Here is a 51,261-nt window from a genome sequence, read left to right as displayed (position 1 = left end):
TGCGTTTCCGACTCTATCAGATCGTTTCCGGTTCTGATTTCCTCGGTGCTTTCCAGGTTTCCGCTTTCGCGTTTCCCTTTCCGGCGGTTCCGACTCTATCAGATCCTTTCGGGCCTGACTCCCAGTCAGAGGGGCTTGCCTTCCCGGCTGTTGGGCCGTTCCGACGTCTCAAACCTTAGCGGATCCGCCCGGCAGTTGCTAATCGAGCTGCCGCGCCCCAATCGAATTGAATTCGGGCACACCGAATTCACCCCGGCTGGGAGATCGTGCTGATGGTTTGTGGTGCCGCTGATGCGGCGGGAGGTGTTGTCGAAGAACCGTTACGGCTCCGCGGCAACCCGAAGAACTCTACGGATCCGCAAGGGTGCTGTCAAGCACCCCCTGTCAAGATCTTTTCGGGTGACGTCAGGGGGCCGGTCAGGTGGTGACGTCAGTCCAGGTCGGTGAGGCGGCCGCCCGCGTCCGGCTGGGCGTGCTCCACCCTGCGCAGGAGGCGGGTGAGGACATCCCCGAGGGCGGTCCGCTCCTCCGAGGACAGGTCCTGGAGGAGGTCCTCCTCGAAGACCGTCGCCATGCGCATGGCCTCCAGCCACTTCTCGCGGCCTTCCGCGGTCAGCTCCACGATGACGCGGACGCGGTTGGACTCGTCGCGCTCCCGGGTGACCAGTCCCTCCGTGACCATCCGGTCGATGCGATGGGTCATGGCGGCCGGCGTCAGGCCGAGGCGCTTGGCGAGCTCGCCGGGGCCCATCCGGTAGGGGGCGCCGGAGAGGACGAGGGCCTTGAGGACTTCCCAGTCCGTGTTGCTGATGCCGAGAGCGGAGGTCTGCCGGCCGTAGGCGACGTTCATACGGCGGTTCAGTCGCGACAGTGCCGAGACGATCTGCTCGACCTGGGGGTCGAGGTCCTGGAACTCGCGCTGGTAGGCGGCGATCTGTTCCTCGAGTGTCGGCTCGCTGCCGATGTGGAGACTGCCGGGACCGCCGGGGGTGTCAGCCATGGACGCAGTATGGCACGCGGCCGCTTGGCGTTGAAGTCCTTCTCTGTGTACTCTTTAGCTCTGAAATTTAGCTTCGAAGTCTTCGGTTCTAAGTACTGAGGGACTCCAACTACCTGAGAGAGGTGAACGTGACCAGGGCGATGGGCGCAGCGATGCGCCGGATTCACGTGGGTAACGCACTCAGCGCGTTCGGGCTCGGCTTCACCGTCCCCTACCTGTACGTCTATGTGGCGCAGGTGCGGGGGCTGGGGGCCATGACGGCGGGGCTCGTCCTCGCCGTCTTCGCCGTGGCCGCGCTGATCGTGCTGCCGTTCGCCGGCCGGGCGATCGTGCGGCGTGGCCCGCTTCCGGTGTTGCTCGTCGCCCTGGTCACGGCCGCGCTGGGCGCGCTGAGCCTGGGGCTCGCGGGCAACGCGACCACGGTCCTGTTGTCGGCGGCCGCGCTGGGCGCCGGGCAGGCCGTGATGCAGCCCGCCCTGGCGACGATGATCGTGGACTGCTCCACGTCGGAGACCCGCTCGCGGGCCTTCGCCATGCAGTTCTTCCTGCAGAACCTCGGGCTCGGCGTCGGCGGACTCATCGGGGGTCACCTCGTCGACACCACGAAGGTCTCCTCGTTCACCCTCCTGTTCGCGATCGAGGCGGCGATGTTCCTGCTGCTCGCCGTGGTGATGGCGACGGTGCGGATGCCGCGCGCGCCGCGCATCGAGGGTGCGCCGTCCGCTTCCGCCAAGGACAGCTGGAAGCAGCTGCTGGGGAACCGGGCGATGGTGCAGCTGTGCGTGCTGGGCTTCGTGCTGTTCTTCGCCTGCTACGGGCAGTTCGAGTCGGGCCTGGCCGCATACGGCGTCGAGGCGGCCGGGATCTCCACGTCCGCGCTGGGAACGGCGCTGGCCGCCAACACGGCGATGATCGTCGTGGCGCAGTTCGCGGTCCTGAAGTTCGTGGAGCGGCGTCGGCGCTCTCGTGTGATCGCCGCGGTCGGGATCATCTGGTCGGTGGCGTGGGTCGTGGCGGGGTACGCCGGGCTCGGCCACGGCAGCCACGCCATGGCGACGGCCGCGTTCGTCTCGACGTACGCCCTCTTCGGTCTGGGTGAGGCGATGCTGTCCCCGACGGTCGCGCCGCTGGTGGCGGACCTCGCCCCGACGGGCATGGCGGGCCAGTACAACTCGGCCTTCGCCCTGGTGAAGCAGCTCGCTCTGGCGGTGGGCCCGGCGGTCGGCGGCCCGATGGGGGCGTCCCTGCACGCTCCGTACATCGTGACGTTCCTGCTGTTCTCGCTGGGCATCACGTACCTGGCCCTGAGGCTCGGCCATCAGCTGACGCCGGCGCAGGACCACCCGTGGCGGGCAAGGAGCCGTGTGGTGGCCCAGGGCGGCACCCGGCAGGAATCAATCGCCGCGTAACTGGAGCTACCTAGGGGCGCGGGGCAGTATCGATTTGCGGCTCCGCCGCGTGGGCGCGACCAGCCACTGCGCACCCGCAGCCGCCACACACCCCTGCGCCCCTACCCCTTAGGCAGCACGAACTCGCACCAGACAGCCTTTCCGCCACCCGGCGTCCGCCGCGACCCCCAGTTCGAAGCGATGGTCGCCACAATCGCGATCCCCCGCCCCGACTCGTCCCCGGGTTCCGCCTTACGACGCCGAGGCAGATGGTCGTCTCCATCCGTCACCTCGATGATCAAGCGACGGTCGGTGCGGCGAAGCCTCAACCGCATCGGCGGCGTCCCGTGCTGCAACGAGTTCGCGACCAGCTCGCTCGCCGCCAGCACCCCGAGGTCATGCAGCTCCGCCGGGAACCGCCAGCTGGTCAGCACTCCGGAGGCGAACGCACGCGCGCGTGGGGCCGCCTCCACCCCGCCGAGGAGTTCGAGCGCGGCGTTGCGGAAGAGGTCGCTGTCGGGGCCCGTGCGCGACGGGTGCTGGAGGACGAGGACGGCGACGTCGTCGTCATGGTCGGCGGTGACGCCGGCGGAGCGGACGAGGCGGTCGCAGACGACCTGGGGCGTGCCGGTCGCGCCGGACAGCGCGCGCTCCAGCGATGCGATTCCCTCGTCGAGGTCCTCGTCGCGGCGTTCGACCAGGCCGTCCGTGTAGAGGACCGCGGTGGCGCCGGGGCCCAGCGGGATCGAGCCGGAGGCGTGCATCCAGCCGCCGGTGCCGAGCGGCGGGCCGGTCGGCTCGTCCGCGCGGAGCACCGCGCCGCTCTCGTCGCGGACGAGGATCGGGAGGTGGCCCGCGGAGGCGTACACCAGCTTGCCCTCGTTGGGGTCGTGGATGGCGTACACACACGTGGCGATCTGGTTGGCGTCGATCTCGGTGGCGAGGCCGTCGAGGAGGTTCAGGACCTCGTGCGGGGGCAGGTCGAGGCGGGCGTACGCCCGGACCGCCGTACGGAGTTGGCCCATGACCGCTGCCGCGCGGACGCCTCGGCCCATGACGTCGCCGATGACGAGGGCGGTGCGGCCGCCGCCGAGGGTGATGACGTCGTACCAGTCGCCGCCGACCGCGGCCTCGGTGCCGCCTGGCTGGTAGGTGGCGGCGATGCGGAGGTCGTCGGGTTCCTCCAGGACCTGGGGGAGCAGGGAGCGCTGGAGGGTCACGGCGGTTTCGCGCTGGCGGCGTTCGCTCGCTCTGAGGCGCTCGGCGGCTTCGGCGTGGTCGGTGACGTCGGTGGCGAAGACGAGGACGCCGCCGTCGCCTTCCGACACCGGGGTGCAGGTGAAGGTGTAGCAGCGGCCGTCGGGGGCTTTGCGGGACTTGATCGTGCGCGGCTTGCCGCTGCGCAGGACCTGGTCGAGGAGGGGGAGGAGGCCCGTCTCGTGGAGCTCGGGGAGGGCTTCGCCCGCGGGTGCGCCGGGAGATCGGGGGCCGAAGGCGGTCACATAGGCGTCGTTGACGTAGGCGAGGCGGTGGTCGGGGCCGTGGACCAGGGCGACGAGGGCCGGGACGCGGTCGAGGACCTCGCGCACGGGGAGTTCGTCGACGGCGGGGACGGGGGGTGCGTCGTCGGTGAGCTGTTCGGCGCGGGCCGCGGGTACGGCGCCCTCCCCGAGTCGGTCCGGGGTGAGCTCGTGGTCGGTCCGCGCTGCTGCGCGGCGCTGCGTTCCGGGGAGCCGGGCGCTCCAGCGCGTGAAGTTCACGAATCCTTGCCTCGTGTCGTCGTCTTCGGCCGGCTCCGGACCCGGCCTGGGTCCTCGCGGGTTCGGTGGGCGGGCGTCCACCCGTCCTGGGTCGGGGATCAGTGTGGCAGTGTGACCGACCGGGCCGACATCCGTCAGACGCCTGCCCCGCCGGTGGAGTTCCTGGGTCCGGTCAGGACGACCCCTTCGAGTCGTTCGAGGGATCCTGAGGAGGCTTTCCACCGGCCGCGAGTTCGAACTCCGCTCGGGGATGTTCGAGCGAACCCAGCGAGACGATCTCCCTCTTGAAGAGCCCGGACAGGGTCCATTCGGCCAGCACGCGGGCCTTGCGGTTGAAGGTGGGGACCCTGCTGAGGTGGTAGACGCGGTGCATGAACCAGGCAGGGTAGCCCTTCAGCTTGCGTCCGTAGACGTGTGCGACACCTTTGTGGAGGCCGAGGGAGGCCACCGAGCCGACGTACTTGTGGGAGTACGTCTCCAAGGGCTCGCCCCTGAGCGCGTGGACGATGTTGTCGCCGAGGACCTTGGCCTGGCGTACCGCGTGCTGGGCATTGGGGGCGGTCTCCTTGCCGGGCTCGTCGGCGGTCACGTCGGGGACGGCGGCGGCGTCTCCGGCCGCCCACGCGTGCGTGACGCCCTCGATCGTGAGCTGGGCGGTGCTTTTCAGCCGACCTCGCTCCGTGAGCGGGAGGTCGCTGGCGGCGAGGATCGGGTGGGGTTTGACGCCGGCCGTCCAGACGACCGTACGGGTCGGGAAGCGGGCGCCGTCGCTGAGGACGGCGATCCGGTCGGCGCAGGATTCGAGGCGGGTGTTCAGGCGTACGTCGATGTTGCGGCGGCGCAGTTCGGTGACGGTGTAGCGGCCCAGCTCCGCGCCGACCTCGGGGAGGATGCGGTCGGAGGCCTCCACGAGGATCCACTTCATGTCCTCGGGCTGGACGTTGTGGTAGTACCGCGCGGTGTAGCGGGCCATGTCCTCCAGTTCGCCGAGGGCCTCCACGCCCGCGTAGCCCCCGCCGACGAAGACGAAGGTGAGGGCGGCGTCGCGGATCGCGGGGTCGCGGGTGGAGGAGGCGATGTCCATCTGCTCGATGACGTGGTTGCGCAGTCCGATGGCCTCCTCGACGGTCTTGAAGCCGATGGCGTGGTCGGCGAGACCGGGGATGGGCAGGGTGCGCGAGACGGATCCGGGGGCGAGGACGAGTTCGTCGTACGTCAGCTGCCGGGCACCCGTTCCCTCTTCTTCCGTGGCGAGGGTGGTCAGGGTGGCGGTGCGCTTGGCGTGGTCGATGACGGTGGCCTCGCCGACGATCACGGTGCAGTGGTCGAGGACGCGGCGCAGCGGGACGACGACATGGCGCGGGGAGATGGAGCCGGCGGCCGCCTCGGGAAGGAACGGCTGGTAGGTCATGTAAGGGTCGGGGGTGACCACCGTGATCTCGACCTCTTGGCGCCTGAGTTCCGGTTTCAGCTTCCGCTGGAGACGCAGGGCCGTGTACATCCCGACGTAGCCGCCGCCGACAACGAGAATGCGCGCGCGTTCCTTCACCACCCCATGACGCACCCGGCGCTTGAGTTTGTCCACAGCCCCGACAATTTGTGTGACCGGCGGTTTCGTGTGCGCGGGGTTGGCCGAATCGACGGCGTGCGGGGAAGGATTGCAGGTCAGCGGGTGTGCGCCGGGGGGCCTCGGGGGGTGCAATCGGGACGTATACGACCCGTACTCCTTTCGGGGGGCGCTCTGTGCGGAACCTGCCCCTTCTGAATTGACTCCCTCTCAACTATGTTCGTGTGTCGACGGGGTGTAGGGGGATGCGCTCATCGGGTCCGCGACGGGCGGCCCGTGAACCGGGTTCGTTCCCTGTGTCGCCCCGGCCTTTCAGTGGCGGGGAGAGTCTCCGGGGGGAGACGTCATTACCGGGGGATCGCTTATGCATGTTCAGGACTCTCATTGGTCTTCCGCGTCCGCCATCGCACCCGGTGGCGGAGCGATGAGCGCGGCGGCGGGCAACGGACGCGGGGACGCGTCGCGCTCGACACCGCTGCGCGTGGACGCACAGCGCAATCTGGAGCACGTACTGCGTGCCGCGCGCGAGGTGTTCGGCGAGCTGGGGTACGGCGCGCCGATGGAGGACGTGGCGCGGCGCGCCCGGGTCGGTGTCGGCACGGTGTACCGGCGCTTCCCGAGCAAGGACGTCCTGGTGCGCCGGATAGCCGAGGAGGAGACCTCCCGGCTGACCGACCAGGCGCGTGCGGCGCTCGGGCAGGAGGACGAGCCGTGGTCGGCGCTGTCGCGCTTCCTGCGGACGTCGGTGGCCTCGGGTGCCGGGCGGCTGCTGCCGCCGCAGGTGCTGCGGGTCGGGGTCCCCGAGGAGCACGCCGGGCAGGCCGACGGGGCCGTCTTCGACGAGGCGCGGGTGCCGCAGCAGCGGACCCAGCCGGGCGCCGGTGAGCTGCGCCTGGTGTCGGAGGAGTCGCTGTCGGCCGACGACACGGGGGCGGCGGCGCTGCTCGACGTGGTGGGCCAGCTCGTGGAGCGGGCGCGGACGGCGGGTGAGCTGCGGGCGGACGTGTCGGTGTCGGACGTGCTGCTGGTGATCGCGACGGCGGCGCCTTCGCTGCCGGACGCGGCACAACAGGCGGCGGCGTCGGCGCGACTGCTGGACATCCTGCTGGAGGGTCTGCGGTCGCGGCCGTCGTGAACACCGTGCGCCCCGGTGACTCGAAGAGGTGACGGCGGGGTGTGAGCGGTGCGCCGCCCGCACCCCGGTCACATTCCGGGCCTTTTCGGATACGTCCCCCAACTTCCGCGTGGGCGACGTCAGTTGAGTCTTCCCCGGATGGGTAACGGCTAGTACTGCCTTGCCACAAGTCCCCACGGACGAGTGGATGCCCCGTACGGCCGGGGCCGGGTCAAAAGCCGGTATGGCACTCTGACCCGGTGTTCGGGACGGGTAGGGCAGGCGGCGGGGGCTTTCCGCGATGAGCGTTGACGGGCGGGACGAGTCACACGGTGACGGTGAGCCGGACGGCCTCGCGTCGCCCCAGGTACCGAACCAGGGCGGACGCGCGGCCCGTCCGCACAGCGGCGGCGACCCGATGGAGGGCAGCGTCCCGACGCAGCGCGACCGGCGTGACGACGGCGTCCTGCCGCCGCCCCGGGACCTGCCGCCCTCCGACGCCGACCTGATCGGCCGGATGCGCTCGGGCGACGACACGGCCTACGAGGAGCTGTACCGGCGCCACGCGGACGCGGTGCGCCGCTACGCCCGCACCTGCTGCCGGGACGCCCACACCGCCGACGACCTCACCGCCGAGGTCTTCGCCCGCATGCTCCAGGCGGTGCGCGGCGGCTCCGGGCCCGAGCACGCCGTACGCGCGTATCTCCTGACCACCGTCCGCCGGGTCGCGGCGAACTGGACGAAGTCCGCGAAGCGGGAGCAGCTGGTCGACGACTTCGCGCTGTTCGCCGCGCAGTCCGCGCGCGTCGGCGAGGTCTCCGACGACGACACTCTGGACCTCGGCGCCGACGTCCGCGCGATGCACGAGGCCGAGCAGTCCATGGCCATGCAGGCCTTCCGGTCGCTGCCCGAGCGCTGGCAGGCCGTGCTGTGGCACACCGAGGTCGAGGACGAGTCGCCGAGCGATGTCGCCACGCTCTTCGGACTCGACGCCAACGGCACGCGCGTGCTGGCCTCCCGCGCCCGCGAGGGCCTCAAGCAGGCCTACCTCCAGGCCCACGTCAGCGCGACCCTCGCCGACGACGAGGAGTGCGCACGCTACGCCGACCAGCTCGGCACCTACGCCCGCGGCCGGCTGCGCACCCGCGCCGAACGCGGTCTGCGCAAGCACCTGGAGGAGTGCGCCAAGTGCCGCCTCGCGGCCGCCCAGATCTCCGAGGTCGCGAGCAGCATCCCCGCCGTCGTGCCGGTCGCCGTCATCGGCTGGTTCGGTGCCGCCGGGTACGCCAAGGTCGCCGCGCTCATCGCCGGTGGCACCGGAGCGGGTGCGGCCGGTGTCGCGGGTGCCGCGGCGGCGAGCGGCGGCTCGTCGGGCGGGGCGGGCGCGGCCGGCGGCGCGGCTGCCTCCGAGGGGCTGGGCGCGCCGGTGAAGGTCGGCATCGCGGCCAGTGTGCTGGTCGCGGCCGGCGTGGCGGCGGCGCTCGCCCTGGCCGGCAACGACGACAAGCCGGCCGACAACAAGCCCGAGGCCCGGCCGCCCGCCTCGACGCCGGTGGCCGAGCCCGCGGCGGAGACGCCCAGGCCGCCGAAGAAGCAGCCCGCGCCCGCGCCACCGGTCATCGCCCCGACGCCCACGCCGACACCCACCCCGACGCCCAGGCCCACCCCGAAGCCCACGCCGACCCCGACCCCGACGCCCACACCGAAGCCGAAGCCCAAGCCGACCCCGACGCCCTCTCCGACGCCCACGCCCACACCCGCCCCGGCCGTCTACCAGTGGAGCGAGCTGGCGTACGACGTCAACGGCGACGGCACCAAGCCGGAGATGCGGATCGCCGAGAGCAGCTGGGTGTGGCAGCGGTACGGCGTCTCGATCGCGGACAAGAGCTACCCGCACGGCGTGACCGTGCACGGCCGGTCCTCCGTCACCATCGACCTCAACCGCGCCTGCACCTCCTACGACGCCTCGGTCGGCGTCGACGACATGACCCTCGGGCTCGGCAAGATGTACTTCTCCGTCTACGCCGACGGCGTCCGGCTGTGGAAGTCCGGCATGGTCCAGGGCGGGGACGCGGCGATCCCGGTCCATGTCGACCTCACCGGGCGCAAGACGGTACGGCTGGTCGTCGAGCCGCACAGCGAGTACGACGACCTCATGCTGGCGGACTGGGCCGAGTCGAAGTTCCGGTGCTCCTAGGGCCCGTCCCGGCCCCGCCGCGTTTCAGGGGCCGGTGACGCCCGCGCGCAGCGCCTCGTCGAGTTCGTCGAGGACGTCGGCCGGGGTGAGGGTGACGCCGCGCGCGTGCTCCTCCTCGTACCGCGCCGGGCCCAGCCCGGTGCGGGCCGCCGACTCGGCGCGCTCGGCGCGGGCCGCCTCCGGCATGGAACGCACGTCGTGGCCCCGCCAGTGTCCGGCGGCGGCCAGCAGCCTGGCGGCGCGGGGAAGGTCGCCGAGGTCGGCGAGCAGGGCGGCCGTCACATCCACCAGTGTCGCCACGACCAGGTCGGCGCACTGCTTGTCCACCGCCTCCTTGACGGTGGCGGCCAGCTTCGGCAGTCCGTGCGCGGGGCCCGACTCGGCGACCGTCACCATGGCCTCGACCGCGTCCAGCATCACGACGAACTGCGGGGGCGGGGTGCCCCGCGCGGTCTCGACGCGGGCCTCCTCCAGCAGCTCGCGCGCGCTGGCGGTCTCCTCGTCGTCCAGCGCGACATGCGCCCGCAGCAGCAGGACGAACGCCCTGCTGTCCCCGACGCTGTACCGGTCCGCGGCCTCGCTCGCCTCGTCCAGGGCCGTGATCGCGGCCGAGCGGTCGCCCGCGCGGTAGGCGATCTCGGCGAGGCGGGCGATGAGGAACGGCGTCTCCGTGTACGCCCCCACCTCGTAGGCGAGTTGCAGCGCCTCCTCGTACTCCCCCTTCGCCTCCTCGAGCCGGCCGCGGGCCATGGCCGTCTCCCCCGCCGCGCTGTACACCTGGGCCCGCAGCCAGCGGTCGCCGACGCGGCGGCTGAGGACCCGCAGCTCCGCGAGGTCGTCGTCCACACCCTGCATGCCGCCGGGCGAGTCGACCGCCATGTGCGTGCGGAACATCAGGGTGACGCCCATCTCCCAGTCGCCGCCGTAGGTGCGGCAGTTGGCGACCGCGGTGTCCAGGATGTCCCGGGCGTCCACCCGGTCGCCCATGAAGAACGAGGTCAGCGGCCAGACGAGACCGGGCATCCGGGCCGCCTGCGGGCCGCCCTTCTCGAAGTACGCCCGCACCCGGGAGAGGTACTCGCCCATCCGCTCGTCCGGCACCCGGTTGCGCGCCTCGATCTCCGAGACGAGGAGGATGTGCAGCATCCGCAGCTCCATGCGGAGCGCGTGCAGCGGGTGCCCGGCCTCGCCGTCCGGCGCGGAGAGCAGGGCTTCCCTCGGGTCCAGGGTCTCCATGAGGGAGCAGCGGGCCCGGGGGTCCGCAGGGAGTGGGGCCGCGTCCAGCGCCGCGCCCAGTCGGAGGATCCGGTCGGCCCAGTCGGCGCCCTCGCGCCGGTAGTTGCGCAGCCACCAGAACCAGCCCATGTTCACGGCGAGGGCGCCCGCCGCCGCCTCGTCCCCGTCCTCGACGGATCGGTGCAGGGCCGCGCGGATGTTGTCCAGCTCGGTCTCCAGGCGGGCGATCCACGGAAGTTGGCCGACCGAGCGCAGTACGGGCTCGGCCTCCGCGACCAGGGCGCCCGCCCACGCGCGGTGCCGCCGCTCGGCTTCGGCGCGCTGCTCAGGGGCCTCGGCGGCGCGCTCCACGGCGTACTCGTGGATCGTCTCCAGCATGCGGTAGCGCATGGCACCGCAGACGGCCGCGCCCTCGCCCGGGGCCGCCACGATCAGGGACTTGTCGACGAGCGCCCCGATCAGCTCGGCGGCGGGGCCGGTGCACACGGCCTCCGCGGCGGCGAGGTCCCAGCCGCCCGCGAACACCGACGCCTCGCGCAGCACCGTCCGCTCCCGCTCGTCGAGCAGGTCCCAGGACCAGTCGACGACCGCGCGCAGGGTCTGCTGGCGGGGCAGGACCGTACGGCTTCCGGAGGTGAGGAGGCGGAAGCGGTCGTCGAGGCGGTCGGCGATCTGCCGGGGCGTGAGCAGCCGCAGACGGGCCGCCGCCAGCTCGATGGCGAGCGGCAGTCCGTCGAGGCGGCGGCAGATCTCCGCGACGGCGTCGGAGTCGCGGCGGACGAGGTCGGCCGCGTCCGGGCGGACGGCCGTCGCGCGCTCCGTGAAGAGCCGGTGGGCCTGGTCGGGGAGGAGGGGCTCGACCGGGCGCACGGACTCGCCGGGGACGCCCAGGGGTTCACGGCTGGTCGCGAGGATCGTGAGCCCCGGGCAGTGGGTGAGGAGGGTTTCGGCGAGGCGGGCCGTGGCCTCGATCACATGTTCGCAGTTGTCAAGGATCAGGAGTTGGCTGCGCGGGGCGCAGTACTCGACGAGCAGGGTGAGCGGGTCCTCCTGCGGGGCGGACAGCTCGGTGGCCATCAGCACGGTCTGCCGCAGACCGAGGGCGCTGACCACCGCGCCGGGCACCGCCTCCGGGCGGTCCAGCGGTGCCAGTTCGACCAGCCACGCCTGGGGCAGCCCGGCGGCGGCTTCCTCGGCGAGGCGGGTCTTCCCGGAGCCTCCCGGTCCGGTGAGGGTGACGAGTCTGGCCCTGTGCAATTCGGAACGGATGGCGTCGAGTTCGGGTTCCCGGCCCACGAAGGAGTTGAGGCGGGGACGGAGGTTGCCGGTGCGGGTGAGGGGCTCGGCCGTGGGAGCGGGGGTGGAAGCGGCGGGCGGTGGCGGGGGCGGCACCGGGGCCAGGAGTTCGGCGTGCAGGGCCCGGAGCTCCGGGCCCGGGTCGGTGCCCAGGCCCTCGGACAGGGCGCGGCGGGCCGTCTCGTACGCGGCCAGGGCGTCGGCCGGGCGGCCGGTGTCGCGCAGGGCGCGGACGAGGAGGGCGTGCAGCTTCTCGTCGTACGGACGGGCCGTGGTCAGCTCTGTCAGTTCCGGTACGACGTCCTGGGCGCGGCCGAGGCGCAGGGACGCCTCCGCGCGGGTCCTGGTGGCCTCCAGGCGGAGCGTCTCCGGGCGGGTCGCGGCGGTGCGGTCGGGGAGGTCGGCGAGGGCTGGGCCGTGCCACAGGGCGAGGGCCTCGTCCAGGGCGCGGGCGGCGGCGCCGGGGTCGCCGGTGTGGAGGGCTTCGATGCCCTGGTGCACGAGGCGTTCGAAGGCGAAGAGGTCGACGTCCGCCTTAGCCGCGGCGAGGCGGTAGCCGCCGGGGGTCGAGACGATCGTCGTCCTGCCGATGGCGCGGCGCAGGCGGCCCACGAGGGCCTGGAGGGCCGCGCCGGCGTCCTGGGGCGGGTCGTCGGCCCAGATATCGTCGATGAGGGTGTCGGGGGTGAGGGTGTGGCCCGGGCGGAGGGCGAGTGCGGTGAGCAGGGCTCGGACTCGGGGGCCGCCCAGGGGTACGACGGTGCCGTGATCGTCCTCTGCTTGGGTGACACCCAGAATTCTGTACCGCACCGGGTCATTGTCGCCGGGGAGGCTGCGGGGGGCACGGGGTTTGTGGGCGGTGGGGTGTCTCGATGCTGATGGGAGGGCCGCGCCTGGGCGGGCCACCCCTGGAAGGACAGGTCCCTACCCCCGCCTCGCCGCAGCCCCCGCCCCCAACGCCCCCCGCTGCGGCGTGATCCCCGCGGGTACCGCACGCGCGCGGGCCGGGGTTCCGGTCCAGCAGGTTCCTCGGCGGGCCAGGAGGCGGCGCAGCCAGAGTTCCAGGGAGACCAGGTCGGCCAGGCCGTCCAGGGGGAGGGGCTCGCCCTCCGCCGCCGCCCTCAAGGCCTTGCGGACCACGCGTGCTTCCACCAAGCCCGCCTCCGCCAGCAGCGGGGTGCCGAAGAGGGCCATCAGGGAGTCCGCGGCCACGCGCAGGCCGGTGCGGGCCGCCACCGCCGCCGAGGCGTGGGACGGGGCGCCCCAGCCCGGGGGGAGGTCGGCCACGCCGGCGCCCTGCAGGACCGTGCGCAGGATCGCGGCCCGGGCGCCCGGCTGGACGCGCAGGGCCTCGGGGAGGGCTCGGCAGGCGCGGACGACCTGGTTGTCGAGGAACGGGGCGTGCAGGCGCTGGAAGCGGATCTCGGCGGCCTGCTCCAGCACCCGCAGGTCCGCCGCGTGCCTCGCCAGCGCCGCACGCGCGCGGTAGTCGCCGGGACGCTGGCCCGGGCCCACCGCCGAGCGGCTCGTCGCACCCTGCAGGCGAACCGATACTTCAGCGAGGGCCTCGCCGGTCAGCCAACGGGCCGCGGGCCCCGGTCTGGCCCAGGTGAGGGCGGCCAGGGAGGCGCCGACCGCGCCTCCGGGCTCGTCGAAGCGGCGGTCCATCAGACGGTCGGCCAGGACCTCCAGACCTGCCCGGTACGGCGTGCGGGCCAGCCGGCGCGCCGCGCTGTACACGCGCGCGGGGACCATCACCGAGCCGTCCGCCTTGGCCAGCGCGGCGACCGGGCGCACCAGATGGCGGCGTTTGCGGTCCATCAGGAGGTCGGCCAGGCGGGCGGGGTGGGCGTCCAGGACCTGGCGGGCGCCGTAGCCCGTGAAGTGGTCGGCGCTGCCGGCGGCCAGACGGGCGCGATGGCGGGCGGCCGTCACCAGGCTCGCGCCGGGCTCGTCGGTCAGCGGGCCGTCCAGGTCGGCGTACGGCAGGGTCTCCTCGCCGCCGGTCACCACCACGTGGTGCAGGCGCGGGTTGGCGGCAAGGTTCCCGGCGCGTTCGAGCTCGGCCTCACGGCCGCCCACGGCCAGGTCGTTGAAGGTGACCGCGAGGAGGCGTTCGCCCGCGCCCGTGCCGTGTCCGAGGACCGTGCCCGGCATGCCCGGCAGGCCCGCCGCCAGCAGGGCGAGGGTGCCGGACGCGGGGCCACCGGAGAGGTCGGCGCCGATTCCCGGTACCGGCATCCCGCGCGCGGCACGGCGTTCGGCGGGCCCCATGCCGGGCACGGGACCCGGGTCGATGTCGGCGCCGGGCACATGCCGAGGAGCCGACAAGCGCGCGCGTACCGCTTCCACCAGCGCGTCCCGTACGGCGTCCACCGCGCTGTCGGGATCGGCCGCGGGCGCCGCCACGGCGAGGGAGGCCACCGGCTCGTACCCGGCGATCTCACGCGCCCCGGCGCGCAGGATCAGCGCGTGCCCCGGCGGAATGCGCCGTACGCCGTCGTAGGGCGTGGAGTCGTGCAGGGCCGCCGGTACGTCGGGAGCGGCCAGCAGCGCCGCCAGGTGGCCGAAGTCGAGGTTGGCCTCGATGAGGTCGGCGAGCGGGAGGGCGGCCGTCGCGTACGCCGTACCGCCGGCCCAGGGCGTGTAGAACACCGGGCGGGCGCCCGCGAGATCGCCGCACACCGTGACGCGGCGCCCCACCTGGACGACCGCGGTGTAGCTGCCGGGCCAGTTCGTCAGATGGCGAAGTGCCCCTCCGCGCGCGGCGAACAGACCGACGCGCAGCTGCTCGTCGCTCGCGCCGCAGGTGCCGAGGACGGCGATGCGGTTCTGGGCGTCGGCCTTCACCACCCGCACCTCGTCGGGACGCCAGTCGCCGACCGCCCACAGCGGATCGGGATCTCCCCACAGGAGTTGGGACCCCACCGGGTGCACGGTCTCGCCGTCCGCACCGGTGGCCCCGGCGGAACCGATCTCGGCTGCGCCCGCTGCGGTACTGCTCCACCCCACCAACCACCGCATGGACGCCTCCACAGGCTGTGGACAACCAGTGCACCGTACGAATCGGTTCACCATGCTGCCATGAAGGACGCGCGCCGGAGGGGCGGTGGAGCCGCTTGCGCTCCGCCGCCTGCGCCCCCGCGCGCGTGCCCGTGAAGAAGCGAACACCCGTACCCGGGAGGGGGTCTACGACCTGAATGCGCCCCCGATACGCTCCCCCAGAACGCCCTTCGCGCCGCCAACTTCCATGGTGGGAGCGGTAATTGCCTGCGGAATGCGGGGTCGGTTTTCAGCCAAATTGGCGCGGCAGGGACAGGCTCGCGCACGCTCCGTACAGGCTCTGCGCACCGCCTTGACGACGCGCAGTCCGGGGAACGGAGTTCGCCCCCCGGACCGTTCCGCCGCCCGCGGGGATGGAGGCGGCGGAATCCCCCAGCCCACTGGATCCAGTACAGCGGGCCGACCCACGCACGATCCATGGAACCGCTCCCCCGATGGCCGGAGAAGAGCGCACGCGCAGGCGCACGGCCACACAGCGGGAGCACGACACGACGGTGCGTGTGGGGCCCGTACGCGCGTACGGGCCACAATCCCGCCATCCGGAAGAATGCCCCTTAACGCTTGGGATGCGGCGAACTACGCTGGGTTTACGAATGCCGCGTGGTTATGCCAGCGCGGCAGCCGTCTGTGTCGAGGGGTGGCGCATGTCCAGGGAGCAACGCGGGCCGAACGAAAAACTCGGCGCCGTTCTCGCCCTCGCGGGAATCAGCAACGCAGGACTCGCGCGTCGCGTCAACGATCTTGGCGCTCAACGCGGGTTGACTCTTCGCTACGACAAGACCTCGGTGGCGCGCTGGGTGTCCAAGGGCATGGTGCCGCAAGGCGCTGCGCCGCACCTCATCGCCGCCGCGATCGGCCAGAAGCTCGGCCGCCCGGTGCCGCTCCACGAGATCGGTCTGGCGGACGCGGATCCCGCACCCGAAGTGGGCCTCGCCTTCCCCAGGGACGTCGGACAGGCCGTCCGCAGCGCGACGGAGCTGTACCGGCTCGACCTCGCGGGCCGCCGGGCCGGCTCCGGCGGCATCTGGCAGTCGCTGGCCGGATCGTTCGCAGTGAGCGCGTACGCAACGCCTGCCTCACGGTGGCTGATAACCCCGGCCGACAGCTCGGTCGCGCGCGAGGTGAACCACTCCGAGGACTCCGGCGCACCGCTCAAAGTCGGCCACAGCGACGTGCAGAAACTGCGGGAGGCCGCCGAGGACGCCAGGCGCTGGGACTCCAAGTACGGAGGCGGCGACTGGCGTTCGTCCATGGTGCCGGAGTGTTTACGGGTGGAGGCGGCTCCGCTGCTGCTCGGCTCCTACTCCGACGAGGTGGGCCGGGCACTCTTCGGTGCCAGCGCCGAACTCACCCGGCTCGCCGGGTGGATGGCCTTCGACACCGGCCAGCAGGAGGCGGCGCAGCGCTACTACATCCAGGCCCTGCGGCTGGCCCGCGCGGCGGCCGACGTGCCGCTCGGGGGCTACGTCCTGGCGTCGATGTCCTTGCAGGCGACCTACCGGGGCTTCGGCGACGAGGGCGTCGACCTCGCCCAGGCCGCCCTGGAACGCAACCGGGGCCTGGCGACCGCCCGGACCATGAGCTTCTTCCGCCTCGTCGAGGCACGCGCGCACGCACGCGCGGGTGACGCGCATGCGGCCGGCGCGGCGCTGCGGGCCGCCGAGGGCTGGCTGGAGCGGGCGCGGGACGGCGACCAGGACCCGTCCTGGCTCGGCTTCTACTCCTACGACCGGTTCGCCGCCGACGCGGCCGAGTGCTACCGCGATCTGAAGGCACCGCGCCAGGTGCGCCGCTTCACGGAGCAGGCGCTGTCGAAGCCGACGGAGGAGTTCGTGCGGTCGCACGGACTGCGGCTCGTCGTCTCGGCGGTCGCCGAGCTCGAGTCGGGCAATCTCGATGCGGCATGCGAGCAGGGCGTGCGGGCGGTGGAGGTCGCGGGGCGCATCTCGTCGGCCCGCACCACCGAGTACGTGAAGGATCTGCTGCACCGCCTGGAGCCGTACGGCGACGAGCCGCGGGTGGTGGAGCTGCGGGAGCGGGCGAGGCCGCTGCTGATGGCTCCGGCGTAGCCCCTGCCGCATCCCGCGTTTGAAGGGACTGTCAGTGGCGCAGTGCACTATCGAGGTGGGAGGTGGTGCACGTGCGCTCGGCCGTCGCTTACGACTGTGACGTGCTCGTGATCGGTGGGGGCATCGTCGGGTTGTCCACGGCGTACGCGATCACGCGCGCCGCGCCCGGGACCCGGGTGACGGTGCTGGAGAAGGAGGCCGGCCCGGCCCGGCATCAGACGGGGCGGAACAGCGGGGTCATCCACAGCGGGATCTACTACCGCCCGGGCTCGCTCAAGGCGCGGTACGCCGTCAAGGGCGCCGCGGAGATGGTGAAGTTCTGCGCGGAGTACGGCATCGCGCACGCCGTCACCGGCAAGCTGATCGTCGCCACCGAGCGGGACGAGCTGCCGCGCCTGCACGGCCTGGTGCAGCGCGGCCGGGAGAACGGTATTCCGGTGCGCGAGCTGGGCCCCGCGCAGATCTCCGAGTACGAACCGGAGGTCGAGGGCCTCGCCGCCATACACGTGGGCACGACCGGCGTGTGCGACTTCGTCGGCGTCGCCCGCCAGCTCGCGGCAGCGTCCGGGGCGGAGATCCGCTACGGCGCGCGGGTCGAGCGGATCGACCGGCGCCCGGAGCTGGGGGTCGCCGTGCGCACCACCGCCGGCGATGTGGTCCGCGCGCGCGTGCTGGTGAACTGCGCCGGGCTGCACTGCGACGAGGTGGCGCGGCTGGCCGGGGACGACCCGGAGATGCGGATCGTGCCGTTCCGGGGCGAGTACTACGAGCTGGCGCGGCCCGAGCTGGTCCGGGGGCTGGTGTATCCGGTGCCGGACCCGGCGTTCCCGTTCCTCGGCGTGCATCTCACGCGCGGCATCGACGGAGGCGTGCACATCGGGCCCAACGCGGTGCCGGCGCTCGCCCGGGAGGGCTACGGGTGGGGTGTCGTCCGGCCTCGGGAGCTGGGCGCGACGCTCGCGTGGCCCGGGTCGTGGCACATAGCGCGGCAGCACTGGCGGTACGGGGCCGGGGAACTGCGGCGGTCGGTGTCCAAGGCGGCGTTCACGCGGGCGGTGCGGCGGCTGTTGCCCGCGGTGCGGGAGGACGACCTGGTGCCCACGGCGGCAGGGGTGCGGGCGCAGGCCGTGCTGCGGGACGGGACGCTGGTGGACGACTTCCTGATCAAGGAGGGCGCGCGGACGGTCCACGTACTGAACGCACCGTCCCCGGCGGCGACGGCTTCGCTGCCGATCGGGCGGGAGGTGGCGAGGAGGGCGTTGGAAGCGCTGGCCGACGACTGAGCGACGCGGCGCGGCCACGCCCGTAAAATCGACCCCACTGTGTCTGACTCCCCCAACACCCCCGACGCCCCCCAGTCCGCCGCCACGCCCGGTGAGCCGGCCGAGCACGCCCACGGTGAGCCGGCCGAGCACGTCCACGGTGAGCCGGTCCCGCACACCCCCGGCGACGCGGCCGACCACGCCCCCGGTGTCTCCGTCCGGCACACCCGCTCCAAAGGTGAGCCGCGGTTCCCCGACGGGCCCAAGCCGGACCCCGCAGGCTCTCACTTCGAGCGGCGGATCCGGAGTTTTCAGCCGCGGCGCAGTCGGGTGACCGCCGGGCAGGCCGACGCGTTGCAGCGGCTGTGGCCCAAGTGGGGGCTGGACATCGACGGGCGGGGGGTCATCGACCTGGAGGAGCTGTTCGGCAACGCCCATCCCGTCGTCCTGGAGATCGGGTTCGGCATGGGTGAGGCCACCGCGCAGATGGCCGCCGCCGACCTCGGCACCAACATCCTCGCCGTCGACGTGCACACCCCCGGCCAGGGCAACCTGCTCAACCTCGCCGACCAGAACGGCCTGCCCAACGTCCGCGTCGGCAACGGCGACGCCATCATCCTGCTGCGCGAGATGCTCGCCCCCGACTCGCTCGACGGGCTGCGCGTCTACTTCCCCGACCCCTGGCCCAAGAAGCGGCACCACAAGCGGCGGCTGATCCAGCCGGAGTTCCTCAGCCTCGCCGCGACCCGCCTCAAGCCGGGCGCGATCGTGCACTGCGCGACCGACTGGGAGCCGTATGCCGAACAGATGCTCGAGGTGCTCACGGCGCACCCGGACTTCGAGAACACCCAGGCCGACGGCGGTTTTGCGCCGCGTCCCGACTACCGGCCGCTGACCCGTTTCGAGGGCCAGGGACTGGACAAGGGACATGTCGTGAACGACCTGTTGTTCCGTCGCGTACAGCGATAGGAAGCGACCGGAAGCGACAAGCGCCGACAGGAAGCGGCAGAGAAGGCACGAGAGAGCCGAGAGAGACAAGCACCGCAGCCACCCCCCTCGTTAAGGTCGATGCCGTGGCCATCTTTCCTCCGTACCCCACGCACCCTCCCACCGGCCCCGCCGGCGGTGCGCTGCGGCACGCGCACTGGTGGCAACGGAACTGGGTGCGCTACGGCGCCCTCACCACCCTGCTGGCCCTGTCCGGGCTCGTCATCCTCGCCCTGGTGCGCGAGCAGACCGGCACCGAGGGCTTCCTGGTCGGCCTCGGCCTCGCGATCCTCCCCGTGCCGCTGCTCATAGCCGCGTTCCGCTGGCTGGACCGCGTCGAACCGGGCCCCTGGCGCAATCTGCTGTTCTGCTTCGCCTGGGGCGCCTGCGCGGCGGCGCTGATAGCGATCGTCGCCAACAGCTTCGCGACCAGATGGATAGCCACGGCGACGGCCGACCCGTCCAGCGCGGACACCCTGGGGGCCACGGTCATAGCGCCCATCGTGGAGGAGTCCGCGAAGGCCGCCGCCGTCCTGCTGGTCTTCCTGTTCCGCAGACGGGACTTCACCGGGATCGTCGACGGCGTGGTGATAGCCGGGGTCACGGCCACCGGCTTCGCGTTCACCGAGAACATCCTCTACCTCGGCACCGCCTTCGGCACCGACCAGCTCACCGGCGACCGCGGCATCGCGTCCGTGACCGCGGCGACGTTCTTCGTGCGCGTGATCATGTCCCCGTTCGCGCACCCCCTGTTCACGGTCCTGACCGGCATCGGCTTCGGCATCGCCGCCCTGTCCGCGGACCGCCACCACCTGCGCCGCGTCCTCGTCCCCCTCTCCGGCCTGCTGCTCGCGATGGGCATGCACGCCGTCTGGAACGGCTCGTCCACCTTCGGGGAGTACGGCTTCTTCGCCGTGTACGCGGTCTTCATGCTTCCCGCGTTCGGGCTGCTGACCTGGCTGGTCATCTGGACCCGGCAGCGCGAGCTGAGGACCGTCCGCGAGGAACTGCCCGCCTACGCCGTCGCGGGCTGGCTCACCCCCGCCGAACCCTTCGCGCTCGGCTCGATGCGGGCCCGGCGCATCGCCCGCCAGTACGCCCGCCGGCACGCCGGACGGCCCGCCGCGCGGGCGGTGGCGCAGTACGAGGCGTATGCGACGTCGCTGGCGTTCCTGCGGCACCGGGGGCGCCGTGGCCGCGCCGGCGCCGACTTCGTCGTACGGGAGAGGGAGTTGCTGCACGAGCTGTGGGCCCGGCGGGACGTCGCCCGCCCGGCGCTCGACCACGCGGCCCGTGCGACGGCGCCGCCGGTCCCGGTGGTGGCGGCGCCGTGGCCGATGTACGGGGTGTACGGGTACGGCCAGCAGCCGGCGCCGTACCCCGCGTACAACCCCTACCAGTCCTGACGAGAGCTACGCGGACGCCTGCGTCAGCCGCTCCGTCTCGGCCTCCGTGAGGGTCACCTCCGCCACCTTCACCAGCGCCGGCAGCTGGTCCACCACCCGCGCCGAGGCGATCGGGGCCGCCACCGTCGGCTGGGCGGCGAGCCAGGCCAGGGCGACCGTGGCGACCGGCACGCGGTGGGCCTCGGCGATGTCGTCGAGGGCGGCGAGGACCTTGCGGCCCCGCTCCGTCTCCAGGTGCTTGCCGGCGCCGGCGGCGGCCCGGGCGCCCTCCACCACCTCGCCGTCGCGGTACTTGCCGGTGAGGAACCCGGAGGCGAGCGCGAAGTAGGGCACGGCGGCGAGGCCGCTGCGCTCCGCCAGGTCCTGGAGCTCACCCTCGTACGTCTCGCGCGAGACCAGGTTGTAGTGCGGCTGGAGCGCCACGTACCGGGCCAGGCCCTCGCGCTCGGAGAAGGCCAGCGACTTCTCCAGCCGCTCGGCCGAGATGTTGGACGCGGCGATGTGCCGCACCTTGCCCGCCTTCACCAGTTCGTCCAGCGCGCCGATGATCTCCTCGACCGGCACCTCGGGCTTGTCGAAGTGGGTGTAGTAGAGGTCGATGTGGTCGGTGCCCAGGCGGCGCAGGGAGGCGTCCGCGGCGGCCTTGATGTTGGCGGCCCGCAGACCCTGGAGCTCCGGGTGCTGGCTGACCTTCGTGGCGATCACGACGTCGTCGCGGTTGCCGCGCGCCCTGACCCACTTGCCGATGATGGTCTCGGACTCGCCGCCCGAGTTGCCCTCCACCCAGTGCGAGTAGGAGTCGGCGGTGTCGAGGAAGTTGCCGCCCGCGGCGGCGTAGGCGTCGAGGACGGCGAAGGACTGCGCCTCGTCGGCGGTCCAGCCGAAGACGTTGCCGCCGAGGGAGAGCGGGAAGACCTCGAGATCGGACGTGCCCAGCTTGCGAAGAGAAGTCATGGTGATGGACAACGCCCACGTCGGAGGCGGATCTTCCGGGACGGCCGCAAAGTTCCCGTAAACAAGCGGAGTACAACATTCCGCGGCGGGCACGCAAAGACCGGCGGCCCTGACGTCGGGGGGTGAGCGTCGGGACCGCCGGGGTTCAGAAGGTGCCGCGCCTCAGGGGTTGAGGCCCTTGCTCCGCAGCCACGCCATCGGGTCGATGCCGGTGTCCGCCCCGTCGGGGTGGACCTCCAGGTGCAGGTGGGCGCCGGTCACGTTGCCGGTCGCGCCCACGCGCCCGATGACATCACCGGTGCCGACCTTCTGGCCGACACTGACGCTGATCGAGGACTGGTGGCAGAACCACAGCTCGGTGCCGTCGTCGAGGGTGAGGATCGTGCGGTAGCCGTAGGAGCCGGCCCAGCCGGCCTCCGTGATGGTGCCGCTGTGGATCGCCTTGATCAGCGTGCCCGTGGGGGCCGCGAAGTCCAGACCGGTGTGGTAGCCGGAGGACCACAGCGAACCGGCCTGACCGAAGGTCGAGGTGATCGTGTACGAGGAGGTCGGCAGCGTGAACTGCTTGGCGAGCTCGGCGAGGCGCTTGGCCTCGGCCTCCTTCGCGGCCTTCTCCTCGGCGGCCTTCTTCGCCGCCGCGGCGTCGTCGGCGGCCTGCTTGAGCGCGGCGGCCTCGGCCTTCGCGGTCTGCGTGGCGACCTCGGCCTCGGCGGCCAGCTGCGCCTTGTTGTCGACCTGGTTCTGCTGGCTCTCGGCCTGCGCCATGATCCGGTTGCGCAGCGCCTCACCGGCGTCCGAGCCGGTCTCGGCGGTCCGCGTGGCGCTGGTGGCCAGGCTGCTGAGGGCGGTGGCGGAACCCTTGGGGGCCTCGTCGTCACCGCCGAAGACACCGCCCACGTTGGGCAGGTCGGGGATCGAGATGGAGACCGGCGGCTTGCCGGTGTTGGCGCTGGCCATGCCGCCCGCGCCGACGGCGGCTATGACACCGACGCCCAGGACCGTGGAACTGCGGGCGAGTCCCCCGCCGCGCTGCTTGGCCACCCGGTGCTTGCCACGCGGCGGACGGAGGGAGTCCTCGGTGGGATTCCAGACGTCCTGCGGGCCCTCGTCGTGGTGGTAGCTGCCGTAGCCGAAGGCATCGGTGCTGCGCTGGCTCGGCACGTACGGGGCCTCGGGGGCAGGCCGGTTTGACGCCACGTGGGCGTGCTCCTTTCCTTCCTTCTCGCCTACCGGGTTAGCTGACGGGTTCGGAGCAGGAAGGTCTCCTACGCGCGTATAACCGCCGTGCTGCCACGGCGACTTCCGCGTGATTCACCCCAAGTTGGTGGTTCCCCGGTTCCCTTGCGGGATTCGGCGCGTGCGCACGGAGCCGACTCTTGTGACGGCTGGGACGACCGCGCTGCGTTATCGAACGTTAATAGACCCGGGGTACGGATTCCAAGCTGTTCCGCTTGATCATTAACCTTTTTCGGCAGGACGTAGGGGTCATGGCCGGTGAAAATCGGGCGAGTTGACCGCGCCCGCGAGGACTCCCAGGAGGCTCACAGGTATTGACGGTATGTCAGTTGTTATGCGGAGGGCGCTCGCCCGATCACCGGCCGTGACATCGCCGACTCCAGCGGAAGAACCTCGAAACGACTCAGGGCCGGAATCCATTGAACTGGATTCCGGCCCTGGGCCTTCAGTAGCGGGGACAGGATTTGAACCTGCGACCTCTGGGTTATGAGCCCAGCGAGCTACCGAGCTGCTCCACCCCGCGTCGGTGAAACCAGCATACGCCATTCGCGGGACCGCTCGCGCCACCTTTACGTCGCCGCAGCTCACGGGCGGTTCTCAGGTGCCGGGATTGCCCGCGTGGGTCAGGGTCTCCCAGGAGACGAAGAGGTTGTCGGTGCCGGCCGGGCGGGTCTTTTCGGCGAGCTTGTGGGCGGCCGGGACGGAGTCGCCGAGGCGGTTCTCCAGGTGGTTGAGGGCGACCTCCAGGTCCGGCCCCATGTTCCGGTCGACCTTGCCGCCGCACAGCCACACGGGCGCGGTCTCCCCCGCCTGGTACCGGGCGTGGAAGGCGAGGGCGCTCTTGAGCCGGTCCTTCACCTCGCCGTACAGGTCGATGCCCTGGTGCCAGGCGGTCTCGGCGATGTGGGCGGTGGCGGCGAGGGAGTAGCCGACGTGCTTGAAGTTGCGGCAGGTCTCCTGGGACATGCCGTCCTTGTACGTCTTCTGCCCGAACCAGTACGTCGTGAGCTTCTGCGGGGTGCCGACGGTCGACCCCTTGGGCGTGAGCGGCAGCTTGCCGTCCTTCGCCAGGTAGAAGTAGGCGGGCACGCGCTCGCGGACCCGTTCCAGGGCGTGGTCGAAGGCCTTGCGGTCCTCCAGGAAGACGGCGATGCCGATGGCCGCGTCGGTCATCACGAGGTCCCAGTTGCCGTTGTAGTCGGGGACCTTGCGCGTGACGGCCGGCAGATACGCCGTGCGCAGCATGGTCTCGAACCGGGCGACCCGGTCCGCCGGCCAGCCCGCGCCGGGACTGTGCCGGACGATCTCGGCGGCCCGCGCCCATGTCGACCCGGCCCACCCGGTCTGCAGCCCGGCGTCCTCCTCGGTGTGCCGCCGCATCTTCGCCGACCAGGCGTCCATGATCTCCCTGGCCTTCACAGCGTGCTGCTGCTTGCCGGTGATCCGGAAGAGAAGGGCCTGGGTGTAGGCGGCGATGGCGTCCTCGCGCTCCTCGACACACCCGTGCGCGGGCCGGTCGGCGTGGTCGCCACCGGGGCAGTCGACGCTGGCGTACGGCTCCGGCGTGTACGTGTACGCCCCGTACTTGCTGTCCCGCATGTCGAGGTAGGCCTTCAGCCACGGCTGCTTCCCCGCGGTGACGTTCTTCTTCACGGCCTCCAGCTGCGCCTCGCTGACGAGCACGCCGGGGTGGGTGAAGGCGGTGTCCGGGGGCAGCGCGCGGGCCATGGTGCGGGTACCGGCACCGGTCCCCGCGCAGGCGGTGGCGAGGAGCGGGACCAGCAGGAGAGCGGCGGTGAGTCGGGGCCTCATAGGGGAAGCGTGGACCGGGGGTTGCCGGGGCGCAGGATCTGTTGGGCCGATCGGTCGGCCGGCCCCGGCGGGGTCCCGCCGCCAGGGCGACAGGTGCCTGTTCGGCGCCTTCGCCGCTCCTCGCTCCTACGACAGCAAGTGCTTGTTGGGCGCCTTCGCCCGCTCCGCGTACTCCGGCAGTACGACGACGTCGGCACCGTGCGCCGCCAGCAGCCCGTTTCCGTCGGCCGCCGTCACGAACGTGTCCGGCTCCCGCCAGGCCGTCACCACCCGCCGTACCCCGGCGTCGAGGATCAGCCGGGCGCAGGGCGCGGGGCGGGAGGCGCGGCGGGCGCAGGGTTCCAGGCTGCTGTAGACGGTCGCCGACGCCAGCCGGGGGTCGTTCGCGCCGATCTTCGTCAGGGCCGCCTCCTCCGCGTGTACGACGGGGTCGTCGCCCTCCCTCGAGTACCCGCGCGCGAGTTCCGTGCCGTCGGCGGCGACCACGACCGCGCCGACGCTGAACGCGGTCCGCGACGGCGGGCAGAGCGTCGCCAGTTCGCAGGCGAGGCGGAGCCAGTGGTGGTCGGCGGGTGTGGCGCGCGGGCCGGTGCCGGGGGCGGTGGGCTCGTAGCGCATGAGGACCACGTCCTCGATCTGCCGGGTTTCCGTCAGCCGCAGGCGGCCGGCCTGGTAGCCGCCGGGGCCGAAGAGGCGGGGCGCCTCCGGGGTGCCGACGAACAGCGGGGCCAGCACCAGCTGGAGTTCGTCGGCGAGGCCCAGCTGGAGCAGCTGGGTGTGGATCCGGCCGCCGCCCTCGACCATGAGGCGGTCCACGCCCCGGGCGGCGAGGTCGGTCAGAAGGCGGTCCCAGTCGAGGTCGGCGCCGAGGGAGACGACGTCGGCGGCGAGGCCGTGCGCCTCGGCACGTTCGGCGCCCTTGTCCGTCGTGTAGACGACCTTGTCGCCGCCCGTTTGCCAGAACTGCGCCTGCGGGTCCAGGTCGCCCGAGCCGCTGACCGTGACCTTCAGGGGGTACTCCGGCTTGCCCGCGGCCACCCGGGCCGCGCGGCGCTCCGCGGAGTTCACCAGCAGGCGCGGGTTGTCGGCGCGGATGGTGCCGGCGCCGATCAGGATCGCGTCGACGGAGGCGCGGACCTCGTCGACGCGGTCGAAGTCGGCCGGGGAGGAGAGCAGGAGCCGGTCGGGGCCGGTGTCGTCGAGGTAGCCGTCGAGGGAGACGGCGGCGGAGAGGAGGACGTACGGGTGGGGCATCGGCGCGGTCCCTCTCGCTGAGATCTGCGATGGCGTTCGGTGGGGTGCTGCGGCGCGCTGTGACGTGCGATTCTTGGTTCAAGTTTGAAGCAAACCTACACTGGGGGCATGACGACTCGCTGGCTCACCCCCGAGGAGCAGCGCGCCTGGCGCGCGTTCATGGCCGCGACGCACCTCCTGGAGGACGCGATCGACCGGCAGCTCCAGCAGGATGCCGGCATGCCGCACCTGTACTACTCCATCCTCGCCACTCTCTCCGAGGCGCCGGAACGGCGGCTGCGGATGACGGATCTCGCCGAGGGGCTGAAGATCACGCGGCCGCGGCTCACGTACGCCGTGAACCGGCTGGAGAAGGACGGGCTGGTCGGGCGGGAGAGCTGTCGGTGGGACAAGCGCGGCAGCATCGCCGTACTGACCGACGAGGGCATGGCGGAGGTGGAGCGGGCGGCGCCGGGACATGTCGAGACGGTCCGCTCCGCGATCTTCGACCGGCTCGGCCCCGAGCAGGTGGGGCAGCTGGAGGAGATCTCCCGGGCGATCGCGGACGGGCTCCAGGAGGACACGGGGGACGAGGTTCCGTGGCGGCGGCGGTCGTCGCCGTCCTGTTCGTAACGGGGTTCACGACGAGGTTCGTGACAAGCGCCATATACCTGTTGCTTCAAATTTAAAGCATGGGGTAGGGTCTCGAACCGTAGATCTGCTTCAAAACTGAAGCAGATATGTCTACGGACCGGAGTACCCGCATGACCGACATCCCCGCCGCAACCCAGCGCTCCCGCGTCCGCGTGCCCCTGCGCTTCGGTGACGGCTACCGCGTCGACTCCGAGCTGGTCACCTTCCACGGACTGGTCGACGGCCAGGAACACCTGGCGGTCGTCCTCGGCGAGCCCGGCCCCGATCCTCTGGTCCGGCTGCACTCCGAGTGCCTCACCGGCGACGTCTTCGGCTCCGCCCGCTGCGACTGCGGCCCCCAGCTGCGCGAGGCGGTCGAGCGCATCGCCGAACGCGGCGGCGTGCTGCTGTACCTCCGCCAGGAGGGCCGCGGCATCGGTCTCTACAACAAGCTCGACGCGTACGCCCTCCAGGACCAGGGCCTCGACACCTACGCCGCGAACACCGCGCTGGGCCTGCCCGAGGACGACCGCGACTACACGGCGGCCGCGCAGATGCTGAAGGCCCTGGGCATCGAGTCGCTGGACCTCCTCTCCAACAACCCCGACAAGGCGGGTCAGTTGCGCGACCTCGGCATCGACGTCCGCGACCGCGTCCCCACCGGGGTCTTCACCACCGCCCACAACGTCCGCTACCTGCGGGCGAAGGTACTCCAGACCCAGCACACGCTGCCGCTGGCCGAGTTGAGCGTCGGATAACCGGCACGCCGCGGTGGCGGGGGCGTCAGCCCCCTCCCAACTCCTTCTCCAGCAGCACGGTGTCGATCCACCGATCGTGCTTGTGCCCTACGGCGGTCAGCCGCCCGGCGTCGGTGAAGCCGAAGCGGCGGTGCAGGGCGAGGGAGGCGGCGGCCGCGTCGCTGTCCGCGACCACGGCGATCATCCTCCGCTTCCCGGCCCCGGCCGCCGCCTCGATCAGCGCGCCCAGCAAGGCACTGCCCAGCCCCTTCCCGGTGGCGTCCGGGGCGAGATAGATCGAGTTCTCCACGGTGAACCGGTAGGCGGGCCGGGGTCGCCACGCGGTCGCGTACGCGTACCCGGCGACGTCCCCGGAGACCTCGGCGACCAGGAACGGCAGCCCCGCCTCGGCGAGTTCACGACGCCGCTCCTCCCACTCGGCGGCGGAGCGCGGGGTCTCCTCGAAGGTCGTGACGGTGTGCAGGACGTAGTGGGCGTAGATGGCGGCGACGGTGTCCAGGTCGGCGGGGGCGGCGGGGCGGAGGACCACGCCGGAGGCCGTGCCCGTGGGGGCGTCGGTGTGGGGGTGGGTGTTCGCGTCCATGTCCCTGTTCGTCTCGCTCTCTTCACGCCGGGACCGCACGACCCCGCGGCGCCGGTTCGCCGGGGCGTGCCGTCGACCTGGGCCCAACCTACGTCGCCGACACCGGTGTGGGGCTCCTGCTACGCGAGCGGGCCGAGGATCTCCTGGGACTCGATGAGGCCCTGGTCGCTGGGGGCCTTGCCGTGCTCGAAGACGCGGGCGGCCTGGCGGGCGCGGAGGTCGAGGTGGGCCTCGGCGGGCCTGGGGTAGCCGTGGCGGGCGCGGGCCTCGGCGGGCGTCAGTACTTCCCGCGTGCGGGGCGGGATGCCGAGCTTCATCGGCGCGATCACCGGGACCGTGGAGGGCGAGAGCCGTCCTATCAGGAGCAGTTCGAGCCGAGGGCTCAGATGGGCGAGCGCGAAGGCCGTCTTCATGACGGGCACGATGAGCGTGTCGAGGAGGCGTGACTGCCGGATGCCGGCCAGCTCGCGCATCCAGCGCGGCAGAGTGGCGATCGTGGCGATCCGCTGGGCCCGCGCGACGGCGAGGCTCGCGGGCTTCGCCCACCACGGCGTCGGCGGCAGCACGAGCTCGGTCCTGAGCAGATGGTTCATGGCCTGCCTGGCGATCGGGCTGGCGGACAGCCGCGGGCGCATGTCCGCGAAGTACGCCCGGATGCCCTCCCGGCTGCGCGGCACGTCGTCCGGGGAGCAGGTCTGGAGCTCCGCGGCGAGGGCGCAGGCCTCCCAGTACTCCGTCTCCTCCTGCTCGGTGAGCTTGCCGGGTCCGTACTTCTCGTAGGCGTAGAGGATCGAGTGCCAGCCGGTGAGCTGGATCCACAGCTGTGAGGCGGGGTCGTTGGCGTCGTAGGTGCCACCGCCGTACGGCAGCTCGCCGATCGCCTTGGAGTGGACCTTGACCAGGACGTCCGCGGCCTGGCAGACCTCACGGGTGCCGGCGAAGGCCACCATCGCGAAGTACCGCAGCGTGCGGTCGTAACGGGTGCGGGCGCGCCGGTAGATGCCCTGGGTCGCGTGCACGGCGGCCACGAGCGGCGGGTCGAGTTCCTCGACGACCACGGCGCGCTGGAAGCCCACGGTCGGGGCGGTCGGATAGCTCCAGACCTTCCACACGACCGAACCGGGCCCGAAGAAGCCGTAGTCCTCGTGCGGCTGCACCTCGCCGCGTCCGAACCTCTTGAGCTTCGCCATGAAGCCGCCCCTCACTTACGACACTGGTGTCTTAAATTAAGACACGCCTGTCGTAAACTGCCAAGGTGCCGACTCACGCGACTTCCGAAGACCGGCCCCGCAAACGACGCCCCTACGCCCCCCGCGTCCCGATCGAGCAGCGCCGCGAGCAACTGCTGGACGCCGCCCTCGCGGTGATCGTGAGCGACGGCTACGACCGGATCTCCGTCGACGCCGTCGCCAAGCGGGCCGACGTCGCCCGGTCCGTGGTCTACGGCGCCTACGACAACCTCGACACCCTGCTGACCGCGCTCCTCGACCGGCAGCAGGCCCGCGCCTTCGACCGCCTGCTCGCCACGCTGCCCGACTCCGCCGGGTCGCCCGACCCGGCCGCGTTCGCCGCGGAGACCGTACGGCGCATGTCCGCGATGCTCCATCAGGACCCGGACACCTGGCGGCTGATCCTGTCGCCGCCCGGCAACATGCCCGCCGTCGTGCGCGACCGCATCGAGGCGGACCGGGAACGCTTCCGGCACCTGGTCGAGGCCTGGCTCACCCGCCTCCCGGCCGACCGCGACGCCCCGCCCCTCGACCCGCGCGTCCTCGCCCACGCCCTGGTCGCCTGCGCCGAACACTTCGGCCGCCTGGCCCTCACGGCCCCCGGCACCTTCGACCCGGCACACCTGACCGACCAGGTGGAGCTGCTCCTCGGCACCCTCTGGCCACGGACGCGCTGACCCCGAAAACACGTCGGCGCCCGAACCGACCGAAGCCGGCTCGGGCGCCGCGAACCCGTAGGCCCTGTGGGACTCGAACCCACAACCAATGGATTAAAAGTCCACTGCTCTGCCAATTGAGCTAAGGGCCCAGGCGATGTTGCCTCCCCGAGCATAGCCGGACGCGGCCGTCTCTCCGATCGGGTATCGGGGACACGGCCGCGCCGGAGTCGGGTACCGGCCGCAAAGATCACGGATCCACCGGTTCGGGGGCGCCCTTGCGAGCCGCTTCCCGGGCCCGCGTCCGCTCGTGGTCGGGGTTGAGGAACCAGTGCCGGGCCGAGGCCAGCCACCAGGCCGCCGCGAAGCCGAGGACCACGAGGACGGCCACCGGCGCGTAGTTGAAGGTGTCCCAGTTGACCGGCGAGACCTGCGGGAGCATGAACAGGACCGTGATCACGCCGACCCACACCACCGACACCACGCCGATCGCCCGGGACCAGCGGCCCAGATGCCACGGCCCGCGCTCGAACTCCTCGCCCTTGCGCAGCCGCAGCAGAGTCGGGATGACGTACGCGATGTAGAGGCCGATCACCGCCACGGAGGTCACCGCCGCGTAGGCCGTGTAGTTGATCAGGTACGGCAGTCCCAGCAGCAACGCCCCGCCCGCCGCCAGCCACACGGCCGCCACGGGCGTGCGGGTGCGCGGGCTGACGGTGTGCCAGAGGTGCGAGAACGGGAGGGCACCGTCGCGCGAGAACGCGTAGATCATGCGGCTGTTGGCGGTCACGGACGCCATTCCGCAGAACAGCTGCGCCCCGATGACGACGAGCAGCAGCAGCTTGCCCGAGGTCGCGCCCAGCGCGTCCAGCAGGATCTGGGCGGGCGGCGCTCCCGTCGGGGAGTTCAGGGCACCGTCGTAGGACTGGATCGCGAAGGTGAAGCCGAGCAGCAGCACGAAGCCGGCGATCCACGAGGTCCAGATCGACTGCACGATCCCCTTCGGGCCGGCCGTCGAGGCGTCGTGCGTCTCCTCGGTCATGTGGGCGGAGGCGTCGTAGCCGGTGAAGGTGTACTGGGCCATCAGCAGCCCGAGCGCGACCACGTACACCCCGCTCCCCCAGCCCGTGTTGTTCACGAACTCGCCGAACACGAAGGACGCCGACTGGTGGTGGTCGGGGGCGAAGGTCAGCGCGCCGACGATGAGCGCGACGCCGATCACGTGCCACCACACGCTGATGTCGTTCAGCAGGGCGACGATCTTCACGCCGAAGGTGTTGAGCAGGCCGTGCAGGACGAGGATCGCGGCGAAGAGCAGGATCGTCCGGCCCGGGGTCACCTCGAAGTCGAACTGGAGGTTCAGGTAGGCGCCCAGGAAGGACGCGGCCCCGAAGTCGATGCCGGCGGTCACGGCGACCTGCCCGAGCACGTTGAACCAGCCCGTGAACCACGCCCACGCGGCGGCGGTCCGGGGCGGGGCCAGCCGGTGGGCCCAGAAGTACAGGCCCGCGGAGGTCGGGTACGCCGAACAGATCTCGGCCATCGACAGCCCGACGAACAACGTCATCAGCCCGACCGCGACCCAGCCCCAGGTGATCACCGCGGGGCCACCGGTGTTCATGCCGAACAGATACAGCGTCAGACAGCCCGACAGGACCGAGATGATCGTGAAGGACACCGCGTAGTTGGAGAACGCCGACATACGGCGGGCAAGGACCTGCGTGTAACCGAGCTGGGCCAGCCGTTCCTCGTCCGACAGGCCGGATGGCCCCTTGGACGGCCCGCTCGCTATCGCGTCATCTGTCATGCCCCCAGCATTTCCCTCGCCGGGGGCGTGACACACGCCACAACGTGGCCAAAAAATGCCGTTGTATACCTGCCGATCAGTGGCGATCTTCGTCCGCGGCCCGGACGCCCCCGGCCGTTGCCGTCCGTCGCAAGCCGTCTCCGGAAAGCCGAAGGGCCCGTACGACCGAAGTCGTACGGGCCCTTCTCAGACTGCGTCAGCCGTGGCCGCGTCAGCCGTTGCGCTTCCAGCGCGGCTTGTCGTCGCGGCGGCCGAAGGACGAGCCGGAACCGGAGCCGGTGCCACGGTGGTCGTCACGGCGGCCGTAGGGGCGCTCGTGGCCACCGGAGCGGAAGCCCGGACGGTCGTCGCGGCGGTCGCGGTTGAAGGGACGGTCGCTGCCACGGTGCCCACCGCGCTCGTCACGGCGCTCGAAGGAACGGCCCGCCGGACGGTCGTCGCGGCGGAAGCCGCCACGGTCGTTGTCCCGGCGCTCGAAGCCACGCTCGCCACGGTCGCGGTTGTCGCGGTTGTCGCGGTTGAAGCCACCGCGGTCGTCACGACGCTCGAAGGAACGCCCACCACGGTCATCGCGGCGGTCGTCACGGCGGAAGCCGCCACGGTCGTTGTCCCGACGCTCGAACCCACGGCCGCCACGGTCGTCACGACGCTCGAAAGAACGCCCACCACGGTCGTCACGCCGGTCGTCACGGCGGAAGCCGCCACGGTCGTTGTCCCGACGCTCGAACCCACGGCCACCGCGGTCGTCACGGCGCTCGAAAGAACGCCCACCACGGTCATCGCGGCGGAAGCCGCCACGGTCGTTGTCCCGACGCTCACGACGCTCGTACGGCGCCGCGCCCTCGGCCCGGTCGACGTCCTGCGCCGCGGGCTGCTCGGGCACGGACACCTCGGCGGCCTCGACGGCGGCCACGGCCTCCGCCTGCGCCTCGGCCACCGCGGTCTCCGGGTCCTCACCGCGGTCACGGGCGGCCCGGGCGACGAGACGGTCGGCCTCCTCGCGCAGCTCGGCGGCACGGCGCTGCGCCCGCTCCAGCTGCTTGGTCAGGGAGGCGACCTCACGCTCGGCCTGCTGCGCCGCGTTGCCCGCGGACTCGGCCTGGACCTCGGTCATCGACCGGGCACCGGTGATCTCGGCGACCTCGGGGTCGAAGGCGCCGGCACCCTGGATGATGTGCCGGCCGGCGTCGACGCCCGCGTCCTCCATCAGGCGGAAGATCTGGCGGCGCTGGTGCGGCAGGGAGAGGGAGACGACCGTACCCGTGCGACCGGCACGCGCCGTGCGGCCCGCGCGGTGCAGGTAGTCCTTGTGGTCACCGGCCGGGTCCACGTTGAGGACCAGGTCGATGCCGTCCACGTGGATACCGCGGGCGGCGACGTCGGTGGCGACGAGGACGTTGACGTAACCGTCCTTGAAGTCGGCCAGCGTCCGGGTGCGGGCACCCTGGGTCATGCCGCCGTGCAGCGCGTCGGCCTTCACACCGGACTCGCGCAGCTGCTCGGCGACGCGGTCGGCGCCCAGCTGGGTGCGGACGAAGATGATGGTGCGGCCCTTGCGGGAGGCGATGGCCGCGGTGACCGGCGCCTTGTCCTTGGGCTTCACGATCAGGATGTGGTGGGACATCGTCGTGACGTTGCCCTGAGCGCTGTCGACCTCGTGCGTGACGGGGTTGCTCAGGTAGCGCTTGACCAGGGTGGAGATCTCGTTCTCCATGGTCGCGGAGAACAGCATGCGCTGGCCGCCGGCCGGGACCTGGTCGAGCAGCTCGGTGACCTCGGGCAGGAAGCCCAGGTCGGACATCTGGTCGGCCTCGTCGAGGACGGCGACCTCGACGTTCTCCAGGGAGCAGGCGCCGCGGTTGATGATGTCGCGCAGCCGGCCCGGGGTGGCGACGAGGATGTCGACGCCGCGCTCCAGGGCGTAGATCTGGTTGCCCATGGACGTGCCGCCGCAGACGACCTTCATCTTCAGGCCGAGGACGTCGCCGTAGGGCTGGAGGGCGTCCGCCACCTGCATGGCGAGCTCACGGGTCGGGGTGAGGATGACCGCGCGGGGCTTGTGCTTCTCGGTGCGGCCGCCGGCGAGACGCGCCAGGGTCGGCAGACCGAAGGAGAGGGTCTTGCCGGAGCCGGTGCGGCCACGGCCGAGGATGTCCTTGCCGGCCAGGGCGTCCGGGATGGTCGCGGCCTGGATCGGGAAGGGGGTGGTCACACCGTTCTGCGCGAGCTTGCGCACGACGCCCTCGGGCAGACCGAGGTCGGCGAAGGTGACCTCGGGGGTCGCGTCAGCCGACTCGACGGTCTCGAGCGCCTCGACGGCCTCGTTCTCGTCGTTCTCGGGCATGACGATGTGATCAGAACTGGAAATGGACATGCGTAAGCGAAACCTTCCGGAGTCTCGTCGGCACGCGCCCGTCAACTCCGTGATTTCGCAATACGACCGCCTCTATGCGGTCAGCCACGGCAAGGGAGAGAACGCGCCACACGGCGCTCTCTGCAATGGCGCCGGGCAATGGGATCAAACGATCTACCACCATACGCACCCTCTACCCCCCAAGGCAAACCAATCCCCCCGGACTAGACGTACGTCACACCGCCGCACCCTCACGACACCGTCACCGCCTCACGCCGGTGACCCCGCCGTCGGCGCCGGCTCCCGCTGGACGAGTTGCGGCTCGGTGTCCGGGTGCGCGGAGGAGGACGGCTCGGCCGGGGGCGTCGACGGCTCCGGCGACGGGGGCTCGGGCGTCGGCGTCACCGGGTCCGGGTCGGCCGGCCGCGTCGGCGTCGGCTGCGCCTTGGTCGGGGTCGGCTGCCCCGGCTTGTCGGGCTTCCCGGGCTTGGGCTTCGCCGAGGGGGACGCCTCGTCCGCGGCGGACGCCGAGGCGGAGGGGGACGCGGACTCCCCGTCCTTCCCCTTGCCCTTCTCCTTCTTGCCGTGCTTGCCGTCGACGCCCGCCGCCCCGTACCCGGCGCCGCCGCCCGACACCGCCGCCCCGCCGTCCGGCGCCTCGCCGCCCCGCTCACCCGCGGAGTGCGAGGGCTTGGCGCTCTTTCCCCCCTCGTCGTCACCGACGCTCATGCAGCCGGCGGCAGCGGCGACGGCCATGACCGTGGCGGCCAGACGGACGGGTACGTACTTGGGGCGCACGGGCAGCCACCTCCGAGGGCGGGTGAGGAAGTCAACCCGTTCAACTCCCGCCGCCCGCAAGAGGACACGCGCAAGGCCCCGCTGCGGCCCGACCGCACCCGAACCGCGCCCGACCCCGCGGATCACGCCCCCGTCCCCGACAATGGCCCTGTGCTGGAGATGACGCGCGACGCCTTCGAAGAGCTGGTGGCCGAGGCCCTGGACCGGATCCCGCCCGAGCTGACCCGGGTCATGGACAACGTGGCGGTGTTCGTCGAGGACGAACCCCCGGCGGACGACCCCGACCTGCTCGGCCTCTACGAGGGCACCCCGCTCACCGAACGCGGCGAGTGGTACGCGGGCGTCCTCCCCGACCGCATCTCGATCTACATGGGCCCGACCCTGCGCCACTGCGAGACCCGCGACGACGTCGTCCACGAGGTCGCCGTCACCGTCGTCCACGAGATCGCCCACCACTTCGGCATCGACGACGAGCGCCTGCACGAACTCGGCTGGGGCTGACCCGCACCCCGCGGGCCACACCGCCGCATACCCGCCCCCGCACTTGGGCATACGGGACCAATGGCCCGCGTCCCCGCCGCAGTCCTGAACGCCCTGATCCGCATCCGACGCTCGCCGCGCACCTTCGCCCGGCACTACCGCACGCGCCGCCCGCACCCGGCCGTCGAGCTCGTGCCCCAGCCGCACCCGTGGGGCCGCGCCCTCGGCCTGGTCGCGGTCGTGCTGCTCGGCGCCTGGCTCGGCCTGCTGATCGTCGGCAACGTCCGCACCCCCGTCGGGCCCATGAACACCACGATGACCCTGCGCCCGTCCCTCACCGGCGGCACGAAGATCAACGTCTCCCCGCTCGGCGCCCTGCAACTGGACAGCCACCACGCCCCGGTCCGCCTGGACGTCAACGTGGACCAGCTCGACCCGGCCCGCTCCCAGGCCCTCGTCGACCACCCCGAACGCCTCTCCGGCCTCCAGGACGAGGTCGCGAAGGACGTCGAACACGGCACCCTCGACCTCGCGCTGCGCTCCTGCGTCGCCGTCGTCGCCGGCGCCACCGCCCTCGGCCTCGCCGTCTACCGCCGCCCGCGCCGCGCCCTCGCCGCCGGCGGCCTCGCCCTGACCCTGCTGGCGGCGTGCGGCGGGACGGCGTACGCCACCTGGAACCCCGACTCGGTCCTGCAGCCGAAGTTCTCCGGCCTGCTCTCCTCGGCCCCGTCCCTGGTCGGCAACGCCCGCAGCATCGTGACCGAGTTCGACGTCTACCAGCGGGAGTTGGCCCGCCTGGTGACGAACGTGACCAAGCTGTACGACGTCACGTCCACGCTCCCCGCCTACCAGCCGGATCCCACGACCATCCGCGTCCTGCACGTCTCCGACATTCACCTGAACCCGGCGAGCTGGAAGATCATCGCCTCGCTCGTGGAGCAGTACCAGGTCAACGTCATCGTCGACTCCGGCGACACCATGGACCACGGCACCGCCGCCGAGAACGGCTTCCTCGACCCGGTCGCCGACCTCGGGGCGCCCTACGTCTGGGTCCGCGGCAACCACGACTCCCGGGTCACCCAGCGCTACCTGGAAGGCATGAAGAACGTCCACGTCCTCGACGACGGCCGCGCCGAGACCGTCGCCGGGCTGCGCTTCGCCGGGCTGGGCGATCCCCAGTTCACGCCCGACCGCAGCGAGAAGTCCGGCTCCCAGGAGACCCAGGAGGCGGCCGGCGCCCGGCTCGCCGCGTCGCTGCGGGACTGGACGACCGCCGGGAAACCCGTCGACGTGGCCGTGATCCACGAGCCGTCCGCGGCCCGCGAGGTCGACGGCTCGGTCCCGCTGGTCCTCTCCGGGCATCTGCACCACGAGGGCACGGAGGTCATGGAGAACGGCACCCGGCTGCGCATCGAGGGCTCCACCGGCGGCAGCGGGCTGCGCGCGGTCGAGGGCAAGTACCCCGACCCGATCGAGGCCTCGATCCTCTACTTCGACCGCGACACCCGCCGCCTCCAGGCCTGGGACTCGATCAAACTGGGCGGCCTCGGCCTGACGACCGCCGAGGTCAGCCGCCACCTCCCCGAGGAGAACCGGCCGGGCGCGACCCCCACGCCGACCCTCTCCCCGACCCCGCCCTCCACCCCGTCCGGCCGGGCTCCCTAAACCGTTTTGGCGATACCTCCCGGCATCCCATATGCTTCTCACGTCCCCGACGCGCTGCGAAGCGCAAGGCGGGCCGATAGCCCTCATCGTCTAGCGGCCTAGGACGCCGCCCTTTCAAGGCGGTAGCACGGGTTCGAATCCCGTTGGGGGCACGCAACACCGTGTGCGACACTGTCGTACGCAACAGCTTGGTCCTGTGGAGCAGTTTGGAGTGCTCGCCACCCTGTCAAGGTGGAGGCCGCGGGTTCAAATCCCGTCAGGACCGCTGAGGTTTCCCTGAAGCCTCGTGGCTGGGTAGCTCAGTTGGTACGAGCGATCGCCTGAAAAGCGATAGGTCGCCGGTTCGACCCCGGCCCCAGCCACCATGATCGAAGCCCCTCCGGGAAACCGGAGGGGCTTCGGTATTCCTCGGTCAGAGCGAGCGCGGCGCGGACCGCTCCAGCACCGACAACAGTCCAGGGATCCTGACCTCGGCATACGACTCCGCCAGGCCCAGTTGTGCCTGGCCAGGCATCGGAGTGCCTAGCCCTTCCCCGAAGTGGTGGTGGGCGGAGATCAGCGACCCCATGCGGATGTCCGGATCCGACGCCTCGAAGAGCGCCTCCGCGACCTTCGGAAGATGCCAGTTGAAGGGCGTGGCCCAGTAGTCGTCCCGCACCCCCGCCAGGCCCGGTTCGATCTCCGCGAACAGATCGAGCTTCTCGTGGAAGTAGCGGGAGTCGTGGAAGTACGTGGCCGCCAGCCCCAGAATCCCGTCGCTGCCCCGCCGAACAAGGATCTTGTAGGCGGCATTGAGTGCCTGCAGCCCCCAGGTGTTCAGCATGCGCTCGATCACCACCAGCGTGGCGTCCGCGCCGTCCTGCTTCTCCAGCCCTCGCAGGGCCGCGACCTGGACCGTCTGGTCGTGACCGGTGAGCGCGTACTCCCGGAGGACCGGCACATACCGGAACTGCCCCGCTCCGGCGCGCAGCGCCCGCAACAGCTCCTGCCGCTCTCGCCGCTCTGGGTGGATGAGCTCCACCAGCTGCTCCAACGCCGCGGAGTAACCCTCCGAGGAGGAGATGTCCAAGCAGTACTTCGTTCGGAGGTCGACGGGGATCTCCCTCACGTCGACACCCCCGGCGAGCACCGGCACCACCCGCAGCTTGGCCCCCTCGATCTCGCGCAGCATGCCCACGTTCAGTTCGTAGTTCACCCAGTCCGAGGCGAGCGAAGCCGGGGTCAGCAGCACCATGAAGGTGCGAGCCTGAGCGATCCCGTCACTGATCCGCTCCCGCAGCGTGTCCCCCGGGCGCATCTCCCAACGGTCGTACCAAAGGCTTACCTTGCGAGCCCGTAGATCCTCGGCGAACTTCGTGACCAGCGGGCGATCGGACTGTGAGTAACTGACGAACAGGTCGTACGTCTTCTTGGCCGAGGCAGCAGGCATGGGCCGAGGCTAGCGTCCGGCAAGGAACCTGCGGGGGCGTTTTGCTTGGCAGCGGGTTCGGGCCGGCGCTACGTTCTGGCTGGTCGGCACAGGACTCAGGGGGAGACGATGGCCAAGGCGGTGCAAGGGGACGGGGTGGAGCTCGCCCGGGCTCGGTACGGGCTGCTGGCGGTGGTGTCCAGCAATCTCGCGATCGCGGTGGTGGCGCTCGTCGGGGTGTGGCGGCTCGACGGCGACAAGGCGGTCGTCGTCGGCGTGCTCACGGCGGCCTTCACCGCGGTGAGCACCATGACGACCGCCTATCTGGGGATCAAGGCCGTCTCCAACACGGCCAGGTCGATCGCCCTCGACGAGAACCGTCGCCGGCGTGAGACGGAGGCCGGGACTGCGGTGCCCGCGCAGGCCCCGGTGGACGTTCTCTAGGGCCCTCCCCCCCGGTACCGCGGCAAAAGCGTTCGCCATGAATTTCGCCGGGATGAGATCCTGGATCGCGTATGTCTACGCATCCCGCCCCCGCCCCCGGCGCCTCCGACGCCCCGAGCCTCGGCGCCCTCGCCCCCCGCCTGAGCGAGCTGTCCCTGCGCGACGCGCACCGGATCGGCCGCAGGCTCGAAGGCGCGCGCAAGATCCGCAAGCCGGAGGCCCGTGCCGCCGTGCTCGCCGAGATCGAGGGCGAGGTCGCGAAGGCCGAGGAACGCATGGCCGGGCGCCGCTCCCGCGTGCCCGCCGTCAGCTACCCCGAGCAGCTCCCGGTCAGCCAGAAGAAGGACGAGATCGCGGACGCCATCCGTGATCACCAGGTCGTGATCGTGGCCGGTGAGACCGGGTCCGGCAAGACGACCCAGATCCCGAAGATCTGCATGGAGCTGGGGCGTGGCGTCCGCGGCATGATCGGGCACACCCAGCCGCGCCGGATCGCCGCCCGTACCGTCGCCGAGCGCGTGGCCGAGGAGCTGAACACCCCCCTCGGCGAGGCCGTCGGCTGGAAGGTGCGGTTCACCGACCAGGTGAACCCGGACGCCACCTTCGTCAAGCTGATGACCGACGGCATCCTGCTCGCCGAGATCCAGACCGACCGCGAGCTGCGCGCCTACGACACGATCATCATCGACGAGGCCCACGAGCGGTCCCTCAACATCGACTTCCTGCTCGGCTATCTGGCCCAGCTGCTGCCGAAGCGGCCGGATCTGAAAGTCGTCATCACCTCCGCCACCATCGATCCCGAGCGCTTCTCCCGGCACTTCGGGGACGCCCCGATCGTCGAGGTCAGCGGCCGGACGTACCCGGTGGAGGTGCGGTACCGGCCGTTGCTCGAAGAGGACTCGGACGACGCCGACCGCGACCAGATCACCGCGATCTGCGACGCCGTCGAGGAGCTTCAGGGCGAGGGCAAGGGCGACATCCTGGTCTTCCTCTCGGGAGAGAGGGAGATCCGGGACACCGCCGACGCGCTCAACAAGAAGAACTACCGGTTCACGGAGGTCCTCCCTCTCTACGCCCGGCTCTCGCACGCCGAGCAGCACCGCGTCTTCCAGCCGCACACCGGCCGCAGGATCGTTCTGGCGACGAACGTCGCCGAGACCTCGCTGACCGTCCCGGGCATCAAGTACGTCATCGACCCGGGCTTCGCCCGTATCTCCCGCTACAGCCACCGCACCAAGGTCCAGCGCCTCCCCATCGAGCCGATCTCGCAGGCCAGCGCCAACCAGCGCAAGGGCCGCTGCGGACGCACGAGTGACGGCGTCTGCATCCGGCTGTACAGCGAGGACGACTTCCTCGCCCGCCCGGAGTTCACGGACGCGGAGATCCTCCGGACGAACCTCGCCTCCGTCATCCTCCAGATGACCGCGGCCGGCCTCGGCGACATCGAGAAGTTCCCCTTCATCGACCCGCCGGACCACCGCAACATCCGCGACGGCGTGCAGCTCCTCCAGGAGCTCGGCGCGCTGAACCCGGCCGAGAAGGACCCGCGCAAGCGCCTCACCGACACCGGCCGCAAGCTCGCCCAGCTGCCCGTGGACCCCCGTCTGGCCCGGATGGTTCTCGAGGCCGACAAGAACGGCTGTGTCCGCGAGGTCATGGTCATAGCGGCGGCGCTGTCCATCCAGGACCCGCGTGAGCGCCCCGCCGACAAGCAGACCCAGGCCGACCAGCAGCACGCCCGCTTCCGCGACGAGACCAGCGACTTCCTCGCCTATCTGAACCTGTGGCGGTACGTCCGCGAGCAGCAGAAGGAGCGGGGCTCGAGCTCCTTCCGCCGGATGTGCAAGCAGGAGTACCTCAACTTCCTGCGCATCCGCGAGTGGCAGGACATCTATACGCAACTGCGTACCGTCGCCAAGCAGATGGGCATCCATCTCAACGAGGACGACGCGCCCGACCAGTCCGTCCACGTCTCCCTCCTCGCCGGCCTTCTCTCCCACATCGGGATGAAGGACGTGAAGGACGGCAACAAGAACGAGTATCTGGGCGCCCGCAGCGCCAAGTTCGCGATCTTCCCGGGTTCGTCGCTCTTCAAGAAGCAGCCCCGTTTCGTCATGTCGGCGGAACTGGTGGAGACTTCACGCCTCTGGGCCCGCGTCAACGCCAAGATCGAGCCGGAGTGGGTCGAGCCGCTCGCCGAGCATCTGCTGAAGCGGACGTACTCCGAACCGCACTGGGAGAAGGACCAGGCGGCCGTGATGGCGTACGAGAAGGTCACGCTGTACGGCGTGCCGATCGTCGCCCAGCGCAAGGTCAACTACGGCCGGATCGATCCCGAGACGAGCCGCGAGCTTTTCATTCGCAACGCGCTCGTCGAGGGCGACTGGCGTACGCACCACAAGTTCTACGCCGACAACCGCAGACTGCTGAGCGAGGTCGAGGAGCTCGAACACCGCGCCCGGCGCCGGGACATCGTCGTCGACGACGACACCCTCTTCGACTTCTACGACCAGCGGGTGCCCGAACACGTCGTCTCCGGCGCGCACTTCGACTCCTGGTGGAAGCGCAAGCGGCACGAGCAGCCCGACTTCCTCGACTTCGAGCGGGAGATGCTCATCCGGGAGTCGGCGGAGGCGGTCACCAAGGCCGACTATCCGGACTCCTGGCGGCAGGGCCCGCTCAAGTTCCGGGTCACGTACCAGTTCGAGCCGGGCGCGGACGCCGACGGTGTCACCGTCCACATCCCGCTCCAGGTCCTCAACCAGGTCACGGACGAGGGCTTCGACTGGCAGATCCCGGGCCTGCGCGAGGAGGTCGTGACGGAGCTGATCCGCTCCCTCCCCAAGCCGATCCGGCGCAACTACGTCCCGGCGCCGAACTTCGCCAAGCGCTTCCTGGACACGGCGGTCCCTCTCCAGGAGCCGCTCACGACCACCATGGCCCGTGAGCTGAAGCGCATGGTCGGCGTGCCCTTCGAGGCCGAGGACTTCGACTGGTCGAAGATCCCGGACCACCTGCGCATCACCTTCCGGATCGTCGACGAGCGGCGCCGCAAGCTGGCCGAGGACAAGGATCTGGAAGCGCTGAAGCTCCGGCTGAAGCCGAAGGCGCGCCAGGCCCTCTCGCAGGCCGCCGCGGCCACCGCCGAGCGCCAGGGCGGCGAGTCCCTGGAGCGCAAGGGCCTGACGGACTGGACGATCGGCACGCTGACGCGGGTCTTCGAGACGCGCCGGGCGGGTCAGCCGGTGAAGGCGTACCCGGCCCTCGTGGACGACGGCGACACGGTCTCGGTCCGCCTCTTCGACACGGAGGCGGAGCAGGCGGAGGCGATGTGGAAGGGCACCCGCAGGCTGGTGCTCCGCAACATCCCGGTGAACCCGGCGAAGTTCGCGAGCGATCACCTGACGAACGCCCAGAAGCTGGCGCTCTCGGCCAACCCGCACGGCACGATCCAGGCCCTGTTCGACGACTGCGCGATGGCGGCGGCGGACAAGCTGATCGGCGACTTCGGGGGACCGGCGTGGGACGAGGAGTCGTACCGGAAGCTGTACGACAAGGTCCGCGCGGAGATCGTCGACACGACGGTGCGTACGGTCGGGCAGGTGCAGCAGGTGCTGGCCGCCTGGCAGGCCTGTGAGCGCCGTCTGAAGGGCGTACGCAGCCCCGCGCTCCTCGCGAACCTGACGGACGTGCGCAAGCAGCTGGACGCCCTCGTGAAGCCCGGCTTCGTGACGGCGACGGGGCTGCGCCGGCTGCCGGACCTGATGCGCTACCTGGTCGCCGCCGACCGTCGCCTCCAGCAGATGCCGACGGCCGTGCAGCGGGACACCACGCGCATGGAGAAGGTCCACGAGATGCAGGACGAGTACGCCTGGCTCCTGGAGCAGATGCCGCAGGGCCGCCCGGTGCCGGCCGCCGTCCTGGACATCCGCTGGATGATCGAGGAGCTCCGGGTCAGCTATTTCGCCCACGCGCTGGGCACGGCGTACCCCATCTCGGACAAGCGGATCGTGAAGGCGATCGACGCGGCCGTCCCGTGACCGACCGTGCACACCGGGTGAGTTCGCGCAGGAGGCTCACCCTCCTGTACAGTCCTTCTCGCAGCGCAACGCACCAGTAAGCGCCGCGAAACCTGGTCCTGTGGAGCAGTTTGGAGTGCTCGCCACCCTGTCAAGGTGGAGGCCGCGGGTTCAAATCCCGTCAGGACCGCAACAAGGAAGCCCGGATCTTCGGATCCGGGCTTCTTTTTCGTGCGTCCAGCCGTACGCCGACCAACTGGACCTCTCCTCGCACAGCCCTCTCAGCCGCCTCGCGCCGTCTTGACGGCGTCACATTCGGTCGGTACCCAGAAACCAGGGCCCCTTCCCTGTGCGGCCCCTGGAGGTGGCGTATGGCGGCTTCGGTCAGGCACGAGACTCGGGCCCTGCTCCGTGCACATCTGTCGGCCGCCTCCTCCTATCGCCATCTGACGCGCCACTGCCCGATCTGCCATCAGCTGCTGCGGCTGGCCATGGACTCCCCGCCCCGCACCGCCGCGGAGGCGGCCGCCGAGCCGGCGGAGGACGAAAGTCCCGCCGACGCGTGACCAACGGCGGCCCCAACACCCGTACCGGCGTGGGACGGTGGAACGCGTGGCTCCTCTAGCGCACCGGAGTCAGGCGCAACAAGGACTCTGGCATGTGACGGGTGTCACCGCATGAGTTTCTGAAACCGCGGTACTTACACCCGGCCTACAACTGGTCAATTTAATATGTGCAATTGCACCAGCCTGGGCGGGGCGTCCACAGGAGATCCGACACCCCTCCCCAGACTCCGACAAGCCCGCTCACAGAGCCGTCGGCAAGACTCCCCGCGCGCACAAAAAAGATCGCGCTGGACCCGGCGGAGTCCAGCGCGATCGACGACGCACCCTGTGATGTTCTTGGGATGAGCTTGGGCGTGGGCCCCGTTGGGGCGGAACCCGCGTCGCTTGGAGCTTTGTGAAGCGGTGTCACGGGCGTATCGGCACGTTGGGGGACCTGCCGGTTTGCCCGTTATTCAGTTGGTTCAGGCCTCGCTGCGCTGCTGCGGGATGCCCGCGAGCAGTGCACGGACCTCCGCCTCGCGGTAGCGGCGGTGCCCGCCGAGCGTACGGATGGAAGTAAGCTTCCCGGCCTTCGCCCACCGCGTGACCGTCTTCGGGTCCACGCGGAACATGGTGGCGACCTCAGCCGGGGTCAGCAGCGGCTCGGCATCAGGGGTGCGAGCGGTCATGAGCGGCCTCCTCGGGAGAACCGAACCTTCTCGGTTCTTTCCTCTAAATTCTGCACCTTGACCCGCGTTGCCCGAAATGGCGGACGCGAGTCGAGTCGGTTATAGGACGAACGGCTTGTCCTCGGCACTACAACTACACCATCTGTCCAGCCGCGTCGGCCAAACCGATGGAATTGCCCCCCAGGTGTTCATCGGCGACAGAGGCCGATGGACCATGCCATAGCGGACAGTCACGCCACTGTGACGATCAGTCACAGGGCGATCAGGAGTCACCAGACCCCCCAAAGCGGAACCTCCCCCGGGCCCCTTGTCCTATTTTGGCATGAGGAGGGGGAAGAGACGCAAGGGCCAGGTACGTGCGGTCCATCACGCTTGACCGCACTTGAGCGTCAGTTGAGATGAAAGCCCGGATCGTGACGTACGTCCCATGTGGGGCGGACCTCAAGCTCCGGGCAACTCAGTGCGAGGACAAAACCCCAAAACGAGCGTCACGTCAAACACCCGTTCGTGACCTAAGCCGCGCTCAGTTCGCCGAGCGCCGGTCCCTGACCGACCGCCAGCGCTCCACGAGCCGCCCGTAGGCCTCTCCCGCGGCCGCCCCGTCACCCCGCCGCAGCGCCTCGATGCCCTCGGCCACGTCCGCCGCCGAGTGGTCGTCCTCCAGCTCGCCGGCCGGCAGCGTGTGCACCAGGCCGCCGTAGTCCAGCTCGACGAGCGAGCGCGGGTGGAACTCCTCCAGCCAACGCCCCACGTCCACCAGGCCGTCGATGAGCGGCCCCTCGTCGAGGGTGTCCTTCAGGGTCCGCAGGGCCCGCGCCACCCGGCGCCGCGCCTGCACCATCGGCGTCCGGTAGCGCAGCATCGCCGGGATCTCCCCCGACCCCTTGTCGAAGGACCGCTCCTCGTCGCCGACCAGCACGAACCAGTGCAGCGGCACCTGCCAGGTCGAGGAGCGGATCCAGGGGCGGGCGTCCGGGTTCCGGATCAGCCACCGCTCGTAGTCCTGCGCCGCCTGCCGCCGCACCACCTCCGGCAGCACCGCGTCCAGGACCGGCTTCGGCAGCTCCTCGCCCAGGTCCCCCAGCGCCTGCCAGCCGCGCAGCCGGGTCCGCCAGGGGCAGACGCAGACCACGCCGTCCACGTCCAGCACGAAGGCGTCGCTGCTCTCGTGCACCGGCACGGCCATCGGCGGGGTGGGCAGCAAGTCGGCCAGGGAGCGGCGCAGTTCGTCCTGGTACGAGGGGCGGTCGGGGCGGTGGGCGTAACGCGCCCAGTGGCTGCGCTCCGGCTCCGGGAAGGCGGCCAGCGGCTCGTACACACGGAGATAGGTCGGATACGGGACGACCACCGAGGACACCTTGGGCACGCCTGCTCCCTCCCCCGCCCACTGCCAGGAAAACCTGCGGAACCCGCTCACAAACGGGTCGGAAATCTATGCAAATCGTCGCACGGGGGTACTCCGTGCGTAGGTGATCCTGAGCACGGCGAGGTGGACGGGTGCAACCAGGCTCTAATCTCGTGCCCACAGCGCCCGCCACCCTTACGGGAGCTGCTCCCGACCGCCGCTACGCATCCAGGAGTCACCACAGTGACCGAAGTATCAGCCGGCGTCCTGCACACCCTGTTCCACTCGGACCAGGGCGGTCATGAGCAAGTCGTGCTCTGCCAGGACCGTGCCAGTGGCCTGAAGGCCGTCATCGCCATCCACTCCACCGCGCTGGGCCCCGCCCTCGGCGGCACCCGCTTCTACCCGTACGCGACCGAGGAGGAGGCCGTCGCCGACGCCCTGAACCTCGCGCGCGGGATGTCGTACAAGAACGCCATGGCCGGCCTGGACCACGGCGGCGGCAAGGCCGTGATCATCGGCGACCCGGACACGGTCAAGAGCGAGGAACTGCTGCTCGCCTACGGCCGGTTCGTCGCCTCGCTCGGCGGGCGCTACGTGACGGCCTGCGACGTCGGCACGTACGTCGCCGACATGGACGTCGTCGCCCGTGAATGCCGCTGGACCACCGGCCGTTCGCCCGAGAACGGCGGCGCCGGCGACTCCTCCGTGCTCACCGCGTTCGGCGTCTACCAGGGCATGCGGGCCTCCGCCCAGCACCTGTGGGGCGACCCCTCGCTGCGCGGCCGCAAGGTCGGCATCGCGGGCGTCGGCAAGGTCGGCCACCACCTGGTGACCCACCTGCGCGAGGAGGGCGCCGAGGTCGTCATCACGGACGTCCGCGAGGAGGCCGTGGGCCGCATCCTGGCGGCGCACCCGACCGGCGTCACGGCCGTCGCCGACACCGCCACCCTGATCCGCGCCGAAGGCCTGGACATCTACGCCCCCTGCGCGCTGGGCGGCGCCCTGAACGACGACACCGTGCCCGCGCTCACCGCGAAGATCGTCTGCGGCGCGGCCAACAACCAGCTCGAACACCCGGGTGTGGAGAAGGATCTCGCCGACCGCGGCATCCTCTACGCACCGGACTACGTGGTGAACGCGGGCGGGGTCATCCAGGTCGCCGACGAGCTGCACGGCTTCGACTTCGACCGGTGCAAGGCGAAGGCGGCGAAGATCTTCGACACCACGCTCGCCATATTCGCACGTGCGAAGGTGGACGGTATCCCGCCGGCCGCCGCGGCCGACCGGATCGCCGAGCAGCGGATGCACGAGGCGGCGGTGGCGCGCCGGGCGCGCTGACCGCCGTAGCGGCGCATGACCGGTACCCGTCGGCGGGCACTTAGAGAGAACTCTCACGTTCGTCGGCGGGTCGGCCGCCAAGAAGTGGTTAAAATCGCGGTTGACCAGCGGGGACAGGGCGCCTCGCGGGTTCTGGTGCCAGGCACGTCCTGTGGGCGACGTACCGTATGGGCGTGGGCTCAGGTACCGTGGAAGCCCTACGGGCCGGTCTCTCTGCGGAGAGCCCGTTCCAGATCATGAACGCGTGTCAAGACTCTGGGGCCATCGAGCCCCGTCACCGAGGGGGTCGAGCCATGGGGCGCGGCCGGGCAAAGGCCAAGCAGACGAAGGTCGCCCGCCAGCTGAAGTACAGCAGCGGCGGGACTGACCTGTCGCGTCTGGCCAATGAGCTGGGCGCTTCGACTTCGCAGCAGCCGCCGAATGGCGAGCCGTTCGAAGACGACGATGAAGACGACCCGTACGCCCAGTACGCGGATCTCTATAACGACGACGATGAGGACGAGGACGACGAGTCCGGTCCGTCGTCTCAGCAACGCCGCGGCGCTTGACGCTCCAGCAGTGCGCAACCCGGTCCGGTAGTGGTCCACACCACCGGACCGGGTTTTGCGCTGCCTGTCGGCGTCCTGACGGTCAGGCGTAGTCCCCGACCAGCTCCGCGCCCGTGGCGTGGTCGCCGCGGTCGGTGATCTCGCCGGCCACCCAGGCCTCGACCCCGCGGTCGGCCAGCGTCGCCAGGGCCACGTCCGTGGACTCCTCGGGGACGATCGCGATCATGCCGACGCCCATGTTCAGGGTCTTCTCCAGCTCCAGACGCTCGACCGAGCCGGTCCTGCCGACGAGGTCGAAGATCGGGGCCGGGGTCCAGGTGGAGCGGTCGACGATCGCGTGCAGGTCGTCGGGGATCACGCGGGCCAGGTTGGCGGCCAGGCCACCACCGGTGACGTGCGAGTAGGCGTGCACGTCGGTGGTGCGCATCAGCGCCAGGCAGTCCAGCGAGTAGATCTTGGTGGGCTCCAGGAGCTCCTCGCCGAGCGTGCGGCCCAGCTCCTCGATCCGCGCGTCCAGGGACAGGCCGGCCTGGTTCAGCAGGACGTGCCGGACGAGCGAGTACCCGTTCGAGTGAAGACCGGAGGCCGCCATGGCGATGACCGCGTCACCCGTCCGGATGCGATCGGGACCCAGCAGCCGGTCGGCCTCCACGACGCCCGTACCGGCGCCGGCGACGTCGAAGTCGTCCGGGCCCAGCAGGCCCGGGTGCTCGGCCGTCTCGCCGCCCACCAGGGCGCAGCCGGCGAGGACACAGCCCTCGGCGATGCCCTTGACGATCGCGGCGACCCGCTCGGGGTGGACCTTGCCGACGCAGATGTAGTCGGTCATGAACAGCGGCTCGGCGCCGCACACCACGATGTCGTCCATGACCATCGCGACCAGGTCGTGGCCGATCGTGTCGTAGACGCCCAGCTGGCGCGCGATGTCCACCTTGGTGCCCACGCCGTCGGTGGCGGAGGCGAGCAGGGGACGCTCGTAGTTCTTGAGGGCGGAGGCGTCGAAGAGGCCGGCGAAACCGCCGAGGCCGCCGAGGACCTCGGGGCGCTGCGTCTTCTTCACCCACTCCTTCATCAGCTCTACGGCGCGGTCGCCCGCCTCGATGTCGACGCCGGCAGCCGCGTAGGAAGCGCCGGAGGATGTGCCCGTCGCCGGAGGTGACTGATCTGACTCAGCAGACATTGCCTGGGATCTTTCGGGTTGGGTTCTACGAGGCTTACGGGCGACGGATGGCGTCGGCCGCGGCCGTGGCTGCGGGGCCCGCGGCCAGCTCGGTCTCCAGGAGCTGCTTGCCGAGCAGCTCGGGGTCCGGGAGCTCCATCGGGTACTCGCCGTCGAAGCAGGCGCGGCACAGGTTCGGCTTGGCGATGGTGGTCGCCTCGATCATGCCGTCGATGGAGATGTACGCCAGGGAGTCGGCGCCGAGCGAGGTGCCGATCTCGTCGATCGTCATGCCGTTGGCGATGAGCTCCGCGCGGGTGGCGAAGTCGATGCCGAAGAAGCAGGGCCACTTGACCGGCGGCGAGGAGATCCGGATGTGGACCTCGGCGGCGCCCGCCTCGCGGAGCATGCGGACCAGGGCGCGCTGGGTGTTGCCGCGCACGATCGAGTCGTCGACGACGACCAGACGCTTGCCCTTGATGACTTCCTTCAGCGGGTTCAGCTTCAGCCGGATGCCGAGCTGCCGGATCGTCTGGGAGGGCTGGATGAACGTACGGCCGACGTACGCGTTCTTCACCAGGCCCGCGCCGAACGGGATGCCGGAGGCTTCCGCGTAGCCGATGGCGGCCGGGGTGCCGGACTCCGGAGTCGCTATGACCAGGTCCGCCTCGACCGGGGCTTCCTTCGCCAGCTTGCGGCCCATCTCCACGCGGGAGAGGTACACGTTGCGGCCGGCGATGTCGGTGTCGGGGCGCGCGAGGTAGACGTACTCGAAGACACAGCCCTTGGGCTTCGCTTCCGCGAATCGGGAGGTGCGCAGGCCGTTCTCGTCGATGGCGACGAACTCGCCCGGCTCGATCTCGCGGACGTAGGAGGCGCCGCAGATGTCGAGGGCGGCGGACTCCGAGGCGACGACCCAGCCGCGCTCCAGGCGGCCGAGGACCAGCGGGCGGATGCCCTGCGGGTCGCGGGCGGCGTACAGCGTGTGCTCGTCCATGAAGACGAGGGAGAACGCGCCACGCACCTGCGGAAGGACCGTGTGAGCGGCCTCCTCGATGGTCAGCGGCTTGCCGTCCTCGTCGACCTGGGCGGCCAGGAGGGCCGTCAGCAGGTCGGTGTCGTTGGTGGCGGCCACTCGGGTCGAGCGGCCGTTGGTGTCCTTCGGGAGGTCGGCGACCATCTCGGCGAGCTGCGCCGTGTTGACCAGGTTGCCGTTGTGGCCGAGCGCGATCGAGCCGTGCGCGGTGGCACGGAACGTCGGCTGGGCGTTCTCCCACACGGAGGCACCGGTGGTCGAGTAGCGGGCGTGTCCGACCGCGATGTGACCCTGGAGCGAACCGAGGGAGGTCTCGTCGAAGACCTGGGACACGAGGCCCATGTCCTTGAAGACGAGGATCTGGGAGCCGTTGCTGACCGCGATACCCGCGGATTCCTGGCCCCGATGCTGGAGGGCGTAGAGCCCGAAGTAAGTGAGCTTGGCGACCTCTTCACCCGGAGCCCAGACACCGAAGACGCCACACGCGTCCTGGGGGCCTTTCTCGCCGGGGAGCAGATCATGATTGAGTCGACCGTCACCACGTGGCACGTCCCCGAGTGTAGGCGAGGTCGACCACTGGTCCGAATTGGGGATACGGACCTTTAAGGGATCACTTGGCCGCGACCGCGTTGGTGGTTTTTCCGTTTTCGCTGGTCAGCGTGAGGGCGCGATGATCCAGTTCGTACCTCACCGTGCTGTCGAAGAAGCCCAGCAGGGTCTTCTCCGTCTTCATGAGTGAGGTGTCGCACACCATTCGGGTGGTGGCGGGAGCGCCCAGGGTGATATGTCCGTCGCGGACCGTGGCAGTCGCCGTCACCCTGTTGCAGCCGAGGCTGCCGGTCACCTTCCCGGTCTTCTTGTCGAAGCTGAGGTGGGCCTCACCGGTGGGAGCCGGCGAGGTGATGTTCCATCGGGTGCCGTAGAGCGGCGCGTCCTTCTCCTCGGTCAGCCGGACCCGGTCGCCGTCGTCGGTGGTGAGCGTGAGCCGGTCGCCGGTGACGTCGGTCTTCAGGGCACCGGCGGTCAGGGTGCGGGCGAGGGTCCTCTCGAAGGCCATGGGACCTTCCTCGCAGGCCATCTCCGTGGTCGTGGCGTCACTGAGCCGGAGGGTGCCGTCCCCGAAGGCGACCTTCGCGTTGAAGTGGTTGCAGCCGTAGTTGCCGGCCGCCTTGCCGTCCTCGATCGTGACGTCCGCCCCGGTGGGGGCCTTGTGGGTGGTGCCGTCCACGGTGACACTGTCGACGCTCCAGTGGATGCCGGTGACGGATCGCTCGGCGGCCACCGAACCGCCGTCGGCCTGTTCGGTCCCGCAGGCCGCGGCGAGCGGGAGGACGGTCAGGGCGGCGAGGGTCATTCGCTGCTTGTCCATGGCGATGGGACGGGTGAGGCGGGAGGCGGGTTCCCCCGTCACCCCATGAGGGGCAGCAGCCCGCCGAGATCCGCGCGCTCCCCGCTCGCGCTCACCTTGGCCTCCGCGACCGCGTCCTTCCAGGTCAGCCGCCCGGTCGCGAGCCTGATCCAGGTCAGCGGGTCGGTCTCGACGACGTTGGGCGGGGTGCCGCGGGTATGCCGGAGCCCCTCGACGCACTGCACCACGGCGTACGGCGGGATCCGCACCTCGGTCGAGCCGCCGGGGGCCTTCGCGGCGAGCGCGTCGGCGAGGAGACGGGTGCAGGCGGCCAGGGCCTGACGGTCGTGGGGGATGTCGAGGCCGGGGACGGAGGCGTTCAGGTCGTCGGTGTGGACGACGAGTTCGACGGTCCGGGTGACCAGGTAGTCGGCGAGGGTCATGGCGCCGGTGCGGCTGCCGATGAGCCGGTCGTCGGCGGCCCCGTCGAAGCTCTCGGTGAAGCGTTCCGCGGTGCGGGCGTAGAGGGCGTCGAGGTCGGGGTTGTCCTGGGCCAGCCGCCGGGTGCCGTCGTCGATGTCGGCGCCTCGGGACGCGGTGCTGGCGGGCCAGTCCAGGAGGGCGAGGGTGCGCTTCGGCGGCGCCTCGGCCTCGAGGGCGTTGCTGATGGCGCCGACGGCCATGGTGAGGTGCGCGGCGAGGTCGCGGACGGTCCAGTCGCCGAGGTGGGTGGGGCCGGCCAACTGCTCGGGGGTGAGGGTGCGTACGGCCTGTCGTACGTGCCCGAACTGCGTGAGCACCGCGGTGCGGATCTTGGCGGGGTCGTAGCTGCGGGTG

Annotated in this window: 38 protein-coding genes, 6 tRNA genes and 1 riboswitch (1 of these 45 only partly in view); of the genes, 21 read left to right on the top strand and 23 right to left on the bottom strand. The window is 71.1% G+C overall.

Annotated elements, in window-relative coordinates:
- Positions 1-430: 430 nt before the first annotated feature.
- On the bottom strand, positions 431-1,000 hold the full coding sequence (locus ACFUO4_RS34665; RefSeq protein ID WP_079313003.1) for a MarR family winged helix-turn-helix transcriptional regulator: 570 nt from the start codon (positions 998-1,000) through the stop codon (positions 431-433).
- Between the two features lie 140 nt (positions 1,001-1,140).
- On the opposite strand from ACFUO4_RS34665, the gene ACFUO4_RS34660 reads away from it, so the two are divergent.
- Complete coding sequence (locus tag ACFUO4_RS34660) at positions 1,141-2,409, top strand: MDR family MFS transporter (protein WP_383492283.1); 1,269 nt, start codon at positions 1,141-1,143, stop codon at positions 2,407-2,409.
- A gap of 101 nt (positions 2,410-2,510) precedes the next feature.
- Here the strand turns inward: ACFUO4_RS34660 and ACFUO4_RS34655 are convergent, their stop codons facing one another.
- Together ACFUO4_RS34655 and ACFUO4_RS34650 are read right to left on the bottom strand one after the other, a co-directional pair.
- Complete coding sequence (locus tag ACFUO4_RS34655; protein ID WP_383492234.1) at positions 2,511-4,148, bottom strand: SpoIIE family protein phosphatase; 1,638 nt, start codon at positions 4,146-4,148, stop codon at positions 2,511-2,513.
- A gap of 172 nt (positions 4,149-4,320) precedes the next feature.
- Entirely contained in the window at positions 4,321-5,700 is a 1,380-nt protein-coding gene (locus ACFUO4_RS34650; protein ID WP_383492280.1) for an NAD(P)/FAD-dependent oxidoreductase, read from the bottom strand.
- Between the two features lie 379 nt (positions 5,701-6,079).
- On the opposite strand from ACFUO4_RS34650, the gene ACFUO4_RS34645 reads away from it, so the two are divergent.
- On the top strand, positions 6,080-6,850 hold the full coding sequence (locus ACFUO4_RS34645) for a TetR/AcrR family transcriptional regulator (protein WP_079313005.1): 771 nt from the start codon (positions 6,080-6,082) through the stop codon (positions 6,848-6,850).
- 280 nt (positions 6,851-7,130) lie between these two features.
- Positions 7,131-9,026, top strand: a complete 1,896-nt coding sequence (locus tag ACFUO4_RS34640) for a sigma-70 family RNA polymerase sigma factor (protein WP_383492231.1) — start codon at positions 7,131-7,133, stop codon at positions 9,024-9,026.
- Positions 9,027-9,050: 24 nt separating this feature from the next.
- On the opposite strand, the gene ACFUO4_RS34635 is transcribed toward ACFUO4_RS34640, so the two are convergent.
- Positions 9,051-12,368, bottom strand: a complete 3,318-nt coding sequence (locus ACFUO4_RS34635) for a BTAD domain-containing putative transcriptional regulator (protein WP_383492228.1) — start codon at positions 12,366-12,368, stop codon at positions 9,051-9,053.
- A gap of 114 nt (positions 12,369-12,482) precedes the next feature.
- Complete coding sequence (locus tag ACFUO4_RS34630) at positions 12,483-14,582, bottom strand: asparagine synthase-related protein (protein ID WP_079310202.1); 2,100 nt, start codon at positions 14,580-14,582, stop codon at positions 12,483-12,485.
- A 683-nt stretch (positions 14,583-15,265) separates the two neighbouring features.
- Here ACFUO4_RS34630 and ACFUO4_RS34625 point away from each other — a divergent pair.
- The 4 genes from ACFUO4_RS34625 to ACFUO4_RS34610 all read left to right on the top strand — a co-directional run bounded on the left by ACFUO4_RS34625 (position 15,266) and on the right by ACFUO4_RS34610 (position 20,345).
- Positions 15,266-16,690, top strand: a complete 1,425-nt coding sequence (locus ACFUO4_RS34625) for an MFS transporter (RefSeq protein WP_383492225.1) — start codon at positions 15,266-15,268, stop codon at positions 16,688-16,690.
- A 62-nt stretch (positions 16,691-16,752) separates the two neighbouring features.
- Complete coding sequence (gene lhgO / locus ACFUO4_RS34620) at positions 16,753-17,973, top strand: L-2-hydroxyglutarate oxidase (RefSeq protein ID WP_383492222.1); 1,221 nt, start codon at positions 16,753-16,755, stop codon at positions 17,971-17,973.
- A 39-nt stretch (positions 17,974-18,012) separates the two neighbouring features.
- Positions 18,013-18,921 carry a tRNA (guanosine(46)-N7)-methyltransferase TrmB gene (gene trmB, locus ACFUO4_RS34615; RefSeq protein ID WP_383492219.1) on the top strand — a complete coding sequence of 303 codons (909 nt, stop codon included), beginning with the start codon at positions 18,013-18,015 and terminating at the stop codon, positions 18,919-18,921.
- 104 nt (positions 18,922-19,025) lie between these two features.
- Positions 19,026-20,345 (top strand): PrsW family intramembrane metalloprotease, encoded by a 1,320-nt coding sequence (locus tag ACFUO4_RS34610; protein ID WP_383492216.1) that lies wholly within the window; start codon positions 19,026-19,028, stop codon positions 20,343-20,345.
- Between the two features lie 6 nt (positions 20,346-20,351).
- On the opposite strand, the gene ACFUO4_RS34605 is transcribed toward ACFUO4_RS34610, so the two are convergent.
- The 5 genes from ACFUO4_RS34605 to ACFUO4_RS34585 form a co-directional block, all read right to left on the bottom strand.
- Positions 20,352-21,299, bottom strand: coding sequence for an aldo/keto reductase (locus tag ACFUO4_RS34605; protein WP_383492213.1), 948 nt, complete (start codon positions 21,297-21,299; stop codon positions 20,352-20,354).
- A gap of 162 nt (positions 21,300-21,461) precedes the next feature.
- The gene (locus ACFUO4_RS34600) at positions 21,462-22,496 is read right to left on the bottom strand and encodes a M23 family metallopeptidase (RefSeq protein WP_079310199.1); all 1,035 of its coding nucleotides are present in this window, start codon (positions 22,494-22,496) and stop codon (positions 21,462-21,464) included.
- A gap of 11 nt (positions 22,497-22,507) precedes the next feature.
- A riboswitch (cyclic di-AMP (ydaO/yuaA leader) is annotated at positions 22,508-22,665 on the bottom strand.
- 319 nt (positions 22,666-22,984) lie between these two features.
- A tRNA-Met gene (locus ACFUO4_RS34595) sits at positions 22,985-23,058 on the bottom strand.
- A gap of 74 nt (positions 23,059-23,132) precedes the next feature.
- Complete coding sequence (locus ACFUO4_RS34590) at positions 23,133-24,347, bottom strand: alginate lyase family protein (RefSeq protein WP_383492210.1); 1,215 nt, start codon at positions 24,345-24,347, stop codon at positions 23,133-23,135.
- Positions 24,348-24,473: 126 nt separating this feature from the next.
- Entirely contained in the window at positions 24,474-25,601 is a 1,128-nt protein-coding gene (locus tag ACFUO4_RS34585; RefSeq protein WP_383492207.1) for a dihydrofolate reductase family protein, read from the bottom strand.
- Positions 25,602-25,709: 108 nt separating this feature from the next.
- Between ACFUO4_RS34585 and ACFUO4_RS34580 the strand changes: the two genes are divergently transcribed.
- Together ACFUO4_RS34580 and ribA are read left to right on the top strand one after the other, a co-directional pair.
- A complete protein-coding gene (locus ACFUO4_RS34580) occupies positions 25,710-26,213 on the top strand; it encodes a MarR family winged helix-turn-helix transcriptional regulator (RefSeq protein WP_079310198.1) in 504 nt (167 codons plus the stop codon).
- A 131-nt stretch (positions 26,214-26,344) separates the two neighbouring features.
- The gene (ribA, locus tag ACFUO4_RS34575; protein WP_079310197.1) at positions 26,345-26,971 is read left to right on the top strand and encodes a GTP cyclohydrolase II; all 627 of its coding nucleotides are present in this window, start codon (positions 26,345-26,347) and stop codon (positions 26,969-26,971) included.
- Between the two features lie 25 nt (positions 26,972-26,996).
- On the opposite strand, the gene ACFUO4_RS34570 is transcribed toward ribA, so the two are convergent.
- Both ACFUO4_RS34570 and ACFUO4_RS34565 read right to left on the bottom strand, forming a co-directional pair.
- Positions 26,997-27,554, bottom strand: a complete 558-nt coding sequence (locus tag ACFUO4_RS34570; protein WP_383492203.1) for a GNAT family N-acetyltransferase — start codon at positions 27,552-27,554, stop codon at positions 26,997-26,999.
- Positions 27,555-27,673: 119 nt separating this feature from the next.
- Positions 27,674-28,744: an oxygenase MpaB family protein gene (locus tag ACFUO4_RS34565; RefSeq protein WP_079310195.1), complete on the bottom strand. Its 1,071-nt coding sequence runs from the start codon at positions 28,742-28,744 to the stop codon at positions 27,674-27,676.
- A gap of 65 nt (positions 28,745-28,809) precedes the next feature.
- Here ACFUO4_RS34565 and ACFUO4_RS34560 point away from each other — a divergent pair, with 65 nt between their 5' ends.
- Positions 28,810-29,460 carry a TetR/AcrR family transcriptional regulator gene (locus ACFUO4_RS34560; RefSeq protein ID WP_383492200.1) on the top strand — a complete coding sequence of 217 codons (651 nt, stop codon included), beginning with the start codon at positions 28,810-28,812 and terminating at the stop codon, positions 29,458-29,460.
- Between the two features lie 58 nt (positions 29,461-29,518).
- Here ACFUO4_RS34560 and ACFUO4_RS34555 read toward each other — a convergent pair.
- The 4 genes from ACFUO4_RS34555 to ACFUO4_RS34540 form a co-directional block, all read right to left on the bottom strand.
- Positions 29,519-29,591 (bottom strand) — tRNA-Lys (locus ACFUO4_RS34555).
- 98 nt (positions 29,592-29,689) lie between these two features.
- Positions 29,690-31,246, bottom strand: coding sequence for an amino acid permease (locus tag ACFUO4_RS34550; protein ID WP_079310193.1), 1,557 nt, complete (start codon positions 31,244-31,246; stop codon positions 29,690-29,692).
- A gap of 211 nt (positions 31,247-31,457) precedes the next feature.
- On the bottom strand, positions 31,458-33,620 hold the full coding sequence (locus tag ACFUO4_RS34545; RefSeq protein ID WP_383492196.1) for a DEAD/DEAH box helicase: 2,163 nt from the start codon (positions 33,618-33,620) through the stop codon (positions 31,458-31,460).
- A 249-nt stretch (positions 33,621-33,869) separates the two neighbouring features.
- A complete protein-coding gene (locus ACFUO4_RS34540) occupies positions 33,870-34,397 on the bottom strand; it encodes a hypothetical protein (protein WP_383492193.1) in 528 nt (175 codons plus the stop codon).
- Positions 34,398-34,547: 150 nt separating this feature from the next.
- Here ACFUO4_RS34540 and ACFUO4_RS34535 point away from each other — a divergent pair, with 150 nt between their 5' ends.
- The 5 genes from ACFUO4_RS34535 (at position 34,548) to ACFUO4_RS34515 (ending at position 36,907) form a co-directional block, all read left to right on the top strand.
- Positions 34,548-34,898 (top strand): metallopeptidase family protein, encoded by a 351-nt coding sequence (locus tag ACFUO4_RS34535; protein WP_079310191.1) that lies wholly within the window; start codon positions 34,548-34,550, stop codon positions 34,896-34,898.
- Positions 34,899-34,958: 60 nt separating this feature from the next.
- Positions 34,959-36,542 carry a metallophosphoesterase gene (locus ACFUO4_RS34530; protein ID WP_383492190.1) on the top strand — a complete coding sequence of 528 codons (1,584 nt, stop codon included), beginning with the start codon at positions 34,959-34,961 and terminating at the stop codon, positions 36,540-36,542.
- A 79-nt stretch (positions 36,543-36,621) separates the two neighbouring features.
- Positions 36,622-36,694, top strand: a tRNA-Glu gene (locus tag ACFUO4_RS34525).
- 38 nt (positions 36,695-36,732) lie between these two features.
- Positions 36,733-36,807: transfer RNA gene (locus ACFUO4_RS34520), tRNA-Asp, on the top strand.
- Between the two features lie 23 nt (positions 36,808-36,830).
- Positions 36,831-36,907: transfer RNA gene (locus tag ACFUO4_RS34515), tRNA-Phe, on the top strand.
- Between the two features lie 47 nt (positions 36,908-36,954).
- Here the strand turns inward: ACFUO4_RS34515 and ACFUO4_RS34510 are convergent.
- Positions 36,955-37,971 carry a toll/interleukin-1 receptor domain-containing protein gene (locus tag ACFUO4_RS34510; RefSeq protein WP_383492187.1) on the bottom strand — a complete coding sequence of 339 codons (1,017 nt, stop codon included), beginning with the start codon at positions 37,969-37,971 and terminating at the stop codon, positions 36,955-36,957.
- A 108-nt stretch (positions 37,972-38,079) separates the two neighbouring features.
- On the opposite strand from ACFUO4_RS34510, the gene ACFUO4_RS34505 reads away from it, so the two are divergent.
- The 4 genes from ACFUO4_RS34505 to ACFUO4_RS34490 all read left to right on the top strand — a co-directional run bounded on the left by ACFUO4_RS34505 (position 38,080) and on the right by ACFUO4_RS34490 (position 42,979).
- Positions 38,080-38,394, top strand: a complete 315-nt coding sequence (locus ACFUO4_RS34505; protein ID WP_383492184.1) for a hypothetical protein — start codon at positions 38,080-38,082, stop codon at positions 38,392-38,394.
- 71 nt (positions 38,395-38,465) lie between these two features.
- Complete coding sequence (gene hrpA, locus ACFUO4_RS34500) at positions 38,466-42,434, top strand: ATP-dependent RNA helicase HrpA (RefSeq protein ID WP_383492181.1); 3,969 nt, start codon at positions 38,466-38,468, stop codon at positions 42,432-42,434.
- Positions 42,435-42,528: 94 nt separating this feature from the next.
- Positions 42,529-42,603 (top strand) — tRNA-Asp (locus ACFUO4_RS34495).
- A 181-nt stretch (positions 42,604-42,784) separates the two neighbouring features.
- On the top strand, positions 42,785-42,979 hold the full coding sequence (locus tag ACFUO4_RS34490) for a DUF6274 family protein (RefSeq protein WP_079310188.1): 195 nt from the start codon (positions 42,785-42,787) through the stop codon (positions 42,977-42,979).
- Positions 42,980-43,440: 461 nt separating this feature from the next.
- Here the strand turns inward: ACFUO4_RS34490 and bldC are convergent, their stop codons facing one another.
- Positions 43,441-43,647 (bottom strand): developmental transcriptional regulator BldC, encoded by a 207-nt coding sequence (gene bldC / locus ACFUO4_RS34485; protein ID WP_003949541.1) that lies wholly within the window; start codon positions 43,645-43,647, stop codon positions 43,441-43,443.
- Positions 43,648-44,170: 523 nt separating this feature from the next.
- Positions 44,171-45,013 (bottom strand): hypothetical protein, encoded by an 843-nt coding sequence (locus ACFUO4_RS34480; protein WP_079310187.1) that lies wholly within the window; start codon positions 45,011-45,013, stop codon positions 44,171-44,173.
- Between the two features lie 222 nt (positions 45,014-45,235).
- Between ACFUO4_RS34480 and ACFUO4_RS34475 the strand changes: the two genes are divergently transcribed.
- Positions 45,236-46,333 (top strand): Leu/Phe/Val dehydrogenase, encoded by a 1,098-nt coding sequence (locus ACFUO4_RS34475; RefSeq protein ID WP_383492176.1) that lies wholly within the window; start codon positions 45,236-45,238, stop codon positions 46,331-46,333.
- Positions 46,334-46,626: 293 nt separating this feature from the next.
- Positions 46,627-46,881, top strand: coding sequence for a DUF3073 domain-containing protein (locus ACFUO4_RS34470; protein WP_059194509.1), 255 nt, complete (start codon positions 46,627-46,629; stop codon positions 46,879-46,881).
- Positions 46,882-46,963: 82 nt separating this feature from the next.
- On the opposite strand, the gene purM is transcribed toward ACFUO4_RS34470, so the two are convergent.
- From purM to ACFUO4_RS34450, 4 genes are all read right to left on the bottom strand, one after another.
- Positions 46,964-48,061, bottom strand: coding sequence for a phosphoribosylformylglycinamidine cyclo-ligase (gene purM / locus ACFUO4_RS34465; protein ID WP_079310185.1), 1,098 nt, complete (start codon positions 48,059-48,061; stop codon positions 46,964-46,966).
- A 34-nt stretch (positions 48,062-48,095) separates the two neighbouring features.
- Positions 48,096-49,625, bottom strand: coding sequence for an amidophosphoribosyltransferase (gene purF / locus ACFUO4_RS34460; RefSeq protein WP_079310184.1), 1,530 nt, complete (start codon positions 49,623-49,625; stop codon positions 48,096-48,098).
- Between the two features lie 61 nt (positions 49,626-49,686).
- Entirely contained in the window at positions 49,687-50,445 is a 759-nt protein-coding gene (locus tag ACFUO4_RS34455) for an META domain-containing protein (RefSeq protein WP_383492172.1), read from the bottom strand.
- 38 nt (positions 50,446-50,483) lie between these two features.
- A protein-coding gene (locus tag ACFUO4_RS34450) for a maleylpyruvate isomerase family mycothiol-dependent enzyme (RefSeq protein WP_079310183.1) crosses the window boundary here: on the bottom strand, positions 50,484-51,261 show its 3' portion. 20 nt of this gene lie beyond the right edge of the window; 778 of the gene's 798 nt are visible here — the last part of the coding sequence; its start codon lies beyond the right edge, outside the window; it ends in the stop codon at positions 50,484-50,486.

It is taken from the genome of Streptomyces sp. NPDC057280, assembly GCF_042668605.1.
Lineage (GTDB): Bacteria > Actinomycetota > Actinomycetes > Streptomycetales > Streptomycetaceae > Streptomyces.
The sequence above is the reverse complement of the archived record's forward strand: the minus strand, read 5'-3'. Positions and strand labels throughout refer to the sequence as shown.

Excerpts from the sequence above, each read along its gene's own strand:
- ACFUO4_RS34665 (WP_079313003.1), bottom strand. The coding sequence starts at position 1,000 with ATGGCTGACACCCCCGGCGGTCCCGGCAGTCTCCACATCGGCAGCGAG.
- ACFUO4_RS34660 (WP_383492283.1), top strand. The coding sequence starts at position 1,141 with ATGGGCGCAGCGATGCGCCGGATTCACGTGGGTAACGCACTCAGCGCG.
- ACFUO4_RS34645 (WP_079313005.1), top strand. The coding sequence starts at position 6,080 with ATGCATGTTCAGGACTCTCATTGGTCTTCCGCGTCCGCCATCGCACCC.
- ACFUO4_RS34640 (WP_383492231.1), top strand. The coding sequence starts at position 7,131 with ATGAGCGTTGACGGGCGGGACGAGTCACACGGTGACGGTGAGCCGGAC.
- ACFUO4_RS34630 (WP_079310202.1), bottom strand. The coding sequence starts at position 14,582 with ATGCGGTGGTTGGTGGGGTGGAGCAGTACCGCAGCGGGCGCAGCCGAG.
- ACFUO4_RS34625 (WP_383492225.1), top strand. The coding sequence starts at position 15,266 with ATGTCCAGGGAGCAACGCGGGCCGAACGAAAAACTCGGCGCCGTTCTC.
- ACFUO4_RS34605 (WP_383492213.1), bottom strand. The coding sequence starts at position 21,299 with ATGACTTCTCTTCGCAAGCTGGGCACGTCCGATCTCGAGGTCTTCCCG.
- ACFUO4_RS34590 (WP_383492210.1), bottom strand. The coding sequence starts at position 24,347 with ATGAGGCCCCGACTCACCGCCGCTCTCCTGCTGGTCCCGCTCCTCGCC.
- ACFUO4_RS34585 (WP_383492207.1), bottom strand. The coding sequence starts at position 25,601 with ATGCCCCACCCGTACGTCCTCCTCTCCGCCGCCGTCTCCCTCGACGGC.
- ACFUO4_RS34580 (WP_079310198.1), top strand. The coding sequence starts at position 25,710 with ATGACGACTCGCTGGCTCACCCCCGAGGAGCAGCGCGCCTGGCGCGCG.
- ribA (WP_079310197.1), top strand. The coding sequence starts at position 26,345 with ATGACCGACATCCCCGCCGCAACCCAGCGCTCCCGCGTCCGCGTGCCC.
- ACFUO4_RS34570 (WP_383492203.1), bottom strand. The coding sequence starts at position 27,554 with ATGGACGCGAACACCCACCCCCACACCGACGCCCCCACGGGCACGGCC.
- ACFUO4_RS34565 (WP_079310195.1), bottom strand. The coding sequence starts at position 28,744 with ATGGCGAAGCTCAAGAGGTTCGGACGCGGCGAGGTGCAGCCGCACGAG.
- ACFUO4_RS34550 (WP_079310193.1), bottom strand. The coding sequence starts at position 31,246 with ATGACAGATGACGCGATAGCGAGCGGGCCGTCCAAGGGGCCATCCGGC.
- ACFUO4_RS34545 (WP_383492196.1), bottom strand. The coding sequence starts at position 33,620 with ATGTCCATTTCCAGTTCTGATCACATCGTCATGCCCGAGAACGACGAG.
- ACFUO4_RS34530 (WP_383492190.1), top strand. The coding sequence starts at position 34,959 with ATGGCCCGCGTCCCCGCCGCAGTCCTGAACGCCCTGATCCGCATCCGA.
- ACFUO4_RS34510 (WP_383492187.1), bottom strand. The coding sequence starts at position 37,971 with ATGCCTGCTGCCTCGGCCAAGAAGACGTACGACCTGTTCGTCAGTTAC.
- ACFUO4_RS34505 (WP_383492184.1), top strand. The coding sequence starts at position 38,080 with ATGGCCAAGGCGGTGCAAGGGGACGGGGTGGAGCTCGCCCGGGCTCGG.
- hrpA (WP_383492181.1), top strand. The coding sequence starts at position 38,466 with ATGTCTACGCATCCCGCCCCCGCCCCCGGCGCCTCCGACGCCCCGAGC.
- ACFUO4_RS34490 (WP_079310188.1), top strand. The coding sequence starts at position 42,785 with ATGGCGGCTTCGGTCAGGCACGAGACTCGGGCCCTGCTCCGTGCACAT.
- bldC (WP_003949541.1), bottom strand. The coding sequence starts at position 43,647 with ATGACCGCTCGCACCCCTGATGCCGAGCCGCTGCTGACCCCGGCTGAG.
- ACFUO4_RS34470 (WP_059194509.1), top strand. The coding sequence starts at position 46,627 with ATGGGGCGCGGCCGGGCAAAGGCCAAGCAGACGAAGGTCGCCCGCCAG.
- purM (WP_079310185.1), bottom strand. The coding sequence starts at position 48,061 with ATGTCTGCTGAGTCAGATCAGTCACCTCCGGCGACGGGCACATCCTCC.
- ACFUO4_RS34455 (WP_383492172.1), bottom strand. The coding sequence starts at position 50,445 with ATGGACAAGCAGCGAATGACCCTCGCCGCCCTGACCGTCCTCCCGCTC.